Raw genomic sequence first — 57,671 nt, forward strand, 5'->3', positions numbered from 1 at the left:
AAGGCGTGGCCGATATTGGCACTCGAACTGAGCCTAATTTCTCTGCTTTGAAGAAGCTAAACCCTGATGTGATTCTTATCGCTTCTCCTCAGAAAGATCTTCAGGAACCACTTTCTGAAATTGCGCCCGTGCTTTACTACCAGACGTACAGTGAACAGCATAGCAATGCGGCGGCGGCTATCGATAACTTCAAGAAGATAGGCCAATTGCTTGGTAAAGAAGAGCAAGCGAACGACAAACTGGCTGCGATGGACGAACGTCTTGAGGTTTTAAAAGCTGAACTAGATAAAGCGTATCCGGGCGACAAGCCGAAAGTGACCTCTTTCCGTTTTGCGAGCACGACTTCGGTTTACATATACGGTGATAACTCGATTCCGCAATATGCGCTTGAGCAGCTAGGCTTTGAAAATGCGATGGATCTTCCTGCGAGTCAGTGGGGCATCAGTCAAAAGCGTATGACCGAGCTTAAGAATGTTAAGGGTGGTATTGCGCTTTACTTCGAACCTTTCCCATATCAAGACAAGTTAGATCGTTCTCCGGTTTGGAAGAGCATGCCTTTCGTTCGTAATGGTCAATTTAGCCCTGTAGCAGCAAGTTGGAGCTACGGCGGTGCTATGTCGATTTTGTATAACGCAGAAGCGATGGCGCAATCGTTGTTGACGTTAGCGGAGCAGTAATGAAATCCAGTGGTTTGATGATGGGGGCGGTGTTATTTATCGCCGCCCTTATTCATTTATGGTTAGGCCAGTCTGAATTTGGCCCTATCGGTGAGTTGTTTCAGCAAGTCTCACAGATCAGTGACATCGTTACATTCAATAAAATGGTCGACGATTCATTCGAGTTGATGGCATTAATTTATGTCAACTTTCCTCGTTTAGTGATGGCGATTTTGGTTGGTGGAACACTTGGCACTATCGGTAGTTTGTTCCAACAGTTAACGCAGAACCGCATGATGTCTCCACTTACACTCGGTACATCATCAGGGGCGTGGCTTGGTCTGGTCATTCTGAACGTGGTCGCGCCAATGTTGGTTGCTCAATATTCGGTTTGGTTTGCGCTGATAGGCGCGCTGCTTGCTATGGGTCTGATTGTCTCCATTGTTGGCATTAAAAATATGAGCGGTTTACCGATTGTATTGGCGGGTATGGCGGTCAACTTATTGCTAGGGGCATTTGCAACGGCGATTATTCTACTCAACGACCAGTACGCACAGAATCTGTTTGTATGGGGAGCGGGCGACCTAGGGCAAAATGGCTGGGAACAAGTGCTTTGGTTGATGCCTAAGCTGTTGCCGATTTTTGCCATATTCTTCTTAGCTCCGCGAGTTCTGACTTTGCTTTCCATCGGCACTGAAGGGGCTGCGGCGCGCGGGCTCAATATTGGCACGACCTTCTTTGTGCTAATGGCAATCGGCGTTTGGTTGGTTTCAGTGTCGATTACCTCAGTGGGCGTGATCAGCTTTATCGGCTTGATTGCTCCGAACATCGCTAGGCATCTAGGTTTTCTAAAGGCTAAATCTGAACTCATCGCGAGTTGTGTATTAGGCGCGCTATTACTTTGTGTCACCGACAGCTTGGCGATCTTCTTGGCGCAATGGTCTTTGGACATGATTCCAACAGGGACGGCAACCGCAGTGATTGGTGCTCCTGCGTTGATCATTATTGCGAGAAAGCAAATGTCTGCTCAAGATCAGTTGTTTTTCTCAATGCCTAAAGGTCCGAAGTCTATTTCATCTTTGGCTTACTTCTTGTTGGGCACAATGATTTTCGGGTTGTTGGCGTTGAGTGCATTGTCACAGCCTTCTTCTGATATGGGCTACTTTGTTATCCCAGACGCATTTGAATGGTCTATTCGTTGGCCGAGAATGTTAACCGCGATATTCGCTGGTGGCGGCTTAGCGGTGGCGGGTGTGATTTTACAAAGATTGGTCTACAACCCGCTCGCAAGCCCAGACATTCTTGGTGTGTCGGCGGGTGCAGTTCTGGCGTTGATTTTCAGTAGCTTATTCATGGGCTATTCGATTCACTCACTAAGCCCGTGGGTTGCATTTTTAGGTAGTGCGATTGCGCTTTGTTTATTGCTGTTCCTTGGCAAGAAGCATCAGTTTGCTCCGTCTATTCTAATTCTGACAGGTATCTCGCTGACCGCGGTATTGGAAGCTTTGGTGCAATTCTCTTTAACACGAGTGGGTGAGGGGAAATACACATTATTGGCTTGGTTAGCAGGGTCTACCTACCGTGTGGAGCCTGAGTCTGCCACTATAATGGCTGTCGTGATAACGGCTTGTATTGGTGTTGCTCTGCTGTTGAGTCGTTGGGTGACCTTAATTGCGACTGGACGACAGTTCGCGAGTGCCAGAGGGCTGAACATCAACATCGCTTACGTGGCTCTGTTGTGTATTGTCGCGGTGTTATGTTCGATGGTCACAACCACCATGGGGCCGGTCGCCTTTGTTGGTCTATTGGCTCCACATATCGCGGTGATGGTTGGTGCTCGTTTGGTTCGTGAACAGATCATTCTATCGTTTTTGATTGGTGCGGCATTGATGTTATTTGCTGATTGGTTAGGGCAAGTGGTGGTGTTCCCAGCGCAACTTGCGGCAGGGACGTTAGTTTCCATTATTGGTGGCAGTTATTTCATATTCTTATTACTGAAATCTCGAACAGCATAGGTTCTGCTAATGTCCTAAAACCACTGGTAATCAAAGCTATTGGCAACCAAAGCTACGAATAAAAAGCAGTGAATGGAGCGATCCATCACTGCTTTTTTTGTAGGAGTCGTTTGTGTAAAGGGGAGGAGTTAAGCAACGCAGGTCTCGCTTCTTAATGTGCAAGTTTGGCATATGTTAATAAAATGTATAATCTAAAGGTCTGACCACTGATAAGGTAGCCGCCATGCCAAACCTCGATCGTATTACTTGTTCTATCGATGAAAACCAAATTGCGACGGTTGTGTTGAATCGACCCGATAAGCTCAATGCTATTGATATGGCAATGTTCCAAGGCGTGAATAACATGGTGACTCAGCTGAAAAAGAACACTGAGATTCGTGCTGTAATAGTGAAGGGCGAGGGGCCTGATTTTTGTTCAGGGCTTGATGTTAAGTCCCTTTTAACCAGTAAATCTGGGGCGATGAAGCTGTTGTTTAAATGGTTACCGACATTGCCTAATGCTGCACAACGTTTTTCATTGGGTTGGCGAGATATTCCATGCCCTGTCATTTTTGCGATTCATGGTCGTTGTTGGGGAGGTGGTCTGCAATTAGTCAGTGGTGGTGATTTTAGGATTGCTAGCCCTGATGCGAACTTCTCAATATTGGAAGCAAAGTGGGGCTTGATTCCTGATATGGGAGGCGCCATCGCATTTCGAGAGCTGATGCGAAAAGATCACACCCTAGAAATGGCGATGACGGCCAAAGTGATCGACTGCGAAACCGCGAAAGAATATGGATTGGTGACCAAGATTGCCGAAGACCCTTACGCTGAAGCTTATGCTTTGGCTCTGGAATGTGCGAATCGGTCGCCAGATGTTGTCGCTGCTAATAAGAAACTCTATAACAAGACTTGGTGGTCAAGCCCAGGCATGGCTGTGTTCTACGAGACTTGGTATCAGATAAAGGTCGCTTTGGGTAAGAACCGAGCGATTGCTGCTCAACGTGAAATTCATCGAGATAACCCACGACCATACGTCGCCAGAAAGTTTAAATAGCGTTTGTACAGGAATAATGGATATTCCCTTTGTTTATGAGGCTTTGCGGTAACCTTAGAACAATTTAATGTCTAAGGCTAAATGAGCAATCTGATGAACAAAACTTTTACTTACTCTATAGCTGCCACCGCAATTTTTACTAGCTTAAATGCTTTCGCAAGTGGCCTGTTTTTGCAAGAAGCTGTCGTTGCCAATGCTGGTACTACTGGTGCTGGTGACGGTGTTTATACTCGCTCTGCTGCTGCGATGTGGACTAACCCTGCCACTATGTCTCACATGGGCGAGAGCAAAACGACCATCAACACCATGGCGTTTGATCTTGAGATGAAATATCAAGACAACGATGGTAATCCAGACGGCAAAGCTCATTCAGTCATGCCTTCATTTGGTGCCTTCCATGCTCACCAAGTCACAGACAAATTACACCTTGGTATTGCGCTGGGTGCTGTTGGTGGTTCAAGCCTTGATTACGGCAGTGATTGGGCGGGTGCTGCACTTCTAGAAGACATTACCCTGACCGCAATGCAAGTGAACCCATCACTGAGTTATAAGCTTAATGATCAGTGGTCAGTGGGTGCTGGCGTTCAATTGAGTTGGGCTGCATTCGAGCAGTCGACTTCTGGGTTTACAGCTAAGCAAGATACTGATTGGGCTTACGGGTATAACCTAGGTGTAATGTACACGCCTACAGATAAACTCAAGTTAGGTGCCAGTTATCGCTCTAAGCTAGAACACGAGTTTAATAACGAAGTGAAAGGCTTAGGTAATGTTGCTAACTCTTTGTCTACAGATATTGCTCTTCCTGAAATCATTGACTTCAGTGCAAGTTATGCATTGAATTCTCAACTTGATCTCTTGGCAAGCGTTCAATTCCACCGCTGGAGTGCTTGGGACGAAACGGTATTAGATTTCGGAGCAACTGACTTAGGCGGCGTTCCAATCGAACGTGATTGGGATGATGTATGGAAGTTTGCAGTAGGGGCGGATTACCAACTTAACTCTGATTGGCGCTTAAAAGCAGGCTTCTCTTACGAAACGTCACCACAAGACGATCCTTCAATGCAATGGGTTGACCTTCCAGTGGGCGAGCAATACCGCTACTCGGTAGGAGCATCTACCTATTGGGATGATATCTTAATTGACGTTTTCTATGAATACGCAGATTTAGGTTCAGTTGATATGAACCGAAACTTGGCAGGTTCACAGGTGAACTTGTTGAATGGTTCTTTCGATGGCCGCATTCACTTTGTTGGCGTTAGCGCGACATTCTAATGACATTACGTAATTTATTAATTGTTACTTCGGTAATACTGGGTTCAACGGATGCTTTGGCTGAAGAGAAGCATCCTGATGATCCGACTAAAATCGTAACCAAAGCGGGCGTTGCTTATAACGAAGAACTTAAGTTCTCGGGCTCTATCGGGCTTGATGAAGCGCGAATGATCAATGCTCGTGTCAATGCTGATGGCGAAGAGTGGCGAGTGGGTGGTTCATGGCTATTGCCTTTGGGCATCGTCAATTTCAACTTTAGCCGCTCTGAATACGACAACGATGCTTATAAGAATAACTACAGTATCGGGACGTTTATACCACTGAGTTATTTCGACATTGAGCCGTTCGGATGGCAAATCTTCCCTATGGCTGGTTACAGTTATAATGATGGCGAAGTGGCCGTGTTCGATGATGATAATGTTGGTTCTGACTATGTATTGATGCCGAGTTCAACACACGGTGGCTACATTGGGGCGTTTGGTTTAAAAACGATCACTGATGAATGGTCTATCATGGGCTTCGGTGGCGGTTCAATGGGGTCTGATGATTACTCCGGCTATTGGGCTGGCGTCGGCGCAAGCTACAAATTGAGTGATGCTCAATCATTCAACTTCTTCACTATTTTTGCTGAGGACGATTTCGGTGAAAATAACAGTGTCGGTGCATCTTATACCTACGAGTTTAAATAGCTTTTCTGCGTATTGTCTTAAATAGTTAGAACTGAGAGTAGGCTTACCGATTGGGTGAGCCTATTCTTAGAATCTATCCTAATCCTATCTTTGTGAGCAATAGTTGCCTGTTTCTTATATGAGAGTGCCGCTCTCTTAATCTAGATTAAGTTTTGCCTGCCATATTCTCTGTAGTATCCGCCAGAATCAGTGCCCATGCGTAATGGGTAACTCGCTTAACACGATTTTGAGAGGAAGACACTTGAGCACTTTGTTTACAGAAACCCACATTGGCAAGATGACACTAAAGAACCGTTTCATGAGAAGCGCGACGTGGGAAAATATGGCCACCGAAGATGGTCATATGACAGATAAACTTTACGCTATCTATGAAGAGTTGGCTCAAGGTGAAGTCGGCTTGATCGTGACGGGTTACGCGAACATCGTTGAAGAAGAAAAGCCGAATGCGGGCATGATGGGGATGTATAACGATTCATTCATTGAAGAGTATCAGAAGCTGACTCAACTTGTGCACGACAACGACTCTAAAATCGTGATGCAATTGGCTTATGGTGGCACGAAAACCACGTATAACCTTGGCGAGCGAGTGATCTATGCACCGAGTGAAGTTCCAGAAAAAGGGACACAGACACTGGGTAAAGCAATGACCAAAGAGGATATTGATTACATCGTTGATGCCTTTGCCAAAGCGTCACTAAGAGCGAAGCAAGCGGGTTTTGATGGTGTTGAGGTTCATGCTGCTCATACCTATCTGATTAACCAGTTCTTAAGTCCTTATTACAACCAGCGTGAGGACGAATACGGCGGTAGCTTAGAAAATCGCATGAGATTTTTGCTAGAGATCTACACGGCAACGCGCAAGCTAGTTGGCGACGATTTCCCAATCTTGGTTAAGCTGACCGCTTCTGAGTTTTTTGAGGGCGGCGTGACCTTCGATGAAACGCGTTTGGTGTGTAAAAAGCTTGAAGAAGTAGGCGTTGATGGCATTGTCGTATCAGGTAATATTCATGGCAAGGCAGATACTATGATTGGCGAGTCGCACGATGGTTTTACTATTCAAGCTGAAGGCTACTTCCACGAATATGGTCATGCGATCAGCCAAGACGTTAATATCCCAGTTATCACGGTTGGTGGTCTAACGGATTTTGATGCTATCGAAGCGATTGCAAACAACACAGGTATTGAATATTTCGCGCTTTCAAGGCCGCTGCTTTCTGAACCACATTTGGTAAAGCGTTGGAAAGAAGGGGACAGAAGCCCTGTTGAGTGCGAAAGATGTTCAAAATGCCGAACTAAGCGTGGCAACTTCTGTGTCGTGAATAAAGACAGAAAAGTACAGCTTGCTCGTATGTAATCGCTGAACCTAGCTCCAAGCGTGAGCCGAAATTTATAGCCGAGCCTATGTTTGAGCCTGTGTAATCGCACAGGCTCTATTCATTCCGTATTCTATGAAACGAAATTTGAAACCTTATTAATCACATCTGACTGTCAAATGGGTGCGATTAAACAGATACACTACACCTGTAAATTATCCAACCAAGTTATCGATAAAAACTGAGCAAACTTTGAAACTACTTCCTCTTCTTAAGCAACCTCGAATCCACTGACGCCTCTTTAGTTTTAGCGGCATTGCTATGATTTAAGCGTGATACTCACTATTTATCCCGGTGAACCCTGTGTTTATGGGGTGCTAGTTTGTGCACCTTGGATTTGCATCGTCGAACATTTTGATAGTTAACGAATAAAACTAAATAGATCATTCAGAGGTAAAAATGCAAAAGAAGCATTGGTCCAAATTCGAGTTGTTGCATGAAGTCGTAACCAACCCCAATATTCATGTAAAAGGTCAACACAGTTATTACAGCGATTGTTGGGACAACGGGTTTGAGCGTTCAGTCGTCCGTTATCTGCACGGTGACGAAGTCAGCCGTCAGTGGGAGCCTCGATGGGAAATCGACGAACTCTATATCGGTGATTATGTCTGCATTGGCGCAGAGGTTGTGATTTTAATGGGTGGCAACCATACGCACAGAATTGATTGGTTTTCGCTGTATCCATTTATGGATGTTATCGACGATGCCTACATTGGCAAAGGCGATACTCACATTGAAGATGGGGTGTGGTTAGGCATGCGAGCGATGGTGATGCCCGGTGTGACGATTGGCGAAGGCGCCGTGGTTGCAGCGAATAGCGTTGTGACAAAAGACGTCGCACCCTACAGCATTGTTGGTGGCTCTCCAGCTAAAGTCGTCAAATACCGCTTTGATGAGTCCGTTATTGACGAGCTCATTTCATTCAAAATATACGAGTGGCCCTCAGATAAATTTGAAGCGCTGAAACCGTATTTATGTAACTCAGACTTTTCAAAATTAAAGCAGGCGATAACGGATTACGACAATTGTTTGTAAGGAGCACTTGTAACGAGCATTTGTAAGGTGCGTTTTTAAGGTACGGGTATAGCCACAGATTTTTGTAGAAAGATCTGTGTCATATTTATATTGAAAAACACGTTAAATCAGTTCGTTACCTTGCAATACTCAACATGGTGTACCAATCTTATTTCATAAGCATGGATAAGGATTGTGTATGCCCGCAAGTTCAATGAAAAACAAAGGGGTGGTGGGGAAAGTCCTACTGCCTTCTTTGCTCATAAATCTTCTCTCTCTCGCCGTTCCGCTAACGGTTTTACAAATTTACGATCGTATCTTACCTAACCAGAGTTATGGGACTGCCACTCTGTTATTAGCGGGTGCGACGTTGGCTGTCGCTATGGAAGCACTCATACGTTTTGTGCGTACTTGGCTTTTGTCTGCTGCGGCCAGTAATACCGAGAAAGCAACCTATCAAACCTTGGTGGAAAGGGTGACAACGGCTTCATCAGGCCATCTTCGCCACATTGGTGTTGGCGGCGTGGAAGAGGGGCTGGGCTCAGTATCAAAAGTCAAAGATTGGTATTCCGGTGGTGTGATTGCAGGCTTTATTGATTTGCCTTTTGCATTGATCTTCTTGGGCTTGGTGGCTTACATCGGCGGTGAGCTGGTGGCGATACCTTTGGCAGTTTGGCTGATTACTCTTGGAATCGTTTGGTTATCTTCTATTCGCGTTAAAAGCTTAAGTGAAGAAGCTTCCCAAGATGAGCAGGAGCGAAAAGCGTTCTTGATTTTGCTGAGCCAAACCATTCAAGGAATAAAACGTCAGGCCGTTGAGTCTCGAATCTTCAACCAGTTTAAATCCCTCAATAATGTTCGCTCTCAGTCTAAAGCGAGAGAAGAAGAACAGAACGCCTTCGCCCAAGAGTGTATTCAGCTTGCTGCATTAGCGACGTCAGTTTTACTCGTGATCACTGGCAGCTTATGGGTGTTGGATGGTCAGTTAACTACTGGTGGCTTGGCGGCATGTTCTATCTTATCTGGCAGAGCGGTTGCGCCTTTGAGTGCTCTGGTTGGGGTTAGAATCAAGCTTAATTCAATACACAGTGCCAATCAGGCAATAGAAAAATTGAGTGACTTGTCACTATCTGAGTTTTCAGATTCTGAACAACCTGAGACCCCTTTATCTGACTTTGAGACGCTGGAAATTAAGCAAGCGACCGTTGAAAGATACGGTGAACTCTCTCATGCAGATGTCACACTGAATAAAGGTGAGTTGGTATTGTTAGAGAGTGAGGATCGCCACACCAACAGTCATTTATTGTCGTCGATTGCAGGTATTGATGATCTAAAAGCGGGTGAGTGCTTCATTAACGGAGCTGCCGTTTCAATCGCATCGGTAAGCAACATTGCAGCCTACTGTGGCGTTAAAGGACAACTGGTATCGGGGACCATTCTTGATAACTTATGTGGCTTTGACCCTGAGAAAACGCAAAGTACCAGTGACTATGCTAAGCGTTTGGGTTTAACCAAAGAGATTACTCGATTACCCGATGGGCTCGAGACACAAATTGGCCATACGAGTGCTTCTTTGTTGAGTATGGGTAACGTGAAAATGCTCAATATCGCGGCTCAATTGGCAAGTGATAAACCCATAATCATGTTGGAAAGGCCGGATTCTTCACTTGATTTAGACGCCCTTGGGAATCTAGCTAAGGTGTTGGAAGAAGAAGTGACGGCAGGACGCACGATACTGATGGTGAGCTACCATTCGAAGCTTCGCGAATTTGCTAATCGAATCATTACAGTGGAAAGTCGAGCTATTACGGTCGACAGCGAGAGCAATCAGGAGGCCGTCGTATGAATCGTTTAGATATTGGTAACCCTTCAGGTACGAACAACCGTGCAGATACCAGCGCTCGACAAGAGGTGATGAACCATTTAGAAACCGAGAGCCTTTCCGTTCTTAAGCAATTGGAAGTTAATGCTAATATCCAGTTGTTCGCACATCAGTGGGTCGATGAAAATGGCATTGAATCAATCGACAATATGTTTGCCTTGTTCGACAGGCTTGCACTGCCTTATCGCTTGGTTGCCAACCTAGATGAAGTTGGTGAACATAAATTGGTCTTACTGGTACTTGGTGAACATGAGCTGGTCTCTGGTCATTTAGAATCCAAGCAATTTGTTGCCTTTAATGCCAATGACGACATCACCGATGTCCCTCAGTTTTGTATTGTTATCGAAGGGCCACCATTAGAGAAGGCCTCTCCTGATTGGGTTGGCGAAAGGTTACATGCGTTTCGTCCCATCATTCCTAAATTGTTGTTGGTCAGCTTTATCACTAACTTATTTGCGCTTGCTGTTCCCTTCATCACGATGTCGATTTATGACCATGTGATTGGCGGTGATGCAGGGCATGAGTTGCAAGGCATCGCTATTGGCGCGGCGTTGTTGTTTGTGATGATGGGTTGGTTGAGAACATTACGTAGCCGAGTGTTTGCTTCAGTTTCCAACCGAGTAAGTCGTGAGATTTCTCAATCCCTCGTGCAGCGTCTGCTTCGTAATAGCTATGCTCAAAATCAGCAAACAGCTTCTTCTAGTCAGCAAAACCAAGTGATGCTGTCGGAGCGTATTTCAGGTGTGCTATCGGGGCCATTAGGAAATGCGCTGTTTGACCTACCATTCATTCTTATTTTTGTACTTGCGATAGGTGTTTTAGGCGGATGGTTGGTACTGGTTCCAGTCGTCTCTTTAATCCTTTATTACTTGCTAGCAAAACGCTCGATACGCTCTAGCAGCAAGCGCTCTATGCAATCGACAGTGGCAGGTACGAATCGTCAAAACATGACTAATGAGCTGTCATCCAAGCTTGCCTTTATTCGCAGTGCTGGGTTTTCAGAGCACTGGATCCAACGTTTTCAAAAGGCCAATCTGCTTGCCTCTACAGTGACGTTCAATCAAGCAGTTCTGCAAAGTCGTTACACCTCTATTTATTACTTTATCGGAGTGGGCTCAACATTGGCTGTCATGGGCTTAGGTATTGGACTTATTTTCGAACAAGTGATGACACCCGGTGGTTTGATTGCTTCAATGATGTTGATATCTAAAGTGACGGGTCCCGCTCAGGTGTTGGCAAACAGTGCGATGCGTTTTAACAGCTTTAATCAATCCAAATTGCAAGTGAACCGTATCTTGTCTCAGCCGTCCGAGCGTGAATTCAGTTACCAGCATCACCCGTTACCTGTGGTAGCGCCTAACTTGAAATTAGACCAACTGACACTGCGTTATCCTAAACAGAGTCGCCCCGCTTTGAATGGTGTGAGCTTTGATATTGAAGCGGGTGAAATTGTTGCGATTACTGGCCCTTCAGGAAGCGGTAAATCAACCTTGATCGAAGTATTGTCTGGTTTACAACCTATCCAAAATGGCATGGTCGAGCTTGAAGGCGTTAACCTCGTTCAATACGACCCGCAGCTCTATCGCCACTGGTGTTTCATTCGAGCAGCTTATCCTGATTTGCTTACGCTGAGTATTCGAGAGTGGCTAAACGACGGTCATAAAGTCGAAGATCAGAAAATGATCTCTGCGATTGAAGTGGTCGGCGGAAAGCGTTGGTTCGAGACATTGTCAGGTGGGCTAGACACCTCCATCAGTAGTATTCAGCCGGACAGTCTTTTTGACATGTTGTCTGGCAGCGTCGCGCAGATCCTCATTGACGCGAAAGCGCTGATTTATGACTACCCAATGTTCTTAATGGATAATCCTGTGCCTGATGCTCACCCAAATGCTAAACGTATATTTGGTGAGTTTGTGCAGTCGAAAAAAGGAAAAGCAACGGTGATCTACACGTCCCACGATCCGGATTTAATCAAGCTTGCCGATAAAGTGGTGGTATTAAATGAAGGTACAGTGGTTTATGCCGGTCCATTAGAGCCGGAGCAGTCTTCAGAACCTCAAGCTTCCCAAGGAAAAGAGGCGTCTGCTCAACAAAATGCAGCCCAACAAGAACAATCAGAGTCTAAGCAAGGAGTCGCTAATGACTAAACAATCTATCGAGAAGGGCAAGCGCTACGGTGAACTTGTTGAATCACAAAATACGGCTCGTACATTGGCATTGGCGACATGGTCGGTTGCCTTATGTGTTATTGCTTTTGCCACTTGGTCTGTAGTCACTCAAGTTGATGAAATTGCAAAAGCCAAAGGCGCTGTGATTCCTGAAGGCGAAAAACAGGTACTACAAAGCGCGATTGGCGGTAAATTAAAGCAAATTCTCGTTAAAGAAGGTCAGTTGGTTGAGAAAGGTCAGCCACTTGTTGAGTTTGATGCCACTTTCCAACGTACCGCTCTTGAAGAATTGAAGTCTCAACAAGTGACGCTTCTAGCCAGTGTGGAACGTATGAATGCGTTGCTTGAGCAACGCGAGCCTAACCTTGCTGAGTTCGAGGTCGATTATCCTGAGATTGTTAGCCAACAAAAAGCTCAACTGAACGCGCAGAAAGCCCTCTACTTCCAAAAACGTGTGGTGCTTGAGAAAGAGAGCGAGCAAATTGCAGAGCAACTTCGGAGTGTAGAAAAGGCCTTGCCGAGTTATGAGAAAGAGCTAAATGCGACTAAGCAAGAGTTGAATATACTAGAAAAGGGTTATAAATCGGGCAACATTTCACGCTTACGTGTGCTTGAAATGCGCCAAAAGCTGGCCAGCATAGAGCAGAAAATCGAAGAAGCTCGTGGTAAGAAAGCGGTGCTAATCAAACAAGCAGACAGCACTGAACAAAAAATTGAACAGCTTCTTGCAGAGGCAAAGGCGAAAGTAAGTGACGATCGATCCAAAGCCGTGTCAGATTTATCCGCACTTAACGCCAGAGTTCGTTCAAGCCAAGCAAAACTGACAAACACCATGTTAGTGTCGCCTTTGCAAGGCTTGGTGCAAAGCCTGCCTAGCACACAGAATGGAGGCGTAATACAGCCGGGTGGGACAGTGGTTGAAATTGTCCCAGTTGGTGGGAAAGCCGATTTTAAAGCCCGTTTGTCGCCAAGAGATATTGGTTTTGTGAGCGTAGGGCAACCGACTCGAATCAAGATTGACGCGTTTGATTACAGTCGCTTTGGGGCGCTGAAAGGTGAGGTGGAAAGTATTTCACCAACCACCAGTCAAAGTGAACGCGGTGAAATCTATTATGAAGTGGTGGTGTCGGTTGATACGCCGTACTTCCGTGACAATCCTGAAAGCTTTTCTATTTTGCCGGGTATGACGGGCGAAGTTGATATTACTACGGGTGAGAAGTCTGTGTTCCAGTATCTTTGGAAACCTATTTATACCAATGTGAGCGTTGCGTTTGGTGAAAGGTAACCACGATAGAGAGTGGTTGAGATTAAATGAATAACAACAGTAAAGTATAAAAAGGGAGCACAGCATGTGCTCCCTTCTGTTTAGTATCGTTATCAGTTAACTATTTGGATCAATGTCTGGCAGCCCATCTACATCGTTATGATGGTGATGTTCATCATCTTGATTGTGGTTGACGCTCGCGTCATGGTGTTCCAGCGCATCTGACATATCCAAGTGCGCTTGGTCATTTGTTACTGCATCTGGTTGGTCAACTTGTGCAAGTACGATGTCCATATCCGCTGGCTGATCGTGAACCGTTGTCGATGTCGCATCGGGTTTGATGCCTAGGGCATCCAGATAAGCGGCTGCACCATGATGGCTGGTTTTCTGATCTGGTTCTTGATGGGTCTGCTGGGTTAAATCTAGATAAATGTCATCGCTTTGCGTGACCATAACATCCGACTGGGAAGTCATATCTGGTTCATCATGTTGAACTGGAGTTGGCGGCGGTGGAGCAGGGTGTGATGTATGGACGACAGGAGTGATCGTCATATCAACCACCTCGGTTCCAATTGTCAGCTTACCACTACCTCCTGGGCCATGACTGAGTATCTGGATATTCACGTGGGCGACTACTTCATCTTGATTTGTCCCTTGCAGTGCCACTTCAAATTTATCTTCATGTTGACCGATACCTGAAGTGCTGCCATGTGGTCCGGTGTGAACTTGAGCTTGCTCTTGGTAATGCAATTGGCCTGTTTGAGGATCAATGGTTAAAGTTCCATATTGTCCTTGATGGCTTGTTACATACTGTCCATTCGGTAAATGGATTCGCCAACCGCTTTGTGCTGTTGGTACCGGAGTTAAAGATGGTAACAGTGGTGGTACCCCAAGTGTGCCAGACACTTGGTGGCTTCCCGATGGCGGTCTGACAATGATCGGTTCAGGAATAGCGCTTGCAGCAAAACCTTGGCTACCTGCGGTATTACCGTGTTCGTCAGTCATTGTTGCTTGTACATTAGAACCCGGGTGAACTTCAATTTGTATTCCGTGCTGTAGAGTATGAGCATCTAATACATGATCCTGACCGTTCACGACAAGATGCTCACCGATTTTGGCATCACCAGGAGGCGTAACGGTTGCTGTGATCGTGTTTGCCTGTCCTCGGGCGATTTCAGCTTTGCTGTATAAGTTGTCTGCCCCTGCGTTTTCAAAGGTAATCGTAGGAACGCTAACCTGTGTATCGACTTGGTAAGTAACATCTGCAGTGGCATGAGCGCTATTACCTGCGGTATCTGTTACCGCTACTGATGCCTCTATTTTTTGGTCAGCATCAGCAATGAGTTCACTGCCAGGGACGTAAGGCAAGATCATTATAAATTTGAACTTTTCCTAATTTAAGGGATCAGATCTGGTAACTATTATCCATTTAGAGTCTTTTCCATGTCTGATTCGTTTCTAGAGCATTTCGAAAACATCGTTGACCCTCGCATTGAACGATGTAAAAAACACCAACTCTTAGATATTCTTTTACTTGCTATTAGTGCGGTGATTTCTGGCGCGGAGGGCTGGGAGGACATCGAAGATTTCGGCCATAATCGTTTAGATTGGCTTCGTAAATACCGTCCATTCCTCAATGGCATCCCTCGTCACGATACAATTACAAAAGTTATCACCAAACTCAGAGCAGATGAGATTGAGCAAGCGTTTCAGTCGTGGATGAAGACGCTAGTTCAAACGACAGGCACTGATATCATTGCCGTAGATGGCAAAACAGCACGCCACTCTTTCGATACTCGCGGAAGAAAAAATCCGCTTCATTCGGTGAGTGCGTGGAGTTGCTCCAACCAACTTGTTTTAGGTCAGGCCGCCGTTGACGATAAAAGCAATGAAATAACCGCTATTCCTAAATTGTTAACCTTACTTGATATAGAGAACTGCATCATCACACTCGATGCGATGGGTTGTCAGCGCAAGATTGCCAAACAAATAGTTCAAAGCAAAGCGGACTATGTCTTGGCCCTAAAAGGGAATCACTCAACGATGCAGGCAGAGCTAGAAGCTTGGTGGCATAAGGCGTGTCGAGAGCAATTCACCGAGAAGAACGATGCTCAACACACGGATGTAGACGCAGGACATGGTCGAATCGAGACGCGACACTGTGAGCACCTTGTGGTTGATAAAGAATGGCTGACTAAACAATATCAGTGGGAGGGACTTAGAAGCATTATTAAAATCACTTCTGAGGTCGAGCACTCCATAACAGGCAAGGTTAGCAAAGAGACTCGTTGGTATATCAGTTCACTGGAATTAGATGCAGAACAAGCACTTAAAGCTGTCCGTGGTCATTGGCAAGTAGAGAGTATGCACTGGATGTTAGACATGACCTTCAGAGAAGATGAATGCCGAATTAGAAAAGGAAATGGTGCGTTGGCTTTTAATGCGTTAAGGAAAATAGCCCTCAACTTGTTTAAGTTTGATACAACCCAAAAGATGAGTATGGCTCGAAAGAAAAAGAATGCAGCACTGAATGATGAATACCGCTCAGTGCTTTTAGAGTCTGCGGTTAAAATGCGCTAGCCTTAGCCAGGGACGGCAATTGAATAGTGTCCTTTTGCATCGACCACGCCAGTATGCTGTGTCCCATTTACATCTAAAGTCACAATGTCGCCTGCATTATAATCGCCAGAAACGGATCCGGTGATGTCAATGGAGCTGTTGGATTCTTGAGCATTAACCACATTATCGGCAGTAATTGGGTCTGTTTGAATACCGACGTGTACTTGTGTATCTATGTGGACGGAAAGAAGCGAAGAGGTAGCCGGTAGCACAGACGAAGGGGCCAGTGTTTTGGCGGATAGATTATGATCGCCCTCCGATAAGCCGCTTACTGCAACACTATATTGGCCAGAAGCATCTGACACCGCGTGTCCAACCGGTGTTGAACCATCGTAAATCGTCACTTGTGAATACGGAATATCAGTATGTCCGGTAATCGTTGGGGTCGTGTCATTGGTCAGGTTGTCGGTGTTTGATGAACCAGAATCGCTTGTTGATGCAAGATCCAGAGTCACCGTATTCGTTGGCGCGACGTTAGTGCCTGAAGACAAGGTTGGTTGCGTCGCGGTTACCGTAGGATGTTGAGGTACCGTCGTTGATATGACTAGACTACCCGTTGGTGACATGGTGACATGTCCCGAGGCATCAAAGGTGATGAATTTCGAACTTTCGGCATGTTGGTCGCTCACTTTTACTTCAAACACATCAACACCATGATAGGAGTTGGTGGCAGAGTTATAACTCATTCCTGTGATAGACGTATTTGGTGTGTAGATGTAGTCACCAGTGTTTGGATCGACCGACAATGAACCGAATTGCCCTGTTGAACTGACGACAGAGAAGGTATGAGTGTCGTTCACGTCGACATCTGTCTCTGTTAATGTACCTGCTGTTGATGATGTCTGGTTAACGCCGAGAATCGGTGCGTCGTTGGTGCCGGTAATGGTAACCACGATATCATGGTGCGTGCCATCTGCAGATTGAACCGTGATGGTTTCAGTGTCTGTCTGACCTTCGCCAAGCTGTTGAACTATAGGATGGTTGTTGTCAAGGTCGTAAGTCCAGTGACCATTTACATCGATATGAGCGTGTCCATAGCCTTTGCTTCCGGCTATTCCAGCTCCGCCCTGTACCGCGGTAAACCCTGCGGTTCCATCAGGGTCACTCGCCGTCAACGTACCTGAAGCTTGAAGTGTTATGTCTTCTTTTGCCACTCCTGTGGAGTCTCCACTGAATGTTGCAGGGTCAGCGACACTCGCTATATTAATGAGTATTGACCCTTCTTTTGAATCAAGATGACCATCGTTTGCGGTAAATTGCACCCCTCCTAATCCGCTGACACCAGAACTAAAGTAGTTGTGAGTTGGGGTGAAGATGAGTGATGAAACGTCGGAGGCGCTGACGTCATCACCAACATTCACTGTGGCGCCATTCAGCGATAACACGCCATGGGCGACATTGGTAATCGTGATGTGGTTTAACGCATCTCCATCAATATCAGAATATTTAAAGTCTGCGGTGGTGAACGCATGAGGCTTATCTTCTAAAGAACTAATAAAACTCGATCCAACGATAGGTGCATCATTGACTGCATTGACATCCACTACCATCGTTGCGTTTGCCGAATTTTTATGGCCATCATTCGCAGTAAATGTAAATTGCGCATAGTTGGCGCCGTTTTCATTATTGATCGGCGTGAAAGTTAAATGGCCTGCGTCTAAGTCAGCCTTGCTGATTTGCTGGTTGGCGGTTACGGCGTTACCGTTTAGAAGTAATAATCCATGACTCGGTATGCTGCTAATAGTCACGAACTGTAACGTGTCGCCATCTTGATCACTGTAACCAAATTCACTGGTTGTAAAGGTTCTGGTGATGTCTTCATTTGTAGAAACGGTTTGCCCTCTCACCGTTGGCGCATGTTGTAGAGGAAGGGTGACTTCAATAGAGAGAGAATTTTGAGAAGAGTCTCCTATTGGGTTACCGCCATCATCGCCGACGCGATAAACCATACTTGGCACTTTACCTGTAAAGTCAGCTTCCGGGGTGAAGGTATAATGACCATTCGCTTCGATCGCGAGTGTACCGATACCGGCCATAGTATGTGGTTGCCCCGGCCTTACCGCGACATAACCTGACACCGGGTCTTTTATTTGAATATCTTGCAACACCAGATGTGCGTTGGAATCGGTGTCTGTTGCTGCACCACTCAATCCTTGATCCGTCCCAGAGCCAGTAAGTAGATTCCCTTCAACTGGGCCACTATGTTGAACACCAGAATCACTGAGGCTGTGTAGAACAGGATCATCGGTGGTCCCGTTAATAGTGACGGTAATTGAATGCTTGGTACCGTCTTTTGATGTGACTTCAATGCTATCTGTGAGTGTTTGTCCATTGTCTAAGTCTTGAATCGGCGTACTCTTGTTGTCTGCTTTATAAACCCATGTCCCAGTACTAGTGATGTCGAAATGACCATAGGTTCCATCCAGAGATATTTTCGGTTGCCCCTTAAGATCTAATGCAGCTTCGCCATGACCATCAGCGTCAGAAACAATCAGGTGCCCATGGCAAGAAAGGGCATCTGGAATAGTTGCTGACCCCGTGATATGCGCGTTGTGGTGAATGTTTGTATCTTCTTTTATGCTACTGGAGTCACCGGCAAATGTGGCGGCATCATTAACAGCAGCAAGAGACGTGTTTGCTCCTGTATGAGCTATGCCACCGTGTCTATCGGCAACATCGTAAGTAAAGTGGACCGTTCCGTTGTAATTAGGGTCGGGGTTAAAGGTAAAACTACCATCTGAATTTGATACTAAGCTACCGTGGTCTGCAGTCAAGTTTTCAACGTGTAACCAACCTCTATCGTTAGTATCAACATCTGTCGCATTAGCGATTAATTCAGCTTGTGTAATATGTATTGAAGTATCTTCCTTACCTGAAGGTAAAGTGACTTCTCCACTGACTGTTGGTGCATCATTATTTCCATGTACAACAACCGATACGCTTTTCGATACATGGCTACCATCAGTAGATACTGCCTCAACTGTAAAGTGTTCCCAATACTCGTCACCGTCTCCTAATTTTGTAGCTTTACTTTGGTCAACGTCATAATGCCATTGTCCATCTGCACTTAGGTGGAACGTACCATACTGGCCATTAAGGCCTGCTGTTGGTGTTTGTGTCCAACTCACCGTATCGTGAAGGTCGACATCGTGGGCTATTACGTTGCCGGAAACTGAAGCTCCTGTTTGGGCATTTTCTACGACATGGCCAAGTTCTGACTTGGAATCGATTATGATCCCATCCTCTGTGCCGTTTACCTTAACCGTAATAGGAAACTCAGTACCGTCGGTTGCTATTAGCTTTATAGATTCGGTTAATGATTCACCATGCTTTAATTCTTGAACGTGAACATTATTATTGTCGCCAATATAACTCCAAGAATGCTCACCTTTGTGAGATCCACTTGCGATAGTATGGAACTGGAATTTGCCATAGGGAGTCGTAACATCTAGGTCACTGCCTATATTCCATGTGTATTGTTTGCCTGCAAATTCGACAGTGACTTGAGTATTAGGGCTGTCTACATCAGTAATTTGTAGTGCTTGCCAATCAACAGCATCCATAATATTGGCACTCGTAGACATATGAGTGGCGATATCTTCAGTTGCAACACCATGATCAATGCCAGAAATAATGGTTTTGTCATCGACTGCCGCAAGTGTCGTACTCGCTCCGGCATGCGTAACACCGCCGTGCGCATCTTTTACATCATAAGTGAAGTGAACCTGACCGTTATAATCCTTGGCAGGTGTGAAGGTGTACGTGCCGTCAGGGTTAAGATGAACGGAACCGTGATCAACATTCAAGTTAGCTACCGTCAATAAACCCACATCATTGTTATCGATATCTATTGCATTGGCGAGCAGTTGCGAAGCGGTCAAGGTCATGCGTGTATCTTCAACGCCGGCAGGAAGCAGTGTTGCTTGTGTTACAACTGGGGCATCGTTTGTACCATGGATAGTGACTTCAATCGTGTGTTGGGTGCCATCACTTGAATGAATAAGCACCCGATCAACTAAACTCTCTCCATCGCCTAATGCTTGGATATTGGGCTTAGTTGTATCAATGACATATTCCCAACTGCCATTTTTATCGATGCTTAACTTACCCCCCAGCTGGCTTTGATAAGGGGCCCATTCAGGGTGAGACGCTACTTTGATAAAGCTTTTAAAGTCAAAATGATCTTCACCTGTGTCTGGATCACTAATACTTAGCTGCCCTGTGGTATGAATCATATTTGGCAGCCAACTTACAGGTGTATATGGGTCGACATCTTCAGTCACACTACCGGTGTCGGTACCTGTTATTACAGCTACATCATCCACAGCATTTACCGTAAGCACCATTCCCGATAGTGCGGTTTTTCCCGTACCAGTATCTATCGCTTGTGCATTATTATTATCCATAATTGCATAGGTAAAGGTGACCTGCCCATTGAAGTCTTTTTCTGGCGTGTATATAACACTCTTACCGTCAGGTGACAAAACAGCAGTTCCATGATCGACATGCAATTGCTCAAGATGCAATGTATCACCATGGTCAATATCTTTCGCTGACATAAAACGATCCACGGAGATGGTTATGGCTTTATCTTCATCTGTTGTGATAGGAGATGGTCCGCCACTTAGATTACCGTAGCCAGAAAAGAGCAGTTCTGGGTTGTCATTTGTTCCATGAAGGGTAATCGTAATGAGCTGTTTGGTTCCATCTACTGTTGAAACTTCATAGACAATATCCTTTGTCTCTCCTTCTGCCATATGTTGGACTAAATAATTATTTACACCATAATGCCAAGCGCCACTGGGAGAGAGAATAAGCCCATCGTGATTTGTATTGTAGGGGTCATCAATCTTTGTTACAGAGGTAAAGTGAGCCTCTCCACCATCTGGGTCCACCACAGTTAAATGGCCCTGAACAGTCAGTTGAGCTAGGTGTGGGGTAAGATGGTCTTCAGTAATATCTCCAACATGTTGTCCACCAATTAACGCTTTATCTGCTACACCTTGCAGATTCATATTTGCACCAGTAGCAGTTACCCCACCATGTGCATCTTTCACATCATAAGTGAAGTGAACCTGACCGTTATAATCCTTGGCAGGTGTGAAGGTGTAAGTACCGTCATGATTGTCGCGGATAGAACCATGGTTAGAATGAAGGTTAGCGATAGAAAGTATGCCAGCATCGTTGTTATCTACATCTATGGTATTCGAAAGAAGTTCTTTCGTTGTGAGTGTTTGCGAAGTGTCTTCTTTGCCAGAGTTGAGTTGTACTTCTGAAGAGCAGTAAGGTCTATCATTGTCTCCATGAATAGTAATTACGATGTCGTGAGTTGTGCCATCTTTAGATTGTATAGTGATGGTGTCGGTTAAAGTTTGCCCTTCACCAAGTTGATCTATAGTGGTGCCAATCGTTGTTTTTTTATTACCAACCCAATCACTACCTCCCACTGTTACATCGTAATGCCAAGTTCCATCACTGTTTAATAATAAGTGGCCATATTGGCCATGGTAGGAGTTATTCCAAGCGCCGCCTTTAGGGTCAAATTGGGCTTCACCACTATCAGGATCAACTATATCCAACTTGCCATCAGCAGTTATTGCATCTTGTCCTAGTTTCGCCATGCCAGGATGAGCATAGTCTGGTGACATATCGCCATAACTGCCATGTCCTTCATCGACATCACCTGTGCTAACACCGCTGATCGTCGCAGAGTTATTGGCACCTGTTATTGTGATCGAAAGGTTTTGGGTGTTGCTAGCGTGGTGTTCATCGGTCAAGGTTACAGGAATTGTGAGTGTTTTTGTTGTTCCCGATGCTAACGACAGGTAGCTGGCATGATTGGGGTCAAAACTGTAGCTACCATCAGGGTTAAGAACTAAGCCATCAACCTGCGGTGCACTGTAAATCAATGTCGCACCTGTATCAATGTCGTGCCCAACCATTTGTCCATTTAAGAGGCTACCTCCTTCAACAACGGAGTGAGATTGAGCATTAATGACGGGGGCATCATTAGTGCCGTTAATCGTCACTTTGATCGTTGACGTTGTGCCATCAATAGACGATACAGTGAAGGTCTCTTCGACTTTATCGCCGACGTTCAATTGATTAAACGCGTTGTTGGCAGTGAACGTCCAATGACCATTGGCATCAATAGTCAGGTCGCCTTTGGTGCCTGAAATAGAATCCGGCGTGAACGCATTATCTGGATTATCCACGTCGGTGCTGGTTAGGGTGCCTGATGTGGTTACCGCTTTGTCGGTTTCATCGATGGCAACGGTCGCACTGCTGACAGTAGCGGCGTCGTTAGTGCCGTTAATCGTCACTTTGACCGTTGACGTTGTGCCATCAATAGACGATACAGTGAAGGTCTCTTCGACCTTATCGCCGACGTTCAATTGATTAAACGCGCTGTTGGCGGTGAACACCCAATGCCCATTAGCATCAATAGTTAGGTCGCCATTAGCTCCAACAATGGAGTCTGGCGTAAATGTGTTATCTGGATTATCAACATCGGTACTGGTTAACGTGCCTGAGGTGGTTACCGCTTTGTCAGTCTCATCCACACTGACTGTTGCGGTACTGACTGTCGCTACATCGTTAGTGCCATTAATCGTCACTTTGATGGTCGAGGATGTGCCATCAACAGACGATACAGTAAAGGTTTCTTCGACTTTGTCGCCAACGTTCAATTGATTAAACGCGTTGTTGGCAGTGAACGTCCAATGACCATTGGCATCAATAGTCAGGTCGCCTTTGGTGCCTGAAATAGAATCCGGCGTGAACGCATTATCTGGATTATCCACGTCGGTGCTGGTTAGGGTGCCTGATGTGGTTACCGCTTTGTCGGTTTCATCGATGGCAACGGTCGCACTGCTGACAGTAGCGGCGTCGTTAGTGCCGTTAATCGTCACTTTGACCGTTGACGTTGTGCCATCAATAGACGATACAGTGAAGGTCTCTTCGACCTTATCGCCGACGTTCAATTGATTAAACGCGCTGTTGGCGGTGAACACCCAATGCCCATTAGCATCAATAGTTAGGTCGCCATTAGCTCCAACAATGGAGTCTGGCGTAAATGTGTTATCTGGATTATCAACATCGGTACTGGTTAACGTGCCTGAGGTGGTTACCGCTTTGTCAGTCTCATCCACACTGACTATTGCGGTACTGACTGTCGCTACATCGTTAGTGCCATTAATCGTCACTTTGATGGTCGAGGATGTGCCATCAACAGACGACACCGTGAAGGTTTCTTCGACCTTATCGCCAACGTTTAGTTGATTAAACGCACTGTTCGCGGTGAACGCCCAATGACCATTGGCATCAATAGTCAGGTCACCGTTGGTGCCAGTAATCGAATCGGGTGTGAAAGTGTTATCTGGATTATCTACGTCGGTACTGGTTAGTGTTCCTGAAGTAGTTAGCGCTTTGTCAGTTTCATCGATGGCAACGGTCGCACTGCTGACAGTAGCGGCGTCGTTAGTGCCGTTAATCGTCACTTTGACCGTTGACGTTGTGCCATCAATAGACGATACAGTGAAGGTCTCTTCGACTTTATCGCCGACGTTTAACTGATTAAACGCGCTGCTCGCGGTGAACACCCAATGCCCATTAGCATCGATAGTCAGGTCACCGTTGGTGCCTGAAATAGAATACGGCGTAAACGTATTATCTGGATTATCCACGTCGGTACTGGCCAGCGTTCCTGATGTCGTTACTGCTTTGTCAGTTTCATCCACAGTGACCGTTGCGGTACTGACCGTCGCTGTATCGTTAGTGCCGTTAATCGTCACTTTGATAGTGGACGGTGTGCCATCAACAGACGAGACAGTGAAGGTTTCTTCTACTTTATCGCCGACGTTTAATTGGTTAAACGCGTTGCTTGCTGTGAACACCCAGTGCCCGTTGGCATCAATAGTAAGGTCACCGTTGGTGCCGGAAATGGAACCCGGTGTGAAGGCATTATCTGGGTTATCCACGTCGGTACTGGCCAGCGTTCCTGATGTCGTTACTGCTTTGTCAGTTTCATCCACAGTAACCGTTGCGGTACTGACCGTCGCTGTATCGTTAGTGCCGTTAATCGTCACTTTGATAGTGGACGGTGTGCCATCAACAGACGAGACAGTGAAGGTTTCTTCTACTTTATCGCCGACGTTTAATTGGTTAAACGCGCTGTTGGCGGTGAATGTCCAATGGCCATTGGCATCAATGGTGAGATCACCATTAGATCCAACAATGGAGTCTGGCGTAAATGTGTTATCTGGATTGTCAACATCGGTACTAGTCAATGTTCCTGAAGTAGTTACCGCTTTGTCGGTTTCATTGATAGCAACGGTCGCACTGCTGACAGTAGCTTTGTCATTAGTGCCATTTACTGTGATAGTCACTTGATGCGGCGTGCCATCAGCAGAATGAACGGTGATGGTGTCGGTAGCGGTTGCTCCGTTGCCCAAAGCTTGAACGTTAGGATTTGTATTATCAAGATCGTACGTCCAAGAACCAGTATCGGTCAGATGAAGCGTACCAAACGAGCCTACGATATCGGTATTCGAGAAGTGTGCTTCACCGGTATCGACGTCAGTAATCGTCAATGTGCCGGACGTTTGCAGTTGAGATTCTTCCGTTACTGCACCTGAGCTAGTACCACCAATCACAGCTTTATCGTTAGTTCCGTTAACAGTAACGGTGATTTGGTGAGGCGTGCCGTCAGCCGAATGAACGGTAATCATATCGGTCGCAGTAGAGCCTTTACCCAAGGCTTGCAAGGTTGGGTTGGTGTTATCGAGATCGTAAGTCCAAGCACCTGAATCGGTCAGATGTAGAGTCCCTAAGCTGCCTGCAACATCTGTGTTGGAGAAATGTGATTCGCCAGTATCTATGTCAGTGACAGTCAACGTGCCAGAGGTTTGCAATTTAGATTCTTCAGTCACTGAACCTGAATTTGCCCCACCGATTACAGCAGCATCATTGGTGCCTTTCACCGTGATCGTCACTTGATGTGACGTCCCATCAACTGAGTGAACAGTGACGATGTCTGTCGCAGTTGAGCCTTGGCCAAGTCCTTGAACTACAGGATTATTGTTATCTAAATCGTATGTCCATGCACCGTCTTTGGTGATGCTGAGCGTACCGAAATTGCCAGTTACTTGTGATGCCTGAAAATGATCTTCTCCAAGATCTGAATCCGTTACCGAAAGCTGTCCTTGAAGTTGCGTTGTTAAATCTTCAGTTACAGTGCCAGCATCCACACCCGTGATAACAGCATTGTCATCGTTGCCACCTATTGTCATATCGATTGTTTGAGGCGTGCCGTCTTTGGTGTGAATAGTGAAACTTTCGTGCAGTGAAGTGGCTGCAGTTAACGCTTGAACATTCGAAAGAGAGTTATCAACTTGATACTGCCAATGCCCATCTGCGTCGATGGTTAATGCGCCATATTTACCTGAGATAACTTCTGGTGTTACCGAACTTTCATTTTGATCAGGGTCTATGACATCGATTTTGCCGTTCGCATGTAACAAGCCTTGTGAATCAATATTGTGATCTTCTGTTACGACACCTGTTAAGTCTCCAGAAATACTTGGCGTGTCTTGCTTACCTATTACCGGTATCTGGACAATGATGCTCGATCCATTAGATAGATGTAACGCAAAATGGTCAGTACCTGGTTGGTGCTGATTTAACAGGATGTATTGAGGGGATTTTGGGTTCAATACAAATGTGTATTGACCATTTGCATCTACATGAAGCTCTCCGTAGGTACCTTTTATGACTTCTGGCATGAAAGTAACGGGTAAAGCGGGCGTCGTAGGTGCATTCGAATGAGTTGGCTGGCCGTTACTTCCAGAAGAAATGGTTGGGATAGATACCGAAGGAATGTAATGGACTTGCGGGTGAGAAAGCGTCGATAAATGATGAGAAGGAACCAAGTGAGAGCTCGAACCATTGGGGGCATGACTTGCACTTAAGGTGGCGTTTACGTCGCTGTCACTCGTCTGAGCTTCTTGGAGAGCAACCGATGATGAGTCCGCCTTGGTATGATCATCGGTGACATCTTTTTCGGTCACGTTATTTGCGATTACTTGATCTGCAGCACCGCTGGAATTGTCTATAGTCTCGGCAGCTGCGTGTTTAGCCAATGATGGCAAAATCATCATGAGTGATTGAAAAAGTGGGATATTAACTTTTAGGTGTGAATGCAGTCTGAGCTTCTTTTTTTTTGTTGGTTTCTGTTGTTCTAGCTCGTTACTTTTCTTATTTTTGGTTTCTGTATTTTTCTTGTTTGCTTCGACGTTTTTTTTGTTAGCCATCTTTATCATCCGTGAATCGTGGTTGCACTATCTTAAGTAAAATACACAGATCGAGGTTTCGCTAGCTAATTGGATAATTTTTAAAGAAAATTTCCTCAAATCAAACAATTCTCTCAATTTAATGCAAAAAGGTAATTGAACCTTTTCTGGTCTATCATTCAAATGTACAAAGAATTATATTGACCTTACCCTAAGGGGAACCTTTATAGTTGCTCCATAAATTTAAAGGTTAGCTATGACAAACACACTCCGAACAACTTGGATTACTGTTTTCAGCATCATCGCGATGTTGGTGTCGAGCTATGCTTCAAGTTCATCGGCTCTGATGGCCGACGTAATGATGGCTCAGATGGGCTCACCTCAGTCAGATTGCCATCATAGTGAATCATCGAATGCGGTATCAGATCTGTCTAACATGACAACGGGTTGCGACATTAGCGTAGCAACTGGTGATGCAGGTGGTGAGCATGCTGCACATGCCACTATGCCTCATCATTCCAGTCAGCAGGGTCATACTGAAATGACCGTTTCCGATGATGAAGTAACAACTGCACATTCTTCTTCAATTAGCTCTCACGATGACAATATGATGGGTACGCACTGCCTAGGCGGTTCGGATTCTATTCATAACTGTTGTATCTCTGTTTGTTCTACTGCTTCCTATCCAATTCAGGCTGTTCAAGCCGTTAATCAATTTTCCTTTTCATTAGCTCGTTTTCAATCGGTCACTATTGGCCAAAAAGTCACGCGCGCTCAGTCATTGTTACGTCCACCTGCCGCATAAATCTATATCTAAAAATCTAGCGATATCAGAGCAATAAATCTGATACGCCAATCTTTTATATGCGTTATTTAACGCAAGATATGGACATTCATTGTGAATATAAAACCAATAACCTCTGTGTTTGGAATAAACGCAAATGTCGCGGTCGCTGTTGCCTTTGTTTCGAGTGCTGCTTTTCTTTCAGGTAGTGCTTTGGCTGCTGCCCCTGCTTCAACACAAGCAAATCAACAAAGCTCAACACAGCAACTCAATACGTTGATTGAGATAGCATTGAGCCAAGACAGCAACCGCAAACAGTACTTTGCTCAGTCGCAAGCGATGCGTGAAACCGGTATTGCGAGCGCAACCTTAATGGATCCGAAATTGAAAGTCGGATTTGGCGGACTGCCAGTCGATAGCTTCCAGTTTGATGAAGACCCGATGACCAATATTTCGGTCGGTCTAATGCAGCAATTTGAGCGTGGCAATACACTCGATCTTCAGCAGAAAAAAGCTGGTCAGCAAGCGGATGGGTTAGCTCTTCAAGTGCAGGCTCGCGAGCTTACCGTTGCTAACAGCATGACGCAGCTATGGCTTGAATTGGGTTATCAGCAAGTCGCTGAAGGTGTGATGCGTGAAAATCGACGCTTGTTAGTTGAGCTAGCAAACTATGTGCAGACCAATTACTCGATTGGTAAAAGTGAAGCGCAAGATCTGCTTAATGCTCAGCTTCAAGTGAGTAAGCTTGATGAGAAACTTCAGGCAAACCAGCAGGTTCAGCGCCGTTTAATCTCTCAGCTTTCTGAATGGTTGGGTTCTGATTGGCTAGGCTCTCAGGTTCTTGATTCTCAGGGAACACTGAGTGCAACTAACCAAATCGATTGGTCGTTGTTGGAAAGCAAATTAGCGACCAATATCGATTCAACCAAGCACTACCAGTTACTGACTGACCATCCTTTGGTTAAGATCTCCGATGTCAGTATCTCCTCCAATCAAACTCAGGTTGAGTTAGCCGAGCAAGCTTATACCCCGCAGTTTGGGGTAGAAGTGATGTATGCGTACCGCCAAGCCAATAACATGGCAGGTCAACCTGCTTCTGATCTGGTGAGTGCTTATCTGACAGTCGACATCCCGCTGTTTACGGGGAATCGACAAGATAAAAACTTATCGGCTGCTCAGTATCAAGTTGGTGCAGCTAAATCTCAAAAAGACACCTTACTTTCCCAAATGAACGCGCAAGTGAACGCATTGCTGGTGGACAGATCAAACCTGATCCAGCGATTAGAACGCTATCAAACGTCCTTGCTTCCTCAAACCGCAGCACGAATCAGCGCGGTTGAAAGGGGCTATCAAAACAACACCGCGCAATTTAACGATGTCATTGCAGCAACGGCAGACGAGCTTGCTCTGAAACTAGAGCAACAGCGTTTGATCACCGACCTCAACATCGTTAACAGCAAGCTAGCCGCGTTAGTCAGTGGTTTTGAATACCAAGTAAACCAACCACAACTCAACTCAAGCGCAACTAAACACACAGCCAATCAATAAGGGAATAGACAATGAGTTCAGTAAAAGTAGCAACAATCGCTTTATTGGTCGGTGGTGCATTGGGTTTTGGTGTGAACCATTTTCTAATTAATCCAGCACACGACATGTCAGCAATGGCAACTAGCACAGAAACCAGTGACGAACCTTTGTATTGGGTTGCGCCAATGGACCCAAACTATCAGCGTGATAAACCGGGTCAGTCACCTATGGGGATGGATTTAATCCCTGTTTATGCCGATGACTTAAGTGGTGGTTCAGACAAAGCAGGAACTGTGTTTATCGATCCGTCGGTAGAAAACAATCTTGGTGTCAAAACAGCGAAAGTTAACTTCGAACCGCTGTCTCCTCGGATTGAAACCGTGGGTTATGTGGCGTTTGATGAAAGTACATTGTGGCAAACCAACGTAAGAGCAGCTGGCTGGGTTGAGAAGCTTTATATCAATGCTGTCGGTGAGAAGGTAAATAAGGGCGATGTGCTGTTCACACTTTATTCTCCAGAGTTGGTTAAGGCACAAGAAGAGTTACTTAGTGCGTACAAAACGGGTCGCAAAGGATTGATAAAAGGTTCCACCGAGCGCTTGATCACCTTGGGTGTCGATAAAGCTCAGATTCGTTCGATCACTCGCCGAGGTAAATCCTCACAAACCATAGAAATCAAAGCACCTGCTAATGGCGTAATTGCGAGTCTCAATATTCGTGAGGGCGGCTACCTTTCACCAGCGCAAGCGGTAATTAGTGCGGGTCCTCTAGGCGAAGTATGGGTTGATGCCGAAGTGTTTGAACGCCAAGCACACTGGATCTCGTCGGGCAGTAATGCAGAGATGACACTGGATGCGATTCCCGGTAAGGAGTGGCAGGGCAATGTTGATTATGTTTATCCAATCCTAGATCCGAAAACTCGAACTTTACGCGTTCGTTTGAAGTTCTCGAATCCTAATGGCGAACTCAAACCGAACATGTTCGCCAATATTGCGTTGAAGCCAATCAGTGATGATGCCGTACTTACCATACCAAGATCATCGGTTATCCATTCAGGTGGAATGACTCGAGTGGTGTTGTCCGAAGGTGAGGGAAAATACCGTTCAGCACGCATTGAAGTAGGGCGTGAAGCTGGCGAGAAGATCGAGGTGTTGCAAGGGCTTGAACAAGGTGAACATATTGTCACCTCTGCGCACTTCATGTTGGATTCTGAATCTAGCCAATCCGCTGATTTGTCGCGAATCAATGGCGTTGAAGAGCAAGCCGAAACAGTTTGGGCAAAAGGTGAAATTGCAGATGTGATGCAAGGCAGTCGTATGGCGACCATCAATCACCAACCTGTACCTGAATGGGATTGGCCGGGCATGGTGATGAATTTTACCTTCTCAGAAGGCTTAGATATGGCTGACGTGAAGCGTGGGCAAGTCGTTGATTTTGAAATGATGAAAACAGAGTCAGGTCAGTATGAAGTCGTTGATTATAAGGTCAGCGAGCATCAAATGGCGGGCGAAGTGTGGGTGAAGGGAGACATCACAATGCTGATGGCAGACTTCGGAATGATCACGGTAAATCACAAGCCAGTGCCTGAATGGGATTGGAAAGCGGGCGAAATGAACTTCCAAGTCAGTGATGACCTCGATTTATCCGAGTTTGCCGAGGGTCAAAGTGTTCGGTTTCTAATTGTGAAGCAAGGTTCGGATTATGTGCTCAAGTCTCTCGAACCGACGAATAGCACGGGTGAGGGCGAACTATGATCAATGCAATCATTCGTTGGTCCATCAGTAACCGCTTTTTGGTGCTGGTTGCCACTGTAGCCATCGTATTTGGGGGCTTATACAGCGTTAAAAACACACCGGTAGATGCGATTCCTGATTTGTCAGATGTTCAGGTGATCATTAAAACAAGCTATCCGGGGCAAGCACCTCAAGTAGTTGAAGATCAGGTGACCTATCCGCTCACAACGGCGATGTTAGCCGTTCCGGGTGCAGAGACGGTTCGTGGCTATTCGTTCTTTGGCGATTCGTATGTCTATATCATCTTCAATGACGATACCGATATGTATTGGGCGCGTTCACGTGTGTTGGAATACTTAAGCCAAGTAGCCCCTAACTTACCATCAAGTGCTAAGCCAACATTAGGGCCAGATGCAACTGGTGTGGGCTGGGTTTACAGCTATGTGTTGCAAGATAAAACCGGTCAGCATGACTTAGCGGATCTTCGTAGCCTGCAAGATTGGTTCTTGAAGTATGAGCTGCAAACCGTTGAGGGCGTATCTGAAGTGGCGACTGTTGGCGGCATGGTGAAGCAGTATCAGGTTCAGATAGATCCTGCCAAGTTACGTGCTTACGACCTAACGCTTCAGCAAGTCAACAAGGCAATCCAGGATGGTAATCAAGAAACCGGTGCGTCTGTTGTCGAGATTGCCGAAGCCGAACATATGGTTCGCACTACGGGTTACCTGACAAGCATCGAAGATATTCAATCTCTGCCGTTAAAAGTGACCGACAAAGGTACTCCACTGTTATTGGGTGATATTGCCGATATTAACCTTGGCCCACAGATGCGTCGCGGTATCTCTGAACTCAATGGTGAGGGCGAAGCTGTTGGCGGCGTTATCGTGATGCGCTTTGGTGAAAATGCCAGTGAAGTGATCGACTCGGTTAAATCCAAACTCGCTGAGTTGCAAGCCGGCTTACCTGATGGTGTCGAGATTGTCGCGACTTATGACCGCTCTACTTTGATTAATTCAGCCGTTGAAAACCTATGGAAGAAACTGGCTGAAGAGTTCATCGTGGTCGCCGTCGTGTGTGCGCTGTTCTTGTTCCATATCCGCTCGTCGTTGGTTATCGCACTAAGTCTGCCTGTCGGTATCTTGGGTGCATTCATTGTGATGCATTGGCAGGGTATTAACGCCAACATCATGTCTCTTGGCGGCATAGCGATTGCGATTGGCGCCATGGTGGATGGTGCCATAGTGATGATCGAGAACGTTCATAAACACATTGAACGGACTCCGCTCACTGACAAAAACCGTTGGCAGGTGATTGGTAAGGCAGCAGAAGAAGTTGGCGCACCGCTATTCTTCTCTCTGATTATCATTACCTTGAGTTTTGTGCCTGTGTTCGCGCTAGAAGGGCAAGAAGGCAAGATGTTCTCGCCACTTGCGTTTACCAAGACGTATGCGATGGCCGCAGCCGCTGGTTTGGCTATCACGCTGGTGCCTGTGTTAATGGGTTATTTCATTCGCGGTAACGTGCTACCTGAACATAAAAACCCAGTAAACCGTAGCCTAGTGGCGATGTACAAGCCGCTTCTAAACCTCAGCCTAAAGTATCCCAAGGTGATGATTGTTATCGCACTTGGCTTAATGGCGTCTGCTTATTACCCAACCAGTAAGCTTGGTAGTGAATTCATTCCTCCTTTGGACGAAGGGGATTTGATGTACATGCCAACCACGTATCCGGGTATCTCAATAGGTAAGGCTCGTGAGTTGTTGCAACAAACCAACAAGCTCATCAAAACCATTCCAGAAGTCGAAACCACGTGGGGCAAAATTGGTCGAGCAGAGACAGCAACCGATCCTGCACCGTTAACCATGATTGAAACCGTGATTCAGCTTAAACCACGCGATGAATGGCGTGACGGTGTCACTACGGAGTCGCTGCGTAAAGAGTTTGATGATCTGATTCAGTTCCCAGGTTTGACCAATGCGTGGGTTATGCCAATCAAAACCCGTATCGACATGTTGGCGACAGGAATCAAAACCCCAATTGGTATCAAGATTGCGGGGCCTGATCTTAACGTTATCGAGAAAATTGGCTCTCAGCTTGAACCTATCTTAAATGGTGTCAGTGGTACGGCTTCTGTGTATGCCGAACGTGTGGCTGGTGGTCGTTATGTGACGATAGACATCAAACGACGCTCTGCTGCGCGATATGGCTTGAGCATTAAAGAAGTGCAACAGGTTATCTCGACTGCGATCGGAGGAATGAACGTGGGTGAAACCGTAGAAGGGCTAGAACGTTACCCAATCAACGTTCGTTACCCACAAAGCTATCGTGATTCTGTCGTTAAGTTGCAGAACCTGCCGTTAGTGACACCAAATGGAGCTCGTATCGCTCTATCGGACGTAGCAGATATTCGTTACGAAGATGGTCCTCCGATGATTAAAACGGAGAACGCGCGTCCTAATGGTTGGGTGTTCGTTGACATCGAAGGTCGCGACCTTGGTTCTTATGTGGCAGAAGCGCAAAAGGTCGTTGCTGACCAAGTTGTATTACCGGCGGGTTACTCGCTCGCTTGGTCTGGTCAATACGAATACATGGAGCGAGCAAAAGACCGTTTGAGTGTCGTTGTGCCTATCACCATCGCCATCATCATGCTATTGCTTTACCTGAGCTTCCGACGGGTCGGTGAAGTGATGATGATCATGGCAACGCTTCCTTTGGCTATGGTGGGTGGTTTGTGGTTGATGCATTACCTCAATTACAACTTCTCTATCGCGGTCGGCGTTGGCTTTATTGCCCTTGCCGGGGTTGCGGTTGAAATCGGAGTGATCATGTTGGTTTATCTCAATCAAGCGTGGCACTACAAAAAGCTCGATGCAGAGGAGAACCAACAAACACTTCAACAAGCTGACCTAACGGATGCCATTCGTGAAGGGGCAGGGCTTCGTGTTCGTCCAGTAATGATGACGGTTCTTACGGTGATCATTGGCCTAATTCCAATCATGTATGGCGAAGGAACAGGCTCTGAAGTGATGCAACGAATTGCCGCGCCGATGATAGGTGGAATGGCGTCGGCACTGTTGCTTACCCTACTGGTTTTGCCTGCAATCTTTAAGCTCTGGAAACAGCGTGAGATTACGCATAGCCAAAATGAGACAAACAAATAACGTATTGATTATTAGCCCTTACTTACCAAAAACAGAGTGGGTAAGGGCGTACCACATGAACATGTGAAACTAACAAATAAATAACTGAATTAATCTAAGGAACGATCATGAAAAAGACACTTATTGCGATTGCACTGACGTTAACTACTGCAACGGCTTTTGCTGAAATGGACCACTCAAATATGGATCACTCGATGATGAAGAGTGGAGAGATGGATCATTCCCAAATGGACCACAGCATGATGCAGGGCGGAAAGATGGACCACTCAAGTATGATGAATATGGAAGGCATGTCTGAAGTGGGTATGCCTGCGACAGGCGCAAAGCCGGATAAAGTGGTTCATGTGCTGCTTAGTGATGATATGAAAATCACATTTAAGAACAAGGTCGATATTGAGCCAAATGACGTAGTGCAGTTCGTTGTTATGAACACAGGCAAGATAGATCACGAATTCTCGATTGGTTCTGCTTCAGAGCAGCTCGAGCACCGTGAAATGATGAAAAATATGGGTAACCACGCTCATGACTCAGGCAGTACAGTGACGGTAAAGCCCGGTAAAGCGAAGCAATTGCTATGGCATTTTCATGGCGACAACAACGTAGAGTTTGCGTGCAATATCCCAGGTCATGCTGAAGCGGGTATGCTGAAAAAAATTGAGTTGTAGTATCGATTAATAAAGCGCACCAGACTTATATTGATTAGTTTGGTGCGTTTTCTTGTTTTTCTCGTATTAGACGATTAAGTTTAATAAGTAAATAGAAAAAATTTTTAGTTAGAACAAGTAAGTAGGAGTTTAAGGATGAACAAAACAGTACTCGTCGTTGCCGTATCAAGTGCTTTACTATCATGGTCTAATTACAGCATTGCTGCTAAACCTGAGTGGGCTGGTAAAGGTAAGCCCAATTTAGAAGAAGTCAAAACGTTCGCTGAGGCAAAAAAAGTTGAAGGCGAAATTAACGATCGTGAGAAGCAGCTTGATTCAATGATCGAAGAGAAAAAGAAGAAAGCCAAAAAAAGTAAGAATAAAAAAGATAAGCAGAAGCTAGATAAAGAGCTCGACGATTTGGAAGACGAGAAAGAAGCCTTCGAAGAGAGTAAAGAGAAGCTCAAGGATAAGAAAGAAAAGCTTAAAGATGATATGGATAATGACGAAGAAAAGTCGGGATTAGAAAAGCAGAAAGAAAAGAAAGCGGAACAAGAGCGTAAAGAAGAAGGAAAAGGGTCAGAAAAAGGCCAACAGCAGCGTGAAGAAAACAGCAAAAAGTGGTGGAACTTTTGGGAGTAATGCGAGGGCCTTACATCACCTATTCATTTCAACCAATCAGAACAGCTTTGTGTGACCGCTAAGTCATTGATTAAATGCTGTTTTCAGTTAAAGATAAGCCTCAACCTGCCCAGGAATACATGAACTAACTTGGATTGGCTGAGGCTTATCTGTAGCTAGAATCACTGTAGCAAGATAGAAGTTTCAAGCAAGTGGTGTGCTTCACCGCTTAGGTGCGGCAGCTCTGCCATGATCTTTCTAAACTTGTCGTCGATTGATTCTGCTTCATTCAGTGATCGAAAAGCCATTACAGCTTGTTCAGGTTCGCTGTTCACATAACCTTTCAACGTATCTAGCTGAATTTTATTGGCATTCTCAACTTTTGCTAGCGCGACATTGATTGCTTCGATGCTAATCGTTAACTCATTGCTTTTAAACATTTTTTATTATTTATGGGTTATTGCTAATGCGCGCACATTAACACAATGATTTTGGCAGATATTGACCAAGATTATTAAATTGGAACAATTTTGAAAATCATTGAAAGTTGCTCTGCAATGTGTGATTTGGACAAGTGTAAAAATGTGAAACGATTTAAGGCGTTAATAGCTATGAATAGTCGATAGGGGCATAACCAATGTAAGTCAACGCAATATAGGTTTAATAGATATAGGTTTAAACGATATCGATGAAGATGGCTTAATGTACAGAGGGATTTTCTTGGGGAGCGGGTTGCTGAAAGAGATACACATAATAAAACTGGAGGAAGAGTTGGAGCGTGCAGCGGGAATCGAACCCGCATCATCAGCTTGGAAGGCTGAGGTAATAGCCATTATACGATGCACGCACATCGTGAAGACTGAACTAATATGCCATAATTAAAGCAAAAGAAAAGCATTAACTCATGCTTGGCGAGCTATTTGCATGACTTTTGTGCTATTTGTTTGATATCTACACAGTGGGCAAGGGCATCTTTAACAAAAGCTATAAAACGAAACACTATCGCCAATAGAAATACACCAGCTCAATAAGGTTTAACTTATTGTAACCCTACTAAAAAATAGCCATTTTTGCTGCCAAAGTATCCTTCTAACGAATATATAAAGATTTATCATTAGCTCGCGCGGCTTATGCTTTAAATGGTGCGCTATGTTTAAAAAAAGGGGGACAGTTTTATAACCTCAATCCACTTAAAGGGGATTTATAGTGTCCATTGCAATCAAAACCAAGATTATTGCTTGAAATACCGCTTCAGTGAATGCAAAAAGGCTCACCATTTAGAGAGCCCTTTTTCGTGGTACTACATATAGTAGCTATAAGTAAGCTTTAACTCTGTACCTTGACGGTTATGACCAAAGCTTTGCTCTGTGTCATCAAAGTACTCTGTGTAAGTTAACTTACCCCAGTGACGACGGTTACTGTTTAATGGCATTTGCAATACAGTATCCATTTGTAATTGGTTTACTGTGCCAACCGTACCGCCAAGATCTAAGCTGCTAAATTGTGGGTTGAGTTGAATGTGAGTGCCATTTTCATGCAGATAGATAGAGTTTAAGAAATTAAACTGTACCCCATATGTCATTTTATCCACTAGACCAATATTGCTGTAATCTTTGTTATTTTGACCTACCGCAGCGGCGATGATTGGGAATGATAACCAGTTTTTAAACGGTGTGTTCATGCGGATCAAGCCGCCTACGGCAAACAAACGATCAGAAGTTGCATTGGTAAAGCTAGATTCAATGTAGTCAAACGACATACCTAGCATAGGCGCATTGGCCCAATCAGTTCGCGTTACTTCGAAGTAACGAGCTCGAACCTGAGATAGGTTAAAATCCTCGCTTCCTACTTTACCATTGTCTTGCCCTGTCACAGTCAACGAGCCTAGGAATAGGTTTTCATTGTCTTTTGCGCCGGAAATCTGACCTTGCAGTTGAAGAAAGTCATTATCAGCTTCACCAAAACTTTGTTTACCATAAGTTGCACTTACAACTGAAGATACTTTTGTGTGATCGCCTGGATCGGGTGCATTTTCTTCAGTCGCATCTTGTGCGTTGGCAAAAGCAGATAATGGAAGCAATAAAGTGAGTAGTGGTAATTTCTTCGTTATTGGCATAGTAAAACCTGTTAGTTATTCAATTCAAGAATTTCACTATCACCTTAAGTAAATGTTTCGCCCACGAATAACCAAATAAAAAAAGATAAAATGATAAAAAGTAAGTATGTTAATTAACTTGTTGTTTCATAATGGATAATTACCCTAATCTTACTTGGTGGGGTTCACATATCCGCTATCCTTTTCTTACTCTACCAAGAGAATAATTTATAATTTATTTATTAAATGGTTAATCAAACCAATAGTTAGTTTGTTGTAGATCAAAATAATTTATCATTAATTAACAGTACTATCTCCTGTAATTTCTATGACCTAGAGGCCTCGGTATGACACAACCCTTTCTTGAACCGCCCATTTATCAAGTGGCAGGACTGCAATACTCTCCCACCTCCGGAGCCATCAAGAATGAAGAAGGTAAAGTGATTCGTCTACGGGCGCGTGAGGCCAATTTATTTACGGCATTAATTGACTCTTTCCCCGATATTTTGTCGCGTCAATCGATTGAAGAGCAACTTTGGAAAGGTTCTTATGCGACTAATGCAACCATTAACCAAACCATTAAAGCGCTACGTTTTTCCCTCGATGATGATCAACGCTCTTTAATTCGTACCATTCCCAAACAAGGTTATGTGCTTTCCAGTAAGCCATATATCCTTGAGTCTTACACTGCTCATCATATGGCGGGGGCGAAAGAGCCGGCTCCTGGTATTGTGCCTGACAGTACCGCTAACTCTTCAGAGTCAGTAACCTTGACTGACACACCTCAGAACAGCAAAGCATTAGGTTGGAGAACTTTTTTCTCAGGCAACGAGTTAATCGGTATCGGCGTAATAAGCCTATTACTATTCACACTCGGATACCTCGGCATATTCAGCCCGTCATTCGAGCGCATTAGCTATAAGGCTGGTGAACATTGGTTGTTATTTGATGCTACAAGCGAAGAAATCAATTCACTGAACCTCAGTGATGACACCCCATCCATTATTATGAAAAACGACAGTAATTATCGAATTTGTCATGTTGAAGAGGGGATAACGGTATGCAAAAATCAATAATCAAACGCGCTATTGCTGTGATGCTACCGGTTGTTGCTCTAACTATTGGCCATTATCTTCATGATCCAATCAAAGCACATAACCAACAGTTTGAAGGGGTATGGACGGGCCAATCTGTCATTCAATTTGATCAGCACACGATTGATAGCTACGCAACCATGGTGGTTGATAAGGACAACATCCGTTTATCTATCAATAATAAAAGTGGCAACAGTAATTATGCTTTCGATGCCAAACTGGAACTGCACTATACCGACAAACAATATAATCGATTGCAATTAGTCGATAGAGAAGTCACTGGCTTGGAGCGATTTGAGCAAGAAACAGGTATTCGAGTTCCGGTTTCTGGCACCCTAATCGAGCTCAATGGCTGGCGACTAGAAGAGGATGAGATCTTTTTTAATTTCAATTCGCTTGGTGAAGATAGCATTTCATATGTGGTAAAAAGAAAGCGCTAACACACCACCCCAAGCAATACTAAGTTCATGATATATAGTGTTTTATATATTTTTTCATCGCCATATTATTTTTTTTATTTCAAGAATACTTTTTTTTGTTGGATGAGTCGGTTCTTCGCACGGTTTAATGGTTGTGTTCAAAACTATTTGAAAAAACAACCTCCGAGCAACGGCTCTACAACAAATGAAGGTATCCCCAATGACGGTATCAGTTTCAACTAATCCAGCAGAAGAAAAAGTTGGCATGGCCAAGTGGTTCCCGCTTCTGGTTCTTCTTGCAGCTCAATTCTCAACCATGGCAGACAACACAGGTCTTTCTATTTCAACAGAAGCACTGATCGCTCTTCACGGTGCGACCATGCCTCAGATTCAAATGGCTAATGCTATGTATCCTCTAATTGCGGGTGCTGGTATGATTGCTGGTGGCCTTATTGGCCTAATCATTGGTTGGAAACGACAAATGATCATCGGTGCAGGTATCTTATCGCTTGCCTCATTTGCAGCTGCATTTGCTCCAAACATGGAAGTTTTGAACTATGGTGCTCGCGTTGGTTCTGGTCTAGGTGCATGTCTACTTATTCCTGCGGTTCTAGCTAATGTCGCTGGTATCTATAAGGGTAAAGATCAAGCGATTGCCTTCTCTGCTATCGCTGCTCTAGTTGGCTTGGCAAGTGCTTTAACTCCGCTTATCTTTGGCTTCATCCTTGATGTCGCTAGCTTTGGCGTTGCCTTCGCAGGTCTTGGTGTCTACTGTGCATTAGTTATGTTCGGTAGCATGAAGTTACCTGAGCTTCCAAAAGCCACGTTCAAAGGTAAGTTTGATATCGTTGGTGTATTACTTGCGGGTACTGGTCTACTGTGTTTTGTTACTGGTCTGCTAAAAATTGCTGAATGGGGTCTCGTTGCACCACTGACTGATTTCACTGTTGCTGGTATATCTCCGGCTCTACCTATGTGTCTTGTGGGTGGCATACTGCTAAAAGTATTGATGGTATGGGAACGTCGTTTTGAAGCTGCTGGTAACACGCCACTTCTCCCTCGCTCATATGTTGAAAACCCACAAGTGGTTGTTGGTCTAGTACTTTGTGCCACTATCTTCTTGCTCTTTGGTGCTACGGGCTTCATTAATGTCTCGTACATGCAGTTAGTTGCTGGCATGAGTGCATTCGCATCAGGCATGGCATTGTGTGCATTTGCTTTAGGTATGATGATCGGTTCTCTTGGTGCACCCGCCAAATTGGGCAACTTATCTTGTCAACGTATCTGTCAATTAGGCTTCATCATTGCAGCTTTAGGTACTGCATTAATGTTCTTAGGCTTTACCAAAGACGGCATTACATTCTGGCAATACATCTCACTACTCGTATTTGGTATTGGCGCAGGTTTACTAGCTTCTCAGGCTTCTATTGTTGTGACTTCAGCGCTTAGTGAGCAAGAAGCAATGCAATCAGGTGGTATCCAAGCAACCTCTCGTAACATTGGCCAGGCGTTCGGTGTAGCGATTCTTGGTACGGTAATGCTGTTCTCCCTAACAGGTGAAATCAAGAAGGGCGTTATGGACCACGACGCTATTTCAGCAGAAACCAAGCAGATGATTGTTGACACACCGTCATTACCATTCGTGTCAAATGATATGGCACTTGAGCTTATGGTAAGCGCAGAAGTTCCGGCACAAGAGCAACACACTGTTGTCGCTGTAATGGCAGATTCTCGCCTAACATCGGTTCAATATGCACTTTATACTCTCATTGCCTTAATGATGGGCGGTTTAGCTCTTTGTTCTAAATTACCAACTCGTTCGTTAATGGCTAACTCAGACTAAATTTAAAAGCCCCAACTCAGGTTGGGGCTTTTTCGTAGACACTTAAATGTCGGTATATCGACATCGGTAAAGTGAACTTACTGATGTTTACTCTTTAATCAACTATGGAGCCAACACCCTCTTTACGTTTATGCACCAAATACTGATTTTCAGCACAGGTGCAATCAATCAGTAGTTCACCAAGCAAAAAGAACAATAATTATGATAAATTCTATTACTGCCTCTCAAAAGCGTCTCCTATTCATTCTTTGTATTGCTCAATTTTCTATCTCGGCTGATATAGCCAACTTATCTATCGCAACAGCTACGTTAGTCACCCACTTTCAAACAGACATTAGTGCCATTAAAACCTTGGGGACAATTCAGCCTCTAGTTGGCGCAGCGTTAATGTTACCCGCAGGCCTTATTGGGCTATTTATCGGTTGGCGTATCATGCTCATCACCGGGGCTTTTATTGGTTTAGCCGCTTCTATCTTGTTTATTCTTGCTCCTAATGTAGCTTTTGTCACCTACTTGGCTCGGCCACTGACAGGCATATCATCAGCACTGCTTTTACCTGCTATTCTAGCTCTAGTCTCTGCCCGATTTCCTGGTAAATCTCGTGCACTAGCGTTTGGCGTGTTAGCGGCTTCCGGTGGACTATCTGCCGCCGTCGTGCCGATGAGCAGTGGTTTGCTAATGGACCATTTTGCTTGGTATCTACCCCTGACATTTATCAGTGCCTTTTACCTCATTACCAGTTGGTTTGCTATTAAAGGAATCCCGCCAGTGGAGAATCCGCGCCCGAGCTCATTTGATTTTATTGGGGCGCTGCTAAGCTCATCGGGCATCGTTTTGGTGGTGCTGGCACTGATCAAAGCACCCAGTTGGGGCCTATTAAGCGCCAACAGCAACGCTGATATTCCTACTTGGTTTACCGGCCTTACGTCATTAAGCCCTTCGTTGGCCGTTATAGCATTAGGGCTAGTGTCACTATTTGCCTTTTATTTTCAACAACGACAACGAGAAGCCCAGCAAAAAACAGCTTTATTACCGATTAGCTGGCTGAAAAATCGCCAGTGTCGAGCTGGTTTTCTGCTTCTTACCTTCATGTATATGATTTTAGGTGGTGTGAGTTTTATCATCATAACCTATCTCCAAGTTGCCATTTCATTAAGCTCTTCGCACTCAGGTTTTATTATTCTTCTGTTCTCCATTTGCATGATCGCGTTTTCAGTTATTACACCTTTGGTGTTTAAATCACTAAAGGCAAAGACCTTATGTTTAACTGCATTTATCGGTCTGGCTAGCTCTGCAGTTATTTTATTTTTTTCTAGTCAATCTCATCATATTTTGTCGCCTTTTTATCTAGGTATGCTGCTCACGGGTTCTTCAATGGGGATACTTGCATCACAATGTCCGGCCATCATCACCAATGCGCTTGGTGAAACCGATGCCGCTCAGTCGAGTGGTTTACAAGCCACCATCCGAAATATGGGTTTAGTGCTCGGGATTTGCTTGATTGGCGGGACACAGCAATGGGCACTAGAGCATACGGTCAGGCAGCACAGTGAACAATCGAAACAGATCTTTCCGGACCACTTTATCAGCCAGATCGAGCAAAGTCCGACCCTACCTTATTTAGACGATATTAGAATTGCCAATCTCTCTGATACTTATGGTATGGATCATCAGCAGCATGCGACCTTATTAACTCTTAATGCCCATTCTCGGCTAACCAGTTTTCAAAACGCTTTGATGATGGTGATTTTTCTTTCAGCATTAGGAGTGCTAACCAGTTATCGCTTATCTGTACCCGCTACACAGCAAGGCAAATTAAAGGGGGAGAGTGGCTAATAAACACATATTAATAGTCGTAACTTTAGAACTAACAATACGCGAGCTTGTGGTGTAACTATTTGAATTTATTGAAATATAGTGGTGATATAAATTAAAAAAAAACCTAAAAAGTAGGAAAAACCCATTTCTATTTTCTCCGCATTTTTTATTGATTGGCTTGTTTATACAATTGCCATATCGACAATTAGGGCAGCGGAATATCAGACCTGTTGCCAACCCTATAATTTGATAATTGATTGAGAGATGCATTATGAAAATGGTTAAAGAAATGGCGGCATGCAGTGTTATTGGTACTGTGGTGATGGTAGGTTATGGAGTAGCTTGGGACTGGGTCACCGTAGAGAGTATTGGCATGGGCGCTATTTCTGCCCTTATCATGGCGGTGATTGTGAAGCTATCAGTGGCGTTTGAAAAAATGACTTCAGAATTTTGTTTAAAACAACGCTCATTAGCTAAGCCAAAGCGTGTGTTCACTTCGTGGTTGATTCTTGTTGGTTCAAAAGTCGCAGCAATGGGTGCTATTGTGATTATGTTTGGTGAGCAAGTGCAGTTTAGCGGACCGGCCAGTGGTGTTGTGGCATTCTACCTTACCATCATGTCAATTCTTCTCATTGAAGCAGTTATCGGTAAGGCATTCAATAAACGCAATGCTGAAGCGGTAATAAGCTAACGAGCCTATTATCTGAATTGCTTGACTAATACCAATCGTAGTAAATAACTGGTCACCCTCGCTTGTTAAAAACCTCGATAACTTCGTTAGAATTTTTGATTGTAGAATAACTACTTATCGAAAAATTCTGTCTTGTTCTCAAGCTTTTTTCGTACGCCATTTTTGAACACTTACTTACTGTGATTGGTATAAATATCCTCGTAGAGGACATGGCGCTAACATTTTGCGCTGTGTTTCTCGTTTTCTCCCGCCTTGTTCTCTAGCCTTTTCCCACGCTATTTCTGAGCACTTACTGTAAGTGGCATCACTCGTGATGTCGTCGTAGAAAGTTTTTTTTTGCTTGCTGTCCAATAGGGCCTTTGCCGCAATCATAATGTACTAATGAGTAAGACCATGAAGAACGTTTCTAATGCAAAAATAGTGTAGGGCGCTTGCCTAAGAGTATCGATTTACTGAATATAAAAAGATTTTCTATCGGCATATTGAACTGGCATTGGCCTGTTTTGCTTGTTCCTAATATTTTAGTTGTTCATCCACTTTTTCTAATGCAGTCGGTAAAACTCAAACATGAGAAAAGCCAAATATCTCAGATGCTGCAATGGGTTTATTTGTAAGAAGGCAATGGGCAACAGACATGACGCTGGTCAGGTTTAGCTTGATCGCTATTATCATAGTAAAAAAGCCTAGCTCAAGAGCTAGGCTGATGTTTTTAATACAAAATTGGTGTATTGCCACAGGTATACCCTTTTATTGATGTTGAATGAAAAATCACTCAGAACATCAATTAGGCAATGGAAAGCTCTTCTTGTTTCACCGCTGCTTTACCAAGGTGAACGGTTACATTGCCGCCTAGCATGGTAGCGTGGACATGAATATCTTTAACTTCTTGTTTATCTACGCTTAGTACGTCTTTATCCAAGATAGCCAAGTCGGCCAATTTACCGACTTCGATAGATCCTTTCATGTTCTCATGACCCATTAAGTACGCGGCACCTAATGTCACTGCGTGAAGTGCTTCCTCTGCGTTCAAACATTCATCTTCGCCGTACACGTTGTCCGAGAATATACACTGGCGGTTCATGGCTCCCCACATCATAAACAATGGATTAACTTGCGTCACACCGTCATCACAGTGAATTGAGAAAGGCACGCCTTTTTTCACTGAACTCTTAAATGGATTTAAGCGTTTTACTAGCTCAGGGCCCACTGTTTGTTCTGCGTGTACATCGCCCCATACCGGTATATGAGTACCAAATAGGTTATGGCAAATTCCGATTGCTTTCATACGATCCATTTGCGCATCTGTTACCATTTGATTGTGCTCTAAGCAATGGCGTGCATTTGGCATTGGCGTGTCTACTTGTAAGCGTTCAATGATGTTAATGAGCTTCTCGGTGGTGCCATTGCCGTTACAATGAAACGAGATGTTGTAACCGGCTTGGTGGAAAGGTAAACATTCTGCAAAAATGGTTTCTTCATCTTTGATAAGTGAACAACTCGGTTTGCCGTTATAGTAAGGAGCATCATCAAGAAGATTGGCGGTGAAGCCTTGAATTGAACCATCAGTACTGACAAATTTCACGCTAGAAATACTAAGACGATCGTTATCCGATGCTTTCATATCTAGCACTTCACTGGTAGAGAAGTTACTCACCAATGGGTAAGCTGTTATGCGTAATTTAAACGCCGGATTTTGGCTTAGCGCCTGATAAAGCGGCCATGGGTTAGTTGGCAATCCCATACCACAATCGGAAACCGAGGTAACGCCTAACGAATGCGCGATATTGGCGTAATCTATTAGCGTTTTCCCTATCGCTGCAGGATCAGTACCGTAGTTAAAAGCACCTTGGTTTAAGGCACGATATAGATCAGGTAGCTCTGCAATGTAACCAGTTAAGCGGCCATTTTCACGCATGACAAATTCAGGGTTATCTTCGAGGCTGTAGCCAACTTGTTCAAGCGCCATTGAGTTAAAGCTCGCTAAGTGACAACTGGCATGCATAAAGAATACGGGTGAATCATCAATCACTGAATCGATAAAATCACGATTAACCACTGAGCCATCGGTCATCAAAAGTGGGTCTAAGCCCCATAGATTTAACCACTCGCCAGTTTTCCCTGCGGCATCATGTTTTGCTTTAAGTTCTTTAAGCAAAGCTTTTAAAGTGTCTTCAGTGCAACACCCTTTTAGTAATTTACCTTCAGCACCAAGGCGATCATATTGACCGCCATATTCGAACATACCGGTAAACAGCGCAGCCATCAGTGGGTGCATGTGTGCTTCAATAAACCCAGGAACAATGGTTTTACCTTTGAACTCTTCATTTAGTGTGTGCGCGATAGACTCATTAGCAAGAAAGGTTTCGGCTTGATCTTGGGTGCCAACAAAAAGGATTTTTCCATCTTGTACGACGATGGCTGAAGCCTTAGGTTGTTCCTTATTGACAGTAACAAAGTTACCCGTATATAAAACAGCTTCTTTATTGGCTTCTAGACCCGGATTTAAAAATGGTTGAGTTGTCATTATGTGCTCCACATTACTTAGTGTAGGGGGTAATCAAAATCAATTACCCACTTACTTTGCACATCGGCCACTTTTGGGTCGAGACTTTATAAGTCAATTTAAATTATAAAAAGTAATATTGACGAATCGAGTAGTGATGAAGATAAAAGTTGACTTAAAACAATGAGTTAAACTTATCCTGACGGTTGTGTAAAATTAAAAAGCAGCACCACTAGTGGCACTGCTTATCTATTTTGAATTAATTTTCACAAATTAATACTGGACGAAAGCTAAGCTTCAGCTGTTTGCTTAGCTTCAACCTCTGATGTTTGGTGCACTTGAATATCTCCACCTAGCATAGTGGCGTGCACTTTAATCTCTTTGACTGCCATTTTATCAACGGTTAATGGGTTTTGATCAAGAATGGCTAGATCTGCCAACTTACCCACTTCGATAGAGCCAATCATATCTTCTTGCTCCATCAAATAAGCAGCACCCATCGTCACCGCGTGCAATGCTTGCTCTGCAGTTAGACGCTCTTCTTCTCCGTAGACGTTACCAGAGAAAACACATTGGCGGTTCATTGCCCCCCACATCATGAATAGTGGGTTTACTTGTGTTACCACATCATCACAGTGAATAGAGAAAGGAATACCTTTCTTCACCGATGTTTGGAATGGGTTCATTGTTTTAACGCGCTCTGGACCAACAGTTTGTGTGGCATGAACATCGCCCCAAAATGGAATATGTGTGCCAAACAAGTTATGTAGCACGCCTAACTTCTTCATGCGATCCATCTGCGCTGGCGTTACCATTTGGTTGTGCTCTAGACAGTGACGAACGTTTGGTTGTGGGCACTCTGCTTGCATTTTTTCTATTAAGTCTAGTAACTTAGTTGTACAACCTTCACCATTACAGTGGAAAGAGATGCTGTAACCTAGTTTGTGAGCATAGAAGACGTCAGTCCACATTTTCTCATCGTCAAATTGGAAGTGACCATTTGCTTTGCCGTTATAGTACTTCTCGCCTTCTTCCAATACCGCTGTAAAGCCTTGAATAGAGCCATCAGTGTTTAGGTATTTTGTTTTTGTTGCAAATAGACGATCGTTACTTTGTGCTTTAAAGCCAGCTAGCTCTTCTTCACTAAAGTTTGGGACTAGTGGGTAAGCGGCTAGGCGCGAGCGGAATGCTGGCATTGTCGATAGCGCTTGGTATAGCGGGAATGGGTTATGAGGTAAGCCCATACCGCAATCAGACATCGTCGTTACGCCAAGACGGCTGGTGCTGTCTGCATATGAAATCATCGCTGCAACGGCATCTTCTGCTGTACCTAAGTTAAAACCACCCACTTTTACAGCACGTAAGATATCTGGCATTTCTGCGATTTCACCTGTTAGGCGACCATCCTTGCGAAATACAAATGCTTCATTATCTTCAAGGCTAAAGCCTGCTTTTTCAATTGCAGCACTGTTAAAAGCCGCTACGTGACAAGATGCGTGCATCACCATCAACGGCGAATCTGAGCAGATTGCATCTAAGAAGTCACGGTCAATAACCACCTCTTCGGTCATTAGAAGTGGGTCTAGCCCCCACATATCAAGCCACTCGCCTTGTTTGCCTGCTGCGTTATGAGCATCAACAAAGATTTGCATCTTATTGCTCAATTCTTGCTTGGTTAGGCTTGCACTTAATACTTCGCCGCCACCTGCACTGCGTTCAATTTGCCCCACATAACCAAAGCGTGCTGTAAATAATGCAGCTCCTAGCGGGTGCATATGCGCTTCGATAAAACCAGGAACAATGGTTTTACCATTGAATTCGTCATTCAGCGAGAAAGCAATCGATTCGTTAGCAAGGAAAGTTTCTGCTTGATCAACAGTACCAACAAAAAGAATTTTACCACTTTGTACCACGATTGCTGATGCACTTGGTTGTTGTTCATTGACGGTAATGAAATTGCCAGTATAAAGGACAGCTTCGTCGTTGTAGCTCAGACCCGGTTTAAGTTGTGATTGTGTTGTCATTATATGCTCCACATTGGTGTAGGGTTTAATCAAAGTTAACTGCCAGCTCACTTTGCCCCTATGCCCATTCGTGGTCGAGAATTAAGAAATGAAATAAAGATCGGGAAAATGAATAGAAATAATGAAAAATAGTGGCTATCAAAATAAATATAAAATGAAGCCCGCTAGCTACTATAATGATCATTTATATCAATAGGTTAAGTGGTGTTAAGAATTTGGCGCATCATCTGTATTTACTGTTGCTCTCGCAGAGCGGGGCGATTAAAGAGTTATTTTTTAGTATTAAGTTTATTCAACAAACGATTGGCTAGGGGGCTATTTCATCTTTGTGCGAGTAGCACTGCCTTGAAGTTATAAAAAAAACTCAATCGCAACTGATACTTCAAGAGATAAATGACATCATAAGTCTAAATTCAATTTGCTAGTGCTGCTAGTGCTGCTAGTGCTGCTAGTGCTGCTAGGGCGGAGGTCCCTTAATGGCTGTTTATGGGTTGGGTCGTGTGACCATAATTATTAGCAAAGTCTGTTGAGGTTTCATCGAGTAGGGACGTGCTGATTTTTGGTGGTCGTGTGAGACTGGCGGATGCGTGGTGTTCTAAGTAACACAGGTTTTGGCGAATGTTACTGGTCTGTTCAAGTTAAAAGGCAGTTTATTGTTGCCAATCTGACCCAATTTATTTCGACAAAACATGAATATACAACGGATAAGTTCCGTATTGGCTTTTTTTAAGGTGCTATCTAAAGGGGGGCTATAAAATTATTTATTTGTAAGAGAGAGGAGTCAAGAGGGCTTGGAGCGTGCAGCGGGAATCGAACCCGCATCATCAGCTTGGAAGGCTGAGGTAATAGCCATTATACGATGCACGCACATCGTCTTAACGAGTTTGATAATGCCACATCTAACTGAAAACGAAACCTTTTTCTTTCATTTTTATTCTAAGTGCTCGCATAACCACCACACCGCTAGTTTTTCAATCATGTTCGGCGTTTTCAGAGTGAATAAAATGTGACTAAACTCTCGTTAAACGGAGGGCGAGAAACAATGGAAAATCCCCCGCTATTTCTGTGACAAATTCGGTTTGATTTATAAACCAGTTTGTTGGTGTTAGCTTGTCATAAAACCCATACAAATTAAGGAATTTGGAGTGTTAACATAAACTGATTTTTAATCGTGTTTTGGCGTCCATTAATAACAATCTGAATGCATAAATTTAACTTATTAGTCGGTCAAAACATTCAGTAAACTAATCCCAAATGAGTAGAGTTATAGAGACTTCTAAGCCTTTGCAGAAAAAAGTAACGAGTTCAGTTGATAATTTACGCAAAAGTCTCGTCATTCCGTCTATCGTTTGGTACATTTGCCGCACATTTTGTCTCCCCTAAAATACCCATGCCTTCTCAGTTCCGAATTAACAAAATTGTTGAAATTGGTGACACTCTTCACCGCAGTGGCTGTGCTCCTTACAAGCTAGAGAAATACACTCAATTCTATGCAAAAAAGCATGGTGTTGACGTGATGATCCAAGCAACGCCAACTGCGATTAACTATCAATTTCCAGACGATAACAACGCCGTTATTCTTAAGCGTCTAAAGCCTGCGTCAATTAACCTGAGTTTGTTGGCCAATACGATCATTCGTATTAACCAACCGAGCAGTGAGCCTGTACCAGAGCCTGTCGGTTACTCTAAATTTGTGACTGCACTAGCCAATATGGGGATTCCGCCTGCGTATTTGATGCTGGTGGGCAGTACGTTGGAAGCTGTGGGCTTTTCTGCGTTATTGGGTTTGATGGTTTGGGTCTGTCAGCAAGTTCTTCATTCACGTCGCGCTATCGCGGTTGAGTTTATCTCTGCATTGTTAACGGGTATCTTTGTGGCGTTTCTGGCAAGTACAGGGTTGCCGATTCCGGTGTGGGCGTTGTGTATCGCCTCGATCGTTTTGTTTGTACCAGGGTTATCCATAGCCAACGCATTAGAGTGTTTGGCGTTTAACGATCTCGTCTCTGGTACTAGTTTACTAGGGCAGAGTGCGTTAACGCTGATCAAGCTGTTTGTTGGGATTATCATGGGTCTCAATATTGGTGAAGCAATATGGGGACAAGCGGTCTCCATCGACTATACCAATGCGGTACCGATGTGGATGCACATATCAGGCTTGGTGTTGATCTCAGTATCTATCGGTGTGATGTTCAATGCGCGCCCTAAAGACATCTTGCTTGGCTTGCCAGTTGCGGTTCTTGGCATGTGGGGGCCGTTTTACCTCGGTTTTGATAGTGGTTGGGTTGTGGGTACTTGGGTAACCACGGTTCTTATTACTCTGTACGGAACTTGGATTGCCAAGAAGATGGAGCTCACAGGCTCTATTTATATCGTGCAAGGGATCATCATTTTGGTTCCGGGTAGCCGAGTATTAGTGAGTGCCAGCCAGTCGGTGTTTGAACAATCTATTTTGCCTATTCCAAGTATTGGTTTGTCGGCGTTATTCATGTTCTCTGCAATTGTGGCAGGGCAAATCACCGCTTACTCGATTTATTCGCCAAAAGTCGAACGTTAATCGGTTCCGCTTCCTAGGCCTTTAAACAAACACAGCTTAATGGCTGTGTTTGTTCGTTTTAGGTGCTGTTCTTTTCAACGTTAAGTTACGCTACCGAAAATTGGTTCGATTTGTGCTCGCTAAGCCTAACAAGAGTCATTAAAATGGGGACAAATTCTATTTAAATGAAGTATTAACGTATGTCTTTACCTCCTTGTCCGCAATGCCAATCTGAATATGTCTACCCAGACCAAAACAACCTGATCTGCCCTGAGTGTGCCTATGAATGGAATCCAGAAGAAGAGCGTTTAGAAAGAGAAGCCGCGCGTGTTAAGGACGTAAATGGCGTTGTATTGGAAAGTGGCGATAAAGTTACCTTCATTAAAGATCTAAAAATCAAAGGCAGTTCTTCTGTACTGAAAATCGGCACTAAAGCAGTAATCAGACGAATCAATGAAGGCAAAGATCACCAGTTAGATTGCAAGCTTGATGGTGGCGGTGAAATGCTTGTTACGGCGAAGTACGTTAAGAAGCAATAGCGGCCAATGGTATTGATCTATCATTGCCGTTCAATAATTCTGACTGGGACATTGTCGTAAATCTTCAATAGGTTTAAGTCGCTTCTTGGCATACTGGTTAGCCCATTAAACAATATTAATTGCCTGAGAATTAAGATGATTAGAGAGTACAACCCAAATGATATTGAAGCTGTTTTAGATATTTGGTTAACCGCCTCGATAAAGGCCCATGACTTTGTGGCTCCTGAGTTTTGGGAGTCGCAAGTGGCCAATATGCGTGACCTATATATTCCGGCATCAACAACTTACGTGTATCAAGTAGACGGTGAGGTTCGTGGCTTTTATTCGCTTTATGAAGGGATCTTAGCGGCGATCTTTGTCAGTACAGAACATCAAGGCAGTGGTATTGGTAAGCAACTTATCCAACACGCTAAGCTTGAATGTCTGAACTTGTCATTGAATGTGTATAAAGAGAACCAAGCGACGATTCAATTCTACTTGTCCCAAGGATTCTCTATTGTGAATGAACAAGTTGATGAACATACAGGGCATCAAGAATACACCATGCACTTAGCTTAGGTTTGATAGCTCAACCCGAAAGAGCAGTAACTAGGAATCGAAACTATATGGACATGGTCAAAGCTGATATTTCGTACTCAAGTGCCTTTCATCATTATGTGAATGCTTGCTCTGAGGATGGGTTAGTTATTTACACCGGTATTTCTGACAGTAGTGATGCGTATTTAAAAAGGCGAGTCGCTTATTCAAAAGGTGAGAAACTTCCAGAAGGTTGGACGCCTGCTTCTACGTATTTTTGTATCGACTCTGGTCAAATCCTTGGTGTGATAAGAGTTCGTCATGGTACCAGTGAATACATTCATAACGTTATCGGACACATAGGCTACGAGACTTTGCCACAAGCGAGAGGGCAAGGTATCGCAAGTCATATGTTGTCTTGGGTTCAACGTCACGTACTGACCGAAAACGCTATTATTACCTGCGAGTACGGCAATATTGCTTCGCAAAAAGTAATTGAGAAGTGTGGCGGGCAGTTCTTAAATACCTTTTACTCAGAGCAAGATAAACACGAAGTTCTACGCTTTCAACTAAACCCTAAATGAACACTGAAGCATGGCACCTTCCTCATTCTCACTTACTTGTCGTGAGCGAGCTTTTTGGAAATGAAGCCGCTGTTGTTTCTATTCATTGGTTATAGTTCATTGATTATTGTTGGAGATATTTTGAAGTATTCGACAAGACCCGCTCAGTCATCAGATTATGAATTTCTGTTCGAGCTAAAAAAGGCGGCTGAATTTGAGCCAATCAAAGCTGTTTTTGGCTGGGATGAGCAAATTCAACGAGATATACACGCCGAAGAGTGGGTAGAAGAACGGCCTGAAATCATTGAATATCAGGGTAAAGCGATTGGCAGTGTGTTGTTGCAAGACAAAGGTGATAACTTCTACTTTTGCCGATTCTTTCTACTGCCTGAATATCATGGCAAAGGTATTGGCAGCCAAGTTTTAACGGATTGCTTAGCTCAAGCAGCCAAACTCAATAAGCCTGTAGAGTTGTGTTATTTACAAGGTAATCGAGTTGGGGAGTTGTATTTAAGGTTTGGCTTCGAAATCACCTCGCAAAACGATCAGTTTGTCTATATGTGGCGTGAATAGTTTGTAATAATTGAGATTAACTCATTCCTTTAGCCTGTATCTCCATCAGATAGTTGCCTTCATCTGCCAACAGAGGACGTGTAAATATGAGAACTGTCAGCTGAATTATAAAATAATGCTAACTATATCAAGATTTTATCAATCTTTGTTTTCGGTCTGGATTTTTAATGATAGGGTCGCCGAATAATTATATTGATAAGAATAAAGGCTTTATATGAAACATTTTCTGCCAATGGCTTTGGTAGCTAGCTTAACGGGTTGTATGACGTTACCTCATAATGCGTCGAATACTCTATCTGCTCCTCATGGAGATGGAGCTATTGGTATTACTACGAAGATCATTAAGGTTGGTAGTGTTTATCCGTGTGATACTTTTTCGATTCTAATGTACGAAAAGATTGGTGATGAACTCGCTCAAGAACCGGAGACGTTGAGAATGACAGTCTACGAAGATCTAGAGTACGTATTGTTTGATAATATCAAGCCAGGTAGTTACGTTGTTAAAGAAGCACGCTGCAATGTTCCAAGAGGGATCGTTGTAGACGGATATAAACGTTACCACTCTATCGAAATGTCGAGTGAGTACATGGTTAAACCCAACACATTGACTTTAACTGATGACCTAATCTTTGCTGCTCAGGAAACTGAGAAGGACTTTTATTTCACAGTTGAATCAAGTGAAGAAATTTCCATTTACCTTGAGGGTCTGCTTGCGGTATCAGATACTATCGGTGAAGGGTGGAATATAGAAACTCCTAAGAGTCAGCAGCTCTAATCGTTCGTTGGCTCTAAAGTATTAGCTGCCTTAAAACTGGTTAACTTAGCTGGAAATTGTAAATAAACTCAATGGAACACTGTATCATTGAGTTTATTAGTTTTAGCTTCTATTTAAGACTTAACCGCCAATAGTGCTCCGAACGTCACTAAGCCAAATCCACACGCTTGATTAAGCCTTTTCTTTGCTCTCAATAGATGCTTTTGCAATGTATTCGAAGTAAACAGCATAGCGACAATTCCAAACCATAAGCCGTGAAGAACGATCATGTAAAGTCCATAGCCGAGTGCGACATGCTGGTTTTCTGCATCAGGTGAGATGATTTGGCTGAAGATGCTCAAGAAGAACAACATGGTTTTTGGGTTGAGCACGTTACATAAAAAGCCTTGGGCTAAATAGCGCCAAACATTGGTGCTTTGTTTTGCATCTTCCATCGGTGCAAGCTTGTTGTCCGCACTCAAGATACCTTTTAGCCCTAGATAAATAAGGTAGGCTGCACCTGTGTATCTGATCATGTCAAACAGCTGCTCATTCTGTGAGATTAAGTAACTGATCCCAAGCATTGAATAACTGATGTGAACACAAATCGCTAAACTCACACCTATTGCAGTCCAAATCCCTGCTTGTCTTCCTTGATTGACACTGTTTTTCAAAACTAAAACGAAATCAGCTCCTGGACTAATAACAATCAATAGTCCCAATACTGCTAGGCTTAACCACTCCATAATGACTCCAACTCTTTATATTTGATGAGCGAGTATTGTATGGTTTTTTATTGCTGCCTATAATCGAAATGAACTCCACCTATCTGTGAGAAAAAATCACACATGAGACATTTGAAAGCATTTCATATTTTCCACATAGCAGCGCATTCGAGCAGTTACAGTGATGCGGCGGATAAACTCAATATCACACATGGCGCAGTGAGTAAGCAGATCAAGGTATTGGAAAATCACTTATCTCACGCCTTGTTCTATAAACAGGGCAGGAATGTGTGTCTCACCAAAGAGGGGGAATTACTCAAAGGTTACACAGAGCAAGCGTTCCAAGCCTTGGAAACTGGAGTCCACAAGCTTAATCAGCTGAATCATCACGCGTTGGAGGTTTCATGCGAACCCACATTGACCATGCGTTGGTTAATGCCTCGACTCGGTGATTTCTATAACGAATCCGGAATTGATGTCCGATTGTCTACCGCAGGTGGACCTGTGACATTAGGCGCAACTGGATTAGATATGGCCATTCGCCGAGACGACTTCAACGTAATCGAGCATTATAAACAGATTCCGTTAGTTGAAGAGTGGGTTGGCCCTGTGTTCTCGCCTGATTACTGGCAACAGGTCAAAGACAAGTTAGCCGATGTAAAATTACTGCACAGCAGCACGCGACCAAACGCTTGGAGCCACTGGGCATCCATCACCAAAGATAGTGAATTTGATAGCCGAATGGTGCCGCAAGCTATTTCAAACCAAACCTTTGCACACTTCTATTTTTGCTTTCAAGCGGCCGTTGATGGGTTAGGAGCGGCTCTTGGCTCTTATCCATTGGTGGTTGATGATTTGAATAGAGGCAACTTAATCGCACCGTTCGGCTTTGTGCCTTCCGGTCATCAGTACATATTGCTCACACAAGATGACAAGCAAGATGAACCAGAAAGCCCGTTTGTGGTTTGGCTAAAGAATGAGTTGTCACAGTGTGTTCCAACCTTATAGGAACGACAGTCTCCGACCTAGAAGTGTGCTTGTCTTATGTCAGACTTTAGTTCGTTATTGTGGGAATCACTCAATCGGCAAAGACAAGACACCACCATTGAGTTCTACTTGGTTTAGCCATTCTGTTGGAATCGCTCCGTCTTCTTCATAGAAGCAAGCCGCTAATACCGCGCCAATCACGATCGCACGACCGCAGCTATCACCGCCACATAAGATGTTATCTCGAATAGCTTGTTTAAAGCTCTGAGCACCCGCAATGATGCGAATTAGTAGTGGGAACGCGGCGCTCAATTCACAATGCAATCCAAATTTCTTTGCAGCCTCAGTGATTGAAAGTTCAGGTTCTGCTAATGCTTCATCGATTTGATCGTGTATAAACTTGCTGCAGGTTTGTCTTACCATTTCTACCGACTGAAGCGGAGAGTTACCCTGTATCGCGGCTTGAATTAATAGAGTGATTGCCTGCGCCCATTCCACGGCTTTGTCGTTGTTGTTGGTGACTCGCACCGCACTCTCTACCATCGCGGGTAAGGTGTGTGAGGTATAAGTACATGCCACTAATGGAATGATCTTTGAGACTGCGGGAAGTTGTGTATCGTCTGCGCCACACGCAGCAATAGAGGCGTCCTCTAGTTCTAATTGATGGATGTTCAACAAGCTCATACGCGTTGCTTTATCAATGTAGCCTTGCCAACTACCACCAAAATCAAACCAGAAACGGAAATGTTTGATGTAACTCGCTTCATCGTATTCTTTATTGTCGACTAAGCTGTCGACCATCGCCAAGAGCTGAGCACCGTATTGCGATTGTTCACCTGCGGTTTTACCTTGGTGCGCAAAGTAGCCCTTGTCTTGGTAATCGAACTGATTCGGTGAGCGAAACTCTGGTTCAAAACCCGCCACGTGTAAGATCCTCTCTTGGTCATACAACCAATGCAGCCCCATGGAAGCGGCGTCTCCAACCAATGCGCCAACAACGGCGTAAAAAGCTCTTTCTTTATGATTGTCCATACTGAGTGAAGTCCTTGAGAAGAATCAACGTAGTTCGATACTTTAAGTATAGTGATTAGGCGAGTATTTTGCTGTGTTTCTAAGAAGAAATATGAAGAGATAAATCCTGATTAGTCAATAACTTAAACCAATCAGGTGAAATTGATAAGGGCAATGAATAGTCGGGCGAGTCGATACTTTTGATTAATGGTGTTACTGATGGTTAAGGTAGGCGCTAGAACGCTGCTCAATCACTTTGAATAGACGCGAAAGTGCAAAGCACAAAGTAAAATATACGAAGCCAACAATCAGCCAGATCTCGAAGATCAAACCGGAAGAGTTGGCCATCTCAGTACCAACAAAAGTCATCTCTTGGATGGAAATTAGAGACACAATCGAAGTGTCTTTAACCAAGGAGATCGCTTGGCCAGCCAATGGCGGTGTGATGGCCGTTAATACTTGCGGTCCAACCACAAATCGATACTTAGACAATGCAGACAAGCCAAGTGAATCGGCGGCTTCCCATTGGCCTTTAGGAATACCTTCTAAACCCGCTCGAATCACTTCCGCAATATAAGCCGAAGAGAGCAAACCAATACAAATAACACCAGATGCTAAGTTTTCCCAAAGGTTAGCTGGGCCGAACAGAAAATCTTGAACAGCGTTAATCTCGCCATTATGTTCACGTAAGATACTTTCTAAACCAAGTAATGGAATCAGTTGGTTAGAAACGAAGAAATAGAAGATGAAGACAAACACCAGTGGCGGAATATTTCGAACCAACTGGATAAAAATCAGTGCAGGCGTTCTGAAGAAAGCGATTTTGGAGTGCCTTGCGACGCCAAGTAATGTGCCAAAAGAGAGTGCTAACACCATGCTCCAGACACTCAAGCGCAGTGTGGCGATCAAGCCTTGGAAAAAGTACGGGACGTTACCTTCGGATGGCGGAATAAAAATCAGGGTAAACGCATCTTCCCAGCGCCACTGGTAGTTAATACCAACAGCAGAGCGATAATAAAGCCAGCCTGCAAACACACAAATGACAGCGAGTAACACACCATCTAAAAGAGTAAGGCGTTGATACCAAGGCTTCATATGAACGTTGGGCTTAGGTGTTGTTAATGCGCTAGTACTACTCACGTCATTCCTGTTTAAACATTAATTATTATTGGGTTGTTGCTTGGATCTAAGACGAATCAAATAAAGCGACTTAAAAAGGCTACTTAAATCGTCGATGAGAAGGCAGTGCAAACAGTGCACTGCCTTGATTTAGATTCGACAGATTAGCTCATATTAAAAAGTGAGCTCAACTTCAGATTACTGACCTTGAGCAATCTGGTCTTGCCAATCTAAAGTAGAGAACCAGTACTCGTAACGCTCTTTCAACCAACCGTCTTCAGTACGTGCTTTGATCCATTCGTTGAAGAACTCTGCCTTGTCAGTTTCACCCAGGCGAACTGCAAATGCTTCGTTACCTTTGGATAGACGCTCTTCAAATGGAATAAATAGCGTGTCTGCGTTTTTGATCGCTTCGTGTTCTGGTTTCGGGCTAGACGCGATAACCGCGTGCGCGTTGCCGTTTAACACTTCTTGGAATGCTTGAGCATCGTCATCGAACTGTAGAACTTTCGCTTTAGGGAAGGTTTCACGAGCCACTTGAACTGTGAACGCACCACGACGAGCAGCAATTTTCACGCGACGAGAATCAAAATCAGAGATCTGAGTAAAACCTTCCGCTAGCTCTTTATTAGCAGCCAGTTGAACACCAGAGTGCGAGTATGGTTCAGTGAACAGTACGCTTTTAGCTCGCGCTTCAGTAATAGACATACCGCCGATGATCACATCAAACTTCTTCGATAATAGAGAAGGGATAATGCCGTCCCATGCCGTAGGTACAAATTCGACTTTCCAACCTGAATCTTCGGCAAGGCGTTTCGCCACGTCGATTTCAAAGCCAACGAGATCGCCTTGTTTGTTACGCATCGCCCAAGGAACAAATGTCGACATACCAACGCGCAGTGAACCACGTTCGTTGATTTTATCGAGGTTAGGCGTTTCAGAAGCAAGTGCAGGCAAACTTACGGCAAGCGCAAGTAGGGCTGTAATCGCGGTTTTAAATAGCTTCATGCTGATAAATCCTTATTGTGTTCGCCAGTTAGCTCCGAGCTTATGCTCAAGCCAAGCAGCAACGGCAGAAAGTGAAAGTGTAAGAGCAAGATAAATGATCGCCACAGAG

The 57,671-nt window shown here is 44.3% G+C and carries 40 protein-coding genes and 2 tRNA genes (2 of these 42 only partly in view); 29 read left to right on the top strand and 13 right to left on the bottom strand.

What is annotated here, in order from left to right; genetic code table 11:
- The 10 genes from BCU34_RS19135 to BCU34_RS19180 form a co-directional block, all read left to right on the top strand.
- Positions 1–677: the 3' portion of an iron-siderophore ABC transporter substrate-binding protein gene (locus BCU34_RS19135; RefSeq protein WP_102478438.1), read on the top strand. 262 nt of this gene lie to the left of the window's left edge; only the last 677 of its 939 coding nucleotides appear in the window; its start codon lies beyond the left edge, outside the window; it ends in the stop codon at positions 675–677.
- Positions 677–2,671: a Fe(3+)-hydroxamate ABC transporter permease FhuB gene (fhuB, locus tag BCU34_RS19140; RefSeq protein ID WP_102478439.1), complete on the top strand. Its 1,995-nt coding sequence runs from the start codon at positions 677–679 to the stop codon at positions 2,669–2,671. Before BCU34_RS19135 ends, fhuB begins: the two co-directional genes overlap by 1 nt.
- Before the next feature lie 223 nt (positions 2,672–2,894).
- On the top strand, positions 2,895–3,707 hold the full coding sequence (locus BCU34_RS19145) for a crotonase/enoyl-CoA hydratase family protein (RefSeq protein WP_102431694.1): 813 nt from the start codon (positions 2,895–2,897) through the stop codon (positions 3,705–3,707).
- A 93-nt stretch (positions 3,708–3,800) separates the two neighbouring features.
- Positions 3,801–4,979, top strand: coding sequence for an OmpP1/FadL family transporter (locus tag BCU34_RS19150; RefSeq protein WP_102478440.1), 1,179 nt, complete (start codon positions 3,801–3,803; stop codon positions 4,977–4,979).
- Positions 4,979–5,668, top strand: a complete 690-nt coding sequence (locus BCU34_RS19155; RefSeq protein ID WP_102478441.1) for a hypothetical protein — start codon at positions 4,979–4,981, stop codon at positions 5,666–5,668. Before BCU34_RS19150 ends, BCU34_RS19155 begins: the two co-directional genes overlap by 1 nt.
- A 241-nt stretch (positions 5,669–5,909) precedes the next feature.
- On the top strand, positions 5,910–7,022 hold the full coding sequence (locus BCU34_RS19160; RefSeq protein WP_102478442.1) for an NADH:flavin oxidoreductase: 1,113 nt from the start codon (positions 5,910–5,912) through the stop codon (positions 7,020–7,022).
- A 418-nt stretch (positions 7,023–7,440) separates the two neighbouring features.
- Positions 7,441–8,076 carry a CatB-related O-acetyltransferase gene (locus BCU34_RS19165; protein WP_102478443.1) on the top strand — a complete coding sequence of 212 codons (636 nt, stop codon included), beginning with the start codon at positions 7,441–7,443 and terminating at the stop codon, positions 8,074–8,076.
- A 178-nt stretch (positions 8,077–8,254) separates the two neighbouring features.
- Positions 8,255–9,901 carry an ABC transporter transmembrane domain-containing protein gene (locus BCU34_RS19170; protein ID WP_102478444.1) on the top strand — a complete coding sequence of 549 codons (1,647 nt, stop codon included), beginning with the start codon at positions 8,255–8,257 and terminating at the stop codon, positions 9,899–9,901.
- On the top strand, positions 9,898–12,084 hold the full coding sequence (locus tag BCU34_RS19175) for an ABC transporter transmembrane domain-containing protein (RefSeq protein ID WP_102478445.1): 2,187 nt from the start codon (positions 9,898–9,900) through the stop codon (positions 12,082–12,084). Before BCU34_RS19170 ends, BCU34_RS19175 begins: the two co-directional genes overlap by 4 nt.
- Positions 12,077–13,390 carry an HlyD family type I secretion periplasmic adaptor subunit gene (locus tag BCU34_RS19180; RefSeq protein ID WP_102478446.1) on the top strand — a complete coding sequence of 438 codons (1,314 nt, stop codon included), beginning with the start codon at positions 12,077–12,079 and terminating at the stop codon, positions 13,388–13,390. The genes BCU34_RS19175 and BCU34_RS19180 overlap by 8 nt, the downstream gene beginning before the upstream one ends.
- A gap of 96 nt (positions 13,391–13,486) precedes the next feature.
- Here the strand turns inward: BCU34_RS19180 and BCU34_RS19185 are convergent, their stop codons facing one another.
- Positions 13,487–14,743: a hypothetical protein gene (locus BCU34_RS19185; RefSeq protein WP_258186888.1), complete on the bottom strand. Its 1,257-nt coding sequence runs from the start codon at positions 14,741–14,743 to the stop codon at positions 13,487–13,489.
- A 69-nt stretch (positions 14,744–14,812) separates the two neighbouring features.
- On the opposite strand from BCU34_RS19185, the gene BCU34_RS19190 reads away from it, so the two are divergent.
- On the top strand, positions 14,813–15,949 hold the full coding sequence (locus BCU34_RS19190; RefSeq protein WP_413286278.1) for an ISAs1 family transposase: 1,137 nt from the start codon (positions 14,813–14,815) through the stop codon (positions 15,947–15,949).
- Positions 15,950–15,951: 2 nt separating this feature from the next.
- Here the strand turns inward: BCU34_RS19190 and BCU34_RS19195 are convergent, their stop codons facing one another.
- Positions 15,952–26,298, bottom strand: coding sequence for a VCBS domain-containing protein (locus tag BCU34_RS19195; RefSeq protein ID WP_413286279.1), 10,347 nt, complete (start codon positions 26,296–26,298; stop codon positions 15,952–15,954).
- 235 nt (positions 26,299–26,533) lie between these two features.
- Here BCU34_RS19195 and BCU34_RS19200 point away from each other — a divergent pair, with 235 nt between their 5' ends.
- From BCU34_RS19200 to BCU34_RS19225, 6 genes are all read left to right on the top strand, one after another.
- The gene (locus tag BCU34_RS19200) at positions 26,534–27,082 is read left to right on the top strand and encodes a hypothetical protein (RefSeq protein ID WP_102478948.1); all 549 of its coding nucleotides are present in this window, start codon (positions 26,534–26,536) and stop codon (positions 27,080–27,082) included.
- A gap of 93 nt (positions 27,083–27,175) precedes the next feature.
- A complete protein-coding gene (locus tag BCU34_RS19205; protein WP_375071526.1) occupies positions 27,176–28,609 on the top strand; it encodes a TolC family protein in 1,434 nt (477 codons plus the stop codon).
- 11 nt (positions 28,610–28,620) lie between these two features.
- Positions 28,621–30,342 (top strand): efflux RND transporter periplasmic adaptor subunit, encoded by a 1,722-nt coding sequence (locus BCU34_RS19210; protein WP_102478949.1) that lies wholly within the window; start codon positions 28,621–28,623, stop codon positions 30,340–30,342.
- Entirely contained in the window at positions 30,339–33,482 is a 3,144-nt protein-coding gene (locus BCU34_RS19215) for an efflux RND transporter permease subunit (protein ID WP_102478950.1), read from the top strand. The genes BCU34_RS19210 and BCU34_RS19215 overlap by 4 nt, the downstream gene beginning before the upstream one ends.
- 107 nt (positions 33,483–33,589) lie before the next feature.
- Entirely contained in the window at positions 33,590–34,147 is a 558-nt protein-coding gene (gene copI / locus BCU34_RS19220) for a copper-resistant cuproprotein CopI (protein ID WP_102478951.1), read from the top strand.
- 135 nt (positions 34,148–34,282) lie between these two features.
- Complete coding sequence (locus tag BCU34_RS19225) at positions 34,283–34,768, top strand: hypothetical protein (protein ID WP_102478952.1); 486 nt, start codon at positions 34,283–34,285, stop codon at positions 34,766–34,768.
- A 161-nt stretch (positions 34,769–34,929) separates the two neighbouring features.
- Here BCU34_RS19225 and BCU34_RS19230 read toward each other — a convergent pair whose 3' ends face one another.
- From BCU34_RS19230 to BCU34_RS19240, 3 genes are all read right to left on the bottom strand, one after another.
- A complete protein-coding gene (locus tag BCU34_RS19230) occupies positions 34,930–35,187 on the bottom strand; it encodes a hypothetical protein (protein WP_102433146.1) in 258 nt (85 codons plus the stop codon).
- 332 nt (positions 35,188–35,519) lie between these two features.
- A tRNA-Gly gene (locus BCU34_RS19235) sits at positions 35,520–35,594 on the bottom strand.
- Between the two features lie 453 nt (positions 35,595–36,047).
- A complete protein-coding gene (locus tag BCU34_RS19240) occupies positions 36,048–36,863 on the bottom strand; it encodes a hypothetical protein (RefSeq protein WP_102433145.1) in 816 nt (271 codons plus the stop codon).
- 326 nt (positions 36,864–37,189) lie between these two features.
- Here BCU34_RS19240 and BCU34_RS19245 point away from each other — a divergent pair, with 326 nt between their 5' ends.
- The 5 genes from BCU34_RS19245 to BCU34_RS19265 all read left to right on the top strand — a co-directional run bounded on the left by BCU34_RS19245 (position 37,190) and on the right by BCU34_RS19265 (position 42,707).
- Entirely contained in the window at positions 37,190–37,918 is a 729-nt protein-coding gene (locus BCU34_RS19245) for a winged helix-turn-helix domain-containing protein (RefSeq protein WP_102431801.1), read from the top strand.
- Positions 37,903–38,376, top strand: coding sequence for a hypothetical protein (locus BCU34_RS19250; RefSeq protein ID WP_102431802.1), 474 nt, complete (start codon positions 37,903–37,905; stop codon positions 38,374–38,376). The genes BCU34_RS19245 and BCU34_RS19250 overlap by 16 nt, the downstream gene beginning before the upstream one ends.
- Positions 38,377–38,575: 199 nt before the next feature.
- The gene (locus BCU34_RS19255; RefSeq protein ID WP_102433407.1) at positions 38,576–40,198 is read left to right on the top strand and encodes an MFS transporter; all 1,623 of its coding nucleotides are present in this window, start codon (positions 38,576–38,578) and stop codon (positions 40,196–40,198) included.
- Positions 40,199–40,399: 201 nt separating this feature from the next.
- A complete protein-coding gene (locus BCU34_RS19260; RefSeq protein ID WP_102530503.1) occupies positions 40,400–42,034 on the top strand; it encodes an MFS transporter in 1,635 nt (544 codons plus the stop codon).
- 253 nt (positions 42,035–42,287) lie between these two features.
- The gene (locus BCU34_RS19265) at positions 42,288–42,707 is read left to right on the top strand and encodes a hypothetical protein (protein ID WP_102433405.1); all 420 of its coding nucleotides are present in this window, start codon (positions 42,288–42,290) and stop codon (positions 42,705–42,707) included.
- A 784-nt stretch (positions 42,708–43,491) separates the two neighbouring features.
- On the opposite strand, the gene BCU34_RS19270 is transcribed toward BCU34_RS19265, so the two are convergent.
- The 3 genes from BCU34_RS19270 to BCU34_RS19280 all read right to left on the bottom strand — a co-directional run bounded on the left by BCU34_RS19270 (position 43,492) and on the right by BCU34_RS19280 (position 48,101).
- Complete coding sequence (locus BCU34_RS19270) at positions 43,492–45,231, bottom strand: amidohydrolase (RefSeq protein WP_102479192.1); 1,740 nt, start codon at positions 45,229–45,231, stop codon at positions 43,492–43,494.
- Positions 45,232–45,500: 269 nt separating this feature from the next.
- Positions 45,501–47,234 carry an amidohydrolase gene (locus BCU34_RS19275; protein WP_102530502.1) on the bottom strand — a complete coding sequence of 578 codons (1,734 nt, stop codon included), beginning with the start codon at positions 47,232–47,234 and terminating at the stop codon, positions 45,501–45,503.
- 792 nt (positions 47,235–48,026) lie between these two features.
- Positions 48,027–48,101: transfer RNA gene (locus tag BCU34_RS19280), tRNA-Gly, on the bottom strand.
- A 523-nt stretch (positions 48,102–48,624) separates the two neighbouring features.
- On the opposite strand from BCU34_RS19280, the gene BCU34_RS19285 reads away from it, so the two are divergent.
- The 6 genes from BCU34_RS19285 (at position 48,625) to BCU34_RS19310 (ending at position 52,733) form a co-directional block, all read left to right on the top strand.
- Positions 48,625–49,788, top strand: a complete 1,164-nt coding sequence (locus tag BCU34_RS19285; RefSeq protein WP_004731486.1) for a threonine/serine exporter family protein — start codon at positions 48,625–48,627, stop codon at positions 49,786–49,788.
- 179 nt (positions 49,789–49,967) lie between these two features.
- Complete coding sequence (locus BCU34_RS19290) at positions 49,968–50,306, top strand: zinc ribbon domain-containing protein YjdM (protein WP_004731484.1); 339 nt, start codon at positions 49,968–49,970, stop codon at positions 50,304–50,306.
- Positions 50,307–50,441: 135 nt separating this feature from the next.
- Positions 50,442–50,864 carry an N-acetyltransferase gene (locus BCU34_RS19295; protein ID WP_102433401.1) on the top strand — a complete coding sequence of 141 codons (423 nt, stop codon included), beginning with the start codon at positions 50,442–50,444 and terminating at the stop codon, positions 50,862–50,864.
- A gap of 47 nt (positions 50,865–50,911) precedes the next feature.
- On the top strand, positions 50,912–51,406 hold the full coding sequence (locus BCU34_RS19300; RefSeq protein WP_102478473.1) for a GNAT family N-acetyltransferase: 495 nt from the start codon (positions 50,912–50,914) through the stop codon (positions 51,404–51,406).
- Between the two features lie 120 nt (positions 51,407–51,526).
- Positions 51,527–51,958: a GNAT family N-acetyltransferase gene (locus BCU34_RS19305; RefSeq protein ID WP_102433408.1), complete on the top strand. Its 432-nt coding sequence runs from the start codon at positions 51,527–51,529 to the stop codon at positions 51,956–51,958.
- A gap of 214 nt (positions 51,959–52,172) precedes the next feature.
- Entirely contained in the window at positions 52,173–52,733 is a 561-nt protein-coding gene (locus BCU34_RS19310) for a hypothetical protein (protein WP_102478474.1), read from the top strand.
- Positions 52,734–52,846: 113 nt separating this feature from the next.
- On the opposite strand, the gene BCU34_RS19315 is transcribed toward BCU34_RS19310, so the two are convergent.
- On the bottom strand, positions 52,847–53,458 hold the full coding sequence (locus BCU34_RS19315; protein ID WP_102433399.1) for a LysE family translocator: 612 nt from the start codon (positions 53,456–53,458) through the stop codon (positions 52,847–52,849).
- Positions 53,459–53,560: 102 nt separating this feature from the next.
- On the opposite strand from BCU34_RS19315, the gene BCU34_RS19320 reads away from it, so the two are divergent.
- Positions 53,561–54,445: a LysR family transcriptional regulator gene (locus BCU34_RS19320; RefSeq protein WP_102478475.1), complete on the top strand. Its 885-nt coding sequence runs from the start codon at positions 53,561–53,563 to the stop codon at positions 54,443–54,445.
- 66 nt (positions 54,446–54,511) lie between these two features.
- Here the strand turns inward: BCU34_RS19320 and BCU34_RS19325 are convergent, their stop codons facing one another.
- From BCU34_RS19325 to BCU34_RS19340, 4 genes are all read right to left on the bottom strand, one after another.
- A complete protein-coding gene (locus tag BCU34_RS19325) occupies positions 54,512–55,456 on the bottom strand; it encodes an ADP-ribosylglycohydrolase family protein (protein ID WP_102478476.1) in 945 nt (314 codons plus the stop codon).
- Positions 55,457–55,648: 192 nt separating this feature from the next.
- Positions 55,649–56,575 (bottom strand): amino acid ABC transporter permease, encoded by a 927-nt coding sequence (locus BCU34_RS19330; protein ID WP_102478477.1) that lies wholly within the window; start codon positions 56,573–56,575, stop codon positions 55,649–55,651.
- A gap of 177 nt (positions 56,576–56,752) precedes the next feature.
- On the bottom strand, positions 56,753–57,562 hold the full coding sequence (locus tag BCU34_RS19335) for a transporter substrate-binding domain-containing protein (protein ID WP_017093706.1): 810 nt from the start codon (positions 57,560–57,562) through the stop codon (positions 56,753–56,755).
- Positions 57,563–57,574: 12 nt separating this feature from the next.
- Positions 57,575–57,671, bottom strand: the 3' end of a protein-coding gene (locus tag BCU34_RS19340) for an amino acid ABC transporter permease (RefSeq protein ID WP_009845515.1). It continues 701 nt past the right edge of the window; the window shows 97 of its 798 coding nt (coding positions 702–798); its start codon lies beyond the right edge, outside the window — the gene reads right to left on this strand; it ends in the stop codon at positions 57,575–57,577.

Source organism: Vibrio sp. 10N.286.45.E10 (assembly GCF_002874195.2).
GTDB classification, from domain to species: Bacteria; Pseudomonadota; Gammaproteobacteria; order Enterobacterales; family Vibrionaceae; genus Vibrio; species Vibrio crassostreae.

Coding starts and splice junctions, on each gene's coding strand:
- fhuB (WP_102478439.1), top strand. CDS start 677: ATGAAATCCAGTGGTTTGATGATGGGGGCGGTGTTATTTATCGCCGCC.
- BCU34_RS19145 (WP_102431694.1), top strand. CDS start 2,895: ATGCCAAACCTCGATCGTATTACTTGTTCTATCGATGAAAACCAAATT.
- BCU34_RS19150 (WP_102478440.1), top strand. CDS start 3,801: ATGAACAAAACTTTTACTTACTCTATAGCTGCCACCGCAATTTTTACT.
- BCU34_RS19155 (WP_102478441.1), top strand. CDS start 4,979: ATGACATTACGTAATTTATTAATTGTTACTTCGGTAATACTGGGTTCA.
- BCU34_RS19165 (WP_102478443.1), top strand. CDS start 7,441: ATGCAAAAGAAGCATTGGTCCAAATTCGAGTTGTTGCATGAAGTCGTA.
- BCU34_RS19170 (WP_102478444.1), top strand. CDS start 8,255: ATGCCCGCAAGTTCAATGAAAAACAAAGGGGTGGTGGGGAAAGTCCTA.
- BCU34_RS19175 (WP_102478445.1), top strand. CDS start 9,898: ATGAATCGTTTAGATATTGGTAACCCTTCAGGTACGAACAACCGTGCA.
- BCU34_RS19180 (WP_102478446.1), top strand. CDS start 12,077: ATGACTAAACAATCTATCGAGAAGGGCAAGCGCTACGGTGAACTTGTT.
- BCU34_RS19185 (WP_258186888.1), bottom strand. CDS start 14,743: ATGATCTTGCCTTACGTCCCTGGCAGTGAACTCATTGCTGATGCTGAC.
- BCU34_RS19190 (WP_413286278.1), top strand. CDS start 14,813: ATGTCTGATTCGTTTCTAGAGCATTTCGAAAACATCGTTGACCCTCGC.
- BCU34_RS19195 (WP_413286279.1), bottom strand. CDS start 26,298: ATGGCTAACAAAAAAAACGTCGAAGCAAACAAGAAAAATACAGAAACC.
- BCU34_RS19200 (WP_102478948.1), top strand. CDS start 26,534: ATGACAAACACACTCCGAACAACTTGGATTACTGTTTTCAGCATCATC.
- BCU34_RS19210 (WP_102478949.1), top strand. CDS start 28,621: ATGAGTTCAGTAAAAGTAGCAACAATCGCTTTATTGGTCGGTGGTGCA.
- BCU34_RS19215 (WP_102478950.1), top strand. CDS start 30,339: ATGATCAATGCAATCATTCGTTGGTCCATCAGTAACCGCTTTTTGGTG.
- copI (WP_102478951.1), top strand. CDS start 33,590: ATGAAAAAGACACTTATTGCGATTGCACTGACGTTAACTACTGCAACG.
- BCU34_RS19225 (WP_102478952.1), top strand. CDS start 34,283: ATGAACAAAACAGTACTCGTCGTTGCCGTATCAAGTGCTTTACTATCA.
- BCU34_RS19230 (WP_102433146.1), bottom strand. CDS start 35,187: ATGTTTAAAAGCAATGAGTTAACGATTAGCATCGAAGCAATCAATGTC.
- BCU34_RS19240 (WP_102433145.1), bottom strand. CDS start 36,863: ATGCCAATAACGAAGAAATTACCACTACTCACTTTATTGCTTCCATTA.
- BCU34_RS19245 (WP_102431801.1), top strand. CDS start 37,190: ATGACACAACCCTTTCTTGAACCGCCCATTTATCAAGTGGCAGGACTG.
- BCU34_RS19250 (WP_102431802.1), top strand. CDS start 37,903: ATGCAAAAATCAATAATCAAACGCGCTATTGCTGTGATGCTACCGGTT.
- BCU34_RS19255 (WP_102433407.1), top strand. CDS start 38,576: ATGACGGTATCAGTTTCAACTAATCCAGCAGAAGAAAAAGTTGGCATG.
- BCU34_RS19260 (WP_102530503.1), top strand. CDS start 40,400: ATGATAAATTCTATTACTGCCTCTCAAAAGCGTCTCCTATTCATTCTT.
- BCU34_RS19265 (WP_102433405.1), top strand. CDS start 42,288: ATGAAAATGGTTAAAGAAATGGCGGCATGCAGTGTTATTGGTACTGTG.
- BCU34_RS19270 (WP_102479192.1), bottom strand. CDS start 45,231: ATGACAACTCAACCATTTTTAAATCCGGGTCTAGAAGCCAATAAAGAA.
- BCU34_RS19275 (WP_102530502.1), bottom strand. CDS start 47,234: ATGACAACACAATCACAACTTAAACCGGGTCTGAGCTACAACGACGAA.
- BCU34_RS19285 (WP_004731486.1), top strand. CDS start 48,625: ATGCCTTCTCAGTTCCGAATTAACAAAATTGTTGAAATTGGTGACACT.
- BCU34_RS19290 (WP_004731484.1), top strand. CDS start 49,968: ATGTCTTTACCTCCTTGTCCGCAATGCCAATCTGAATATGTCTACCCA.
- BCU34_RS19295 (WP_102433401.1), top strand. CDS start 50,442: ATGATTAGAGAGTACAACCCAAATGATATTGAAGCTGTTTTAGATATT.
- BCU34_RS19300 (WP_102478473.1), top strand. CDS start 50,912: ATGGACATGGTCAAAGCTGATATTTCGTACTCAAGTGCCTTTCATCAT.
- BCU34_RS19310 (WP_102478474.1), top strand. CDS start 52,173: ATGAAACATTTTCTGCCAATGGCTTTGGTAGCTAGCTTAACGGGTTGT.
- BCU34_RS19315 (WP_102433399.1), bottom strand. CDS start 53,458: ATGGAGTGGTTAAGCCTAGCAGTATTGGGACTATTGATTGTTATTAGT.
- BCU34_RS19320 (WP_102478475.1), top strand. CDS start 53,561: ATGAGACATTTGAAAGCATTTCATATTTTCCACATAGCAGCGCATTCG.
- BCU34_RS19325 (WP_102478476.1), bottom strand. CDS start 55,456: ATGGACAATCATAAAGAAAGAGCTTTTTACGCCGTTGTTGGCGCATTG.
- BCU34_RS19335 (WP_017093706.1), bottom strand. CDS start 57,562: ATGAAGCTATTTAAAACCGCGATTACAGCCCTACTTGCGCTTGCCGTA.